This is a genomic window from Agrobacterium tumefaciens (assembly GCF_009649785.1).
In the GTDB taxonomy this organism is placed as follows: Bacteria; Pseudomonadota; Alphaproteobacteria; order Rhizobiales; family Rhizobiaceae; genus Agrobacterium; species Agrobacterium tumefaciens.
Window position 1 is genome coordinate 57672 of the sequence record NZ_WJOK01000002.1, and the last position, 56572, is coordinate 114243.

General features: G+C 58.8%; 57 protein-coding genes (1 of these 57 running past the window's edge). 25 read left to right on the forward strand and 32 right to left on the reverse strand.

Annotation, left to right across the window (positions count from 1 at the left end):
• Positions 1–10 precede the first annotated feature (10 nt).
• The 7 genes from GH784_RS02145 to GH784_RS02175 all read left to right on the forward strand — a co-directional run bounded on the left by GH784_RS02145 (position 11) and on the right by GH784_RS02175 (position 6287).
• On the forward strand, positions 11–784 hold the full coding sequence (locus GH784_RS02145) for an ABC transporter permease (protein ID WP_003514452.1): 774 nt from the start codon (positions 11–13) through the stop codon (positions 782–784).
• Positions 784–1569 carry an ABC transporter ATP-binding protein gene (locus GH784_RS02150; RefSeq protein ID WP_013635262.1) on the forward strand — a complete coding sequence of 262 codons (786 nt, stop codon included), beginning with the start codon at positions 784–786 and terminating at the stop codon, positions 1567–1569. The genes GH784_RS02145 and GH784_RS02150 overlap by 1 nt, the downstream gene beginning before the upstream one ends.
• A 35-nt stretch (positions 1570–1604) precedes the next feature.
• Positions 1605–2342, forward strand: coding sequence for a histidine utilization repressor (hutC, locus tag GH784_RS02155; protein WP_065703608.1), 738 nt, complete (start codon positions 1605–1607; stop codon positions 2340–2342).
• A gap of 193 nt (positions 2343–2535) precedes the next feature.
• On the forward strand, positions 2536–3696 hold the full coding sequence (exbB, locus tag GH784_RS02160; RefSeq protein ID WP_065703610.1) for a tonB-system energizer ExbB: 1161 nt from the start codon (positions 2536–2538) through the stop codon (positions 3694–3696).
• A gap of 6 nt (positions 3697–3702) precedes the next feature.
• The gene (exbD, locus tag GH784_RS02165) at positions 3703–4188 is read left to right on the forward strand and encodes a TonB system transport protein ExbD (RefSeq protein WP_153793194.1); all 486 of its coding nucleotides are present in this window, start codon (positions 3703–3705) and stop codon (positions 4186–4188) included.
• A complete protein-coding gene (locus GH784_RS02170; protein WP_065703611.1) occupies positions 4185–5111 on the forward strand; it encodes a TonB family protein in 927 nt (308 codons plus the stop codon). Before exbD ends, GH784_RS02170 begins: the two co-directional genes overlap by 4 nt.
• 186 nt (positions 5112–5297) lie before the next feature.
• Complete coding sequence (locus GH784_RS02175) at positions 5298–6287, forward strand: Ldh family oxidoreductase (protein ID WP_065703612.1); 990 nt, start codon at positions 5298–5300, stop codon at positions 6285–6287.
• A 223-nt stretch (positions 6288–6510) separates the two neighbouring features.
• Here the strand turns inward: GH784_RS02175 and GH784_RS02180 are convergent, their stop codons facing one another.
• From GH784_RS02180 to phnG, 16 genes are all read right to left on the reverse strand, one after another.
• Complete coding sequence (locus GH784_RS02180) at positions 6511–6756, reverse strand: helix-turn-helix domain-containing protein (protein WP_003514469.1); 246 nt, start codon at positions 6754–6756, stop codon at positions 6511–6513.
• Between the two features lie 383 nt (positions 6757–7139).
• Positions 7140–8186, reverse strand: a complete 1047-nt coding sequence (locus GH784_RS02185; RefSeq protein WP_065703613.1) for an AraC family transcriptional regulator — start codon at positions 8184–8186, stop codon at positions 7140–7142.
• 87 nt (positions 8187–8273) lie between these two features.
• Positions 8274–8888: a phosphonate metabolism protein/1,5-bisphosphokinase (PRPP-forming) PhnN gene (gene phnN, locus GH784_RS02190; RefSeq protein ID WP_065703614.1), complete on the reverse strand. Its 615-nt coding sequence runs from the start codon at positions 8886–8888 to the stop codon at positions 8274–8276.
• On the reverse strand, positions 8885–10021 hold the full coding sequence (locus GH784_RS02195) for an alpha-D-ribose 1-methylphosphonate 5-triphosphate diphosphatase (protein ID WP_003514474.1): 1137 nt from the start codon (positions 10019–10021) through the stop codon (positions 8885–8887). Before GH784_RS02195 ends, phnN begins: the two co-directional genes overlap by 4 nt.
• On the reverse strand, positions 10018–10716 hold the full coding sequence (locus GH784_RS02200; RefSeq protein WP_065703616.1) for a DUF1045 domain-containing protein: 699 nt from the start codon (positions 10714–10716) through the stop codon (positions 10018–10020). Before GH784_RS02200 ends, GH784_RS02195 begins: the two co-directional genes overlap by 4 nt.
• 266 nt (positions 10717–10982) lie before the next feature.
• On the reverse strand, positions 10983–12332 hold the full coding sequence (gene phnE / locus GH784_RS02205) for a phosphonate ABC transporter, permease protein PhnE (protein WP_019564524.1): 1350 nt from the start codon (positions 12330–12332) through the stop codon (positions 10983–10985).
• The gene (gene phnE / locus GH784_RS02210) at positions 12332–13318 is read right to left on the reverse strand and encodes a phosphonate ABC transporter, permease protein PhnE (RefSeq protein ID WP_026330665.1); all 987 of its coding nucleotides are present in this window, start codon (positions 13316–13318) and stop codon (positions 12332–12334) included. The genes phnE (GH784_RS02205) and phnE (GH784_RS02210) overlap by 1 nt, the downstream gene beginning before the upstream one ends.
• 69 nt (positions 13319–13387) lie before the next feature.
• On the reverse strand, positions 13388–14293 hold the full coding sequence (gene phnD, locus GH784_RS02215) for a phosphonate ABC transporter substrate-binding protein (protein WP_003514479.1): 906 nt from the start codon (positions 14291–14293) through the stop codon (positions 13388–13390).
• Positions 14294–14378: 85 nt separating this feature from the next.
• The gene (gene phnC, locus GH784_RS02220) at positions 14379–15239 is read right to left on the reverse strand and encodes a phosphonate ABC transporter ATP-binding protein (RefSeq protein ID WP_003514481.1); all 861 of its coding nucleotides are present in this window, start codon (positions 15237–15239) and stop codon (positions 14379–14381) included.
• 237 nt (positions 15240–15476) lie between these two features.
• Positions 15477–16094, reverse strand: coding sequence for a transferase hexapeptide repeat family protein (locus GH784_RS02225; protein WP_003514484.1), 618 nt, complete (start codon positions 16092–16094; stop codon positions 15477–15479).
• Positions 16091–16798, reverse strand: a complete 708-nt coding sequence (gene phnL, locus GH784_RS02230; RefSeq protein WP_065703620.1) for a phosphonate C-P lyase system protein PhnL — start codon at positions 16796–16798, stop codon at positions 16091–16093. Before phnL ends, GH784_RS02225 begins: the two co-directional genes overlap by 4 nt.
• 4 nt (positions 16799–16802) lie before the next feature.
• Positions 16803–17579, reverse strand: coding sequence for a phosphonate C-P lyase system protein PhnK (gene phnK, locus GH784_RS02235; protein WP_003514488.1), 777 nt, complete (start codon positions 17577–17579; stop codon positions 16803–16805).
• Positions 17576–18478: an alpha-D-ribose 1-methylphosphonate 5-phosphate C-P-lyase PhnJ gene (locus GH784_RS02240; protein ID WP_065703622.1), complete on the reverse strand. Its 903-nt coding sequence runs from the start codon at positions 18476–18478 to the stop codon at positions 17576–17578. The genes phnK and GH784_RS02240 overlap by 4 nt, the downstream gene beginning before the upstream one ends.
• Before the next feature lie 133 nt (positions 18479–18611).
• Positions 18612–19721 (reverse strand): carbon-phosphorus lyase complex subunit PhnI, encoded by a 1110-nt coding sequence (locus tag GH784_RS02245; RefSeq protein WP_065703624.1) that lies wholly within the window; start codon positions 19719–19721, stop codon positions 18612–18614.
• A gap of 1 nt (position 19722) precedes the next feature.
• Positions 19723–20331 carry a phosphonate C-P lyase system protein PhnH gene (gene phnH / locus GH784_RS02250; RefSeq protein WP_065703625.1) on the reverse strand — a complete coding sequence of 203 codons (609 nt, stop codon included), beginning with the start codon at positions 20329–20331 and terminating at the stop codon, positions 19723–19725.
• Positions 20331–20792, reverse strand: a complete 462-nt coding sequence (phnG, locus tag GH784_RS02255; protein WP_003514497.1) for a phosphonate C-P lyase system protein PhnG — start codon at positions 20790–20792, stop codon at positions 20331–20333. The genes phnH and phnG overlap by 1 nt, the downstream gene beginning before the upstream one ends.
• An 82-nt stretch (positions 20793–20874) precedes the next feature.
• Here phnG and phnF point away from each other — a divergent pair, with 82 nt between their 5' ends.
• Positions 20875–21612: a phosphonate metabolism transcriptional regulator PhnF gene (phnF, locus tag GH784_RS02260; RefSeq protein ID WP_065703627.1), complete on the forward strand. Its 738-nt coding sequence runs from the start codon at positions 20875–20877 to the stop codon at positions 21610–21612.
• 22 nt (positions 21613–21634) lie between these two features.
• Here phnF and dapB read toward each other — a convergent pair whose 3' ends face one another.
• The 4 genes from dapB to mepA all read right to left on the reverse strand — a co-directional run bounded on the left by dapB (position 21635) and on the right by mepA (position 25156).
• Positions 21635–22462 (reverse strand): 4-hydroxy-tetrahydrodipicolinate reductase, encoded by an 828-nt coding sequence (dapB, locus tag GH784_RS02265; protein ID WP_065703629.1) that lies wholly within the window; start codon positions 22460–22462, stop codon positions 21635–21637.
• 115 nt (positions 22463–22577) lie between these two features.
• On the reverse strand, positions 22578–23600 hold the full coding sequence (locus GH784_RS02270; RefSeq protein WP_065703630.1) for a glucokinase: 1023 nt from the start codon (positions 23598–23600) through the stop codon (positions 22578–22580).
• 21 nt (positions 23601–23621) lie between these two features.
• Positions 23622–24005, reverse strand: a complete 384-nt coding sequence (locus GH784_RS02275; protein ID WP_065703632.1) for a methylglyoxal synthase — start codon at positions 24003–24005, stop codon at positions 23622–23624.
• 101 nt (positions 24006–24106) lie between these two features.
• The gene (gene mepA / locus GH784_RS02280) at positions 24107–25156 is read right to left on the reverse strand and encodes a penicillin-insensitive murein endopeptidase (protein ID WP_065703634.1); all 1050 of its coding nucleotides are present in this window, start codon (positions 25154–25156) and stop codon (positions 24107–24109) included.
• A gap of 206 nt (positions 25157–25362) precedes the next feature.
• Between mepA and GH784_RS02285 the strand changes: the two genes are divergently transcribed.
• From GH784_RS02285 to GH784_RS02315, 7 genes are all read left to right on the forward strand, one after another.
• Entirely contained in the window at positions 25363–27207 is a 1845-nt protein-coding gene (locus tag GH784_RS02285) for an extracellular solute-binding protein (RefSeq protein WP_065703636.1), read from the forward strand.
• Positions 27208–27349: 142 nt separating this feature from the next.
• Positions 27350–28444: a microcin C ABC transporter permease YejB gene (locus GH784_RS02290; RefSeq protein ID WP_003514512.1), complete on the forward strand. Its 1095-nt coding sequence runs from the start codon at positions 27350–27352 to the stop codon at positions 28442–28444.
• Complete coding sequence (locus tag GH784_RS02295; protein ID WP_003514514.1) at positions 28444–29589, forward strand: ABC transporter permease; 1146 nt, start codon at positions 28444–28446, stop codon at positions 29587–29589. Before GH784_RS02290 ends, GH784_RS02295 begins: the two co-directional genes overlap by 1 nt.
• A gap of 5 nt (positions 29590–29594) precedes the next feature.
• Positions 29595–31235 carry an ABC transporter ATP-binding protein gene (locus GH784_RS02300; RefSeq protein WP_083211604.1) on the forward strand — a complete coding sequence of 547 codons (1641 nt, stop codon included), beginning with the start codon at positions 29595–29597 and terminating at the stop codon, positions 31233–31235.
• 102 nt (positions 31236–31337) lie between these two features.
• A complete protein-coding gene (locus GH784_RS02305) occupies positions 31338–32585 on the forward strand; it encodes an NAD(P)/FAD-dependent oxidoreductase (protein WP_065703640.1) in 1248 nt (415 codons plus the stop codon).
• Positions 32586–32820: 235 nt separating this feature from the next.
• Positions 32821–34182 carry a glutamine synthetase family protein gene (locus GH784_RS02310; protein ID WP_003514517.1) on the forward strand — a complete coding sequence of 454 codons (1362 nt, stop codon included), beginning with the start codon at positions 32821–32823 and terminating at the stop codon, positions 34180–34182.
• Position 34183: 1 nt separating this feature from the next.
• Entirely contained in the window at positions 34184–35485 is a 1302-nt protein-coding gene (locus GH784_RS02315) for an NAD(P)/FAD-dependent oxidoreductase (RefSeq protein ID WP_003514518.1), read from the forward strand.
• Here GH784_RS02315 and GH784_RS02320 read toward each other — a convergent pair.
• The 7 genes from GH784_RS02320 to rirA all read right to left on the reverse strand — a co-directional run bounded on the left by GH784_RS02320 (position 35482) and on the right by rirA (position 41743).
• Positions 35482–35970: a gluconokinase gene (locus GH784_RS02320; RefSeq protein ID WP_003514519.1), complete on the reverse strand. Its 489-nt coding sequence runs from the start codon at positions 35968–35970 to the stop codon at positions 35482–35484. The two genes, GH784_RS02315 and GH784_RS02320, sit on opposite strands and share 4 nt — an antisense overlap.
• A 108-nt stretch (positions 35971–36078) precedes the next feature.
• Complete coding sequence (locus GH784_RS02325) at positions 36079–36819, reverse strand: ABC transporter permease (RefSeq protein ID WP_003514520.1); 741 nt, start codon at positions 36817–36819, stop codon at positions 36079–36081.
• The gene (locus tag GH784_RS02330) at positions 36816–37754 is read right to left on the reverse strand and encodes an ABC transporter ATP-binding protein (RefSeq protein ID WP_003514521.1); all 939 of its coding nucleotides are present in this window, start codon (positions 37752–37754) and stop codon (positions 36816–36818) included. The genes GH784_RS02325 and GH784_RS02330 overlap by 4 nt, the downstream gene beginning before the upstream one ends.
• Positions 37751–38917 carry an ABC transporter permease gene (locus GH784_RS02335; RefSeq protein WP_065703642.1) on the reverse strand — a complete coding sequence of 389 codons (1167 nt, stop codon included), beginning with the start codon at positions 38915–38917 and terminating at the stop codon, positions 37751–37753. Before GH784_RS02335 ends, GH784_RS02330 begins: the two co-directional genes overlap by 4 nt.
• An 85-nt stretch (positions 38918–39002) precedes the next feature.
• The gene (osmF, locus tag GH784_RS02340; RefSeq protein ID WP_013635286.1) at positions 39003–39914 is read right to left on the reverse strand and encodes a glycine betaine ABC transporter substrate-binding protein OsmF; all 912 of its coding nucleotides are present in this window, start codon (positions 39912–39914) and stop codon (positions 39003–39005) included.
• Positions 39915–40055: 141 nt separating this feature from the next.
• Positions 40056–41102, reverse strand: a complete 1047-nt coding sequence (locus GH784_RS02345) for an AbrB family transcriptional regulator (RefSeq protein WP_065703644.1) — start codon at positions 41100–41102, stop codon at positions 40056–40058.
• 170 nt (positions 41103–41272) lie between these two features.
• A complete protein-coding gene (gene rirA / locus GH784_RS02350; protein WP_003514531.1) occupies positions 41273–41743 on the reverse strand; it encodes an iron-responsive transcriptional regulator RirA in 471 nt (156 codons plus the stop codon).
• Positions 41744–41916: 173 nt separating this feature from the next.
• Here rirA and GH784_RS02355 point away from each other — a divergent pair, with 173 nt between their 5' ends.
• A complete protein-coding gene (locus GH784_RS02355; protein ID WP_236768911.1) occupies positions 41917–42966 on the forward strand; it encodes a Fe(3+) ABC transporter substrate-binding protein in 1050 nt (349 codons plus the stop codon).
• Between the two features lie 78 nt (positions 42967–43044).
• Here the strand turns inward: GH784_RS02355 and GH784_RS02360 are convergent, their stop codons facing one another.
• The gene (locus GH784_RS02360; RefSeq protein WP_003514535.1) at positions 43045–44541 is read right to left on the reverse strand and encodes a CoA-acylating methylmalonate-semialdehyde dehydrogenase; all 1497 of its coding nucleotides are present in this window, start codon (positions 44539–44541) and stop codon (positions 43045–43047) included.
• 175 nt (positions 44542–44716) lie between these two features.
• On the opposite strand from GH784_RS02360, the gene GH784_RS02365 reads away from it, so the two are divergent.
• The 8 genes from GH784_RS02365 (at position 44717) to pncB (ending at position 51859) form a co-directional block, all read left to right on the forward strand.
• Positions 44717–45031, forward strand: coding sequence for a putative quinol monooxygenase (locus GH784_RS02365; RefSeq protein WP_065661492.1), 315 nt, complete (start codon positions 44717–44719; stop codon positions 45029–45031).
• Entirely contained in the window at positions 45028–45909 is an 882-nt protein-coding gene (locus GH784_RS02370; protein ID WP_003514539.1) for a LysR family transcriptional regulator, read from the forward strand. Before GH784_RS02365 ends, GH784_RS02370 begins: the two co-directional genes overlap by 4 nt.
• Positions 45910–46025: 116 nt before the next feature.
• Positions 46026–46946 carry a DMT family transporter gene (locus GH784_RS02375; RefSeq protein ID WP_003514540.1) on the forward strand — a complete coding sequence of 307 codons (921 nt, stop codon included), beginning with the start codon at positions 46026–46028 and terminating at the stop codon, positions 46944–46946.
• Between the two features lie 307 nt (positions 46947–47253).
• Complete coding sequence (locus GH784_RS02380; protein ID WP_153793195.1) at positions 47254–48360, forward strand: DUF475 domain-containing protein; 1107 nt, start codon at positions 47254–47256, stop codon at positions 48358–48360.
• A gap of 368 nt (positions 48361–48728) precedes the next feature.
• Positions 48729–49073 (forward strand): MarR family winged helix-turn-helix transcriptional regulator, encoded by a 345-nt coding sequence (locus tag GH784_RS02385; RefSeq protein ID WP_003514544.1) that lies wholly within the window; start codon positions 48729–48731, stop codon positions 49071–49073.
• Between the two features lie 17 nt (positions 49074–49090).
• Positions 49091–49942, forward strand: coding sequence for a C40 family peptidase (locus tag GH784_RS02390; RefSeq protein ID WP_065703646.1), 852 nt, complete (start codon positions 49091–49093; stop codon positions 49940–49942).
• A 94-nt stretch (positions 49943–50036) separates the two neighbouring features.
• Positions 50037–50396 carry a hypothetical protein gene (locus tag GH784_RS02395; RefSeq protein WP_065703647.1) on the forward strand — a complete coding sequence of 120 codons (360 nt, stop codon included), beginning with the start codon at positions 50037–50039 and terminating at the stop codon, positions 50394–50396.
• A 158-nt stretch (positions 50397–50554) separates the two neighbouring features.
• Positions 50555–51859, forward strand: a complete 1305-nt coding sequence (gene pncB, locus GH784_RS02400) for a nicotinate phosphoribosyltransferase (protein WP_003514549.1) — start codon at positions 50555–50557, stop codon at positions 51857–51859.
• 64 nt (positions 51860–51923) lie between these two features.
• On the opposite strand, the gene GH784_RS02405 is transcribed toward pncB, so the two are convergent.
• The gene (locus GH784_RS02405) at positions 51924–53318 is read right to left on the reverse strand and encodes a leucyl aminopeptidase (RefSeq protein WP_013635292.1); all 1395 of its coding nucleotides are present in this window, start codon (positions 53316–53318) and stop codon (positions 51924–51926) included.
• Between the two features lie 142 nt (positions 53319–53460).
• On the opposite strand from GH784_RS02405, the gene GH784_RS02410 reads away from it, so the two are divergent.
• Positions 53461–54285 (forward strand): tetratricopeptide repeat protein, encoded by an 825-nt coding sequence (locus GH784_RS02410; protein ID WP_065659772.1) that lies wholly within the window; start codon positions 53461–53463, stop codon positions 54283–54285.
• A gap of 99 nt (positions 54286–54384) precedes the next feature.
• Here GH784_RS02410 and GH784_RS02415 read toward each other — a convergent pair whose 3' ends face one another.
• The 3 genes from GH784_RS02415 to GH784_RS02425 form a co-directional block, all read right to left on the reverse strand.
• Positions 54385–55371, reverse strand: coding sequence for a type II secretion system F family protein (locus tag GH784_RS02415; protein ID WP_013635294.1), 987 nt, complete (start codon positions 55369–55371; stop codon positions 54385–54387).
• A gap of 10 nt (positions 55372–55381) precedes the next feature.
• Positions 55382–56386 (reverse strand): type II secretion system F family protein, encoded by a 1005-nt coding sequence (locus GH784_RS02420; protein ID WP_065703649.1) that lies wholly within the window; start codon positions 56384–56386, stop codon positions 55382–55384.
• 118 nt (positions 56387–56504) lie between these two features.
• Positions 56505–56572: the 3' end of a CpaF family protein gene (locus GH784_RS02425; protein ID WP_003514561.1), read on the reverse strand. It continues 1405 nt past the right edge of the window; 68 of the gene's 1473 nt are visible here — the last part of the coding sequence; the start codon falls outside the window, past its right edge; it ends in the stop codon at positions 56505–56507.

Sequence of the window (56572 nt, forward strand, 5' to 3'; positions counted from 1 at the left end):
AGGCGACAGAATGCAACCTCTTCAACCCATAAAGAACAGCACGCGGATTTTTCTCGGCATTCTGTTCTTCGTGCTTTTTTTCTCCGCCTGGGGCTTTGCCACGCTCGGCGGCTTCGTATCGCCGACCTTTCTGGCTGACCCGATCACCATGCTGAAGGACGGCATCTATCTGCTGACCGATCAGGGATTTGCCAGCGATATCGGCATGACGATCTGGCGTGTTGTCGGCGGCTTCGTGCTGGCCTCGCTCGTTGCCGTACCGGTCGGCATCGCCATGGGCGCTTACAAGCCGGTCGAGGCGCTGCTTGAACCCTTCGTCTCCTTCGCGCGCTATCTTCCGGCTTCCGCCTTCGTGCCGCTGCTTATTCTCTGGGCCGGCATCGGCGAGATGCAGAAACTGCTGGTGATCTTCATCGGCGCAGTTTTCCAGATCATTCTCATGGTTGCCGTGGCGGTTGCCGGCACAAGACGCGATCTGGTGGAGGCTGCCTATACACTTGGCGCAAAAGACCGGGGCGTGGTCCGCCGCGTTCTCATTCCCGCCAATGCGCCCGATATTGCGGAAATTCTCCGTCTCGTCCTCGGCTGGGCCTGGACCTATGTCATTGTTGCCGAGTTGATCGGCGCGTCGTCGGGCATCGGCTATATGATAATCAACAGCCAGGCGCTGATGGCGACCGGGCAGATCATCTTCGGCATCATCGTCATCGGTGTCATCGGACTTATTTCTGACTTCGCGTTCAAATCGCTGAACCGGAAGCTTTTCGCCTGGAGGCTTGCCTGATGAGCGAACTCGTTATCAAGGGCGTCAGCCGCACTTTCCCCGGCGTTCAGGGCGGCCAGCCAACGCTGGCCTTGCAGCCCACGGATCTGGAAATCTCCCGCAACGATTTCGTCACCATTCTCGGCCCGTCCGGATGCGGAAAGTCGACCTTGCTGCGCATCATCGCCGGTCTTGACCGTCCAACGACGGGTGAAGTCCTTTTGTCCGGCCGGGCAGTGACAGGGCCGGGGGCGGATCGCGGCATGGTGTTCCAGTCCTACACGCTGTTTCCGTGGCTAACGATCCGGGAAAACGTCGCCTTCGGTCTGCGCGAGCGTGGTGTGGCCGAGAAGGAAAAATGGGAGATCGTCGACAGCTATATCGACAAGGTTGGCCTGCGCGGTTTCGAGAACCATTGGCCGAAACAGCTGTCCGGCGGCATGCAGCAGAGAACAGCCATCGCTCGCGCTCTGGCAAACGGCCCGAAAATCCTGCTGCTGGACGAGCCTTTCGGCGCACTCGACAACCAGACGCGCGGACTGATGCAGGAATTGCTGCTCGGCATATGGGAGCGCGAGCAGAAGACCGTCATTTTTGTGACGCATGACATCGAGGAGGCGGTATTCATGGCGTCGCGGGTTGTGACGATGTCAGCGCGGCCGGGGCGCATCAAGTCGATCATGCCGGTCGACCTGCCGCATCCGCGTCACTACACCGTCAAGGCCAGCCCGGAGTTTTCGCAGCTACGCGCCAAGTTGACGGAGGAAATTCGCAGCGAGGCGATTGCCGCCGCTGCCCATGGATAGTTGATCCATAGAACCGGGAGGAAGGAAGCATCGGTATGAGGAGTATAGGCGCCGATCTTCAGGAAAAATCACTGCACGAGCGCATCCGCAACGATGTCGAGCGCCACATCATGTCGGGCGAGTGGCCGCCGGGGTACCGTATTCCCTACGAACACGAGATGACCCGGCAATATGCCTGCTCGCGCATGACGGTGAACAAGGCGCTCGGCGAACTGGTGCAGCGTGGCCTGATTGAAAGACGCCGTCGTCTTGGCACTTTCGTTCGCCAGCCCCATGCGCAATCGGCCGTGCTGGAAATCCACGATATCGAGCGGGAGGTGCAGGCCCTCGGCCTCGTTTACGGTTACCGTCTCGACAGACGGCGACTGCGCCCTGCGGGGGAAGAAGACGGCGCGGCCATGGCGCTTGCCGTGGATGCCCCGGTTCTGGAACTCACCTGCACGCATTTTGCCGGCGGCGTTCCCTTTTGCCTCGAGGAACGCATCATCAATGTCACCGCCGTTCCGGAGGCTGAGGCAGCGGATTTTTCACAGATCGGGCCGGGCACTTGGCTGCTGAAAATGGTTCCCTGGAGTGCCGCGGAACATCGCATCAGCGCAGTTTCCGCTGATCGCAAAAATGCGACCGCGCTCGGCATTGCTTCCGGTGCGGCGTGTCTGGTCATCCACCGCCGCACCTGGCACGGAGCGGATTATGTCACCAGTGTTCGGGTCACCTATCCCGGCGACCGACACGCGCTGGTGGCGCAGTTTTCGCCTTCGCAAAACACCTGAAGACCGCAGGTCGGTCAATTTTTTGTAAAGAAGAGTTTACGGGTCGTCTTTTGGCAATATAATAGTTGTCAAAAGAACTCAGGTTTATTATCGGAACGTAAAGCTTTCACGACGGCATCCGTTCATGGCCCCGGTTTTAATGAACCGGTCAATCTGCGGATGAGTTCATCGACGGAAATCCGGGATAAAAATTATGTCAGCTGAGACCTCAACTTCTTCCGCGTGCTTCACCAGAGCAAACAAAACACGGCATATCTCACTTGCCATGACGGTCACTTTGCTGGCCGGCTTGAGTGCCGGAGCGGTTTTTGCTCAGTCGGCATCCGAAACCCAGATCCAACCAGCACCTGCACCGGCAACGGAAACGATGCAGCCCGCGCAGTCGCCGGCTGAGACGCCGAGCGCTCCGGCAGTCCAGCCTGTGCCGCCTTCCGCTGCCGCGCCCACACAGCCCGCGCCGGCCCAGCCTGCGCCCGCCGCAAGTAATCCCACGCCGGCAGCCGAAGGTGTTTCACCGCAGCCGACACAGACGGAGCAACCCGCTCCGACGAACGGTACGGCAGCGCCGAACGAGGTCTCCACCCCGGTTGAACCGGTAGTCGCCGAACCCGCAAGTGCCGGACATCGTGCGGACATTCCGCACAACCTGTCTCCCTGGGGCATGTTCATGGCGGCGGACTGGGTCGTGAAGGGCGTGATGATCGGTCTCGCTTTCGCATCGCTCGTCACCTGGACGGTCTGGGTGGCGAAGTCTATCGAGCTGGCCGGTGCACGGGTGCGCGCCGGTGCGACGCTCAAGGTTATTCGCAGGGCGAAAACCCTGAACGAGGCGACTGAGGCCGTCGAAAAGAAGGGCGGGCCGGCAGCGCTGATGTTGCGCATGGCAACTCACGAAATGCAGCTTTCCGACGCGGTGGTCGAACACACCGACGGCGGCGGCATCAAGGAGCGTGTATCCTCGGCCCTGTCACGCATTGAAACCCACGCCGGTCGCCGCATGTCGCGCGGAACGGGCGCCTTGGCGACCATCGGCTCCACCGCTCCCTTTGTCGGTCTGTTCGGTACCGTCTGGGGCATCATGAATTCCTTCATCAGCATCTCGGAATCGCAGACCACCAATCTTGCCGTCGTGGCACCCGGCATTGCCGAGGCGCTGCTTGCCACGGCAATCGGCCTTGTTGCTGCTATTCCAGCGGTGGTGATCTACAACGTCTTCGCCCGCTCGATCACGGGATACCGGCATTTGCTGGCGGATGCCGCAGCCGGCGTGGAACGCCTCGTCAGCCGCGACCTCGATTTCCGCCGCATTCCGCCGGGCAGCAGCAAGCCCGCTGTGTCGTTGGTTGGGCGGTGATCGGTCATGGCTGGCGGTATTCGCGAAAATAGCGGAGACGATCTCTCCGAAAACCACGAAATCAATGTCACGCCTTTCATCGACGTGATGCTGGTTCTGCTCATCATCTTCATGGTTGCCGCACCGCTGGCGACCGTGGATGTGAATGTCGATCTGCCCGCATCCACCGCCAAGCCGGCGGAGCGCCCGGAAGAGCCGCATTATCTGACCGTCAAGGATGATCTGTCGCTCAATCTCGGCAATGATGCGGTTGCCCGCGAAGCCCTGGCAGCGGCGATCGACCGGCAGACGGGCGGCAAGAAAGATACGCGAATTTTCCTGCGCGCCGACAAAGCCGTCGACTATGGCCACTTCATGGAAATCATGAACCTGCTTCGCGATGCCGGATATCTGAAAATCGCTCTGGTAGGGCTGGAAAATGCCGCTGCGGCAACGCAGCCAGCCGGTGCCGTTCCGCCCGCCGCGCCCGCAGTGCCAGGAACCGCGCCATGACTGAAAACGGCTACCCGCAGTCCCGACATTCCCGCCTCGGGGAAGCGGCGTTGTGGTCCGCCGCAGCACTGCTCATGCTGGGCGTTCATGCGGGTTTTGCCTATTACCTGATGCAGGAACCAGAGGAACTGGATGCCGGCGGGCCGCCGCCTGCCGCGATCATGATCGAAATGGCAGCCATACCGGAAGCCGTCAACACCGAGGAAACGACGCCTGCGCAGGACGTTGAAGATGCCGAAGAGGTACAGAGCGACAACAGCCAGCCGGTAGAGGAAGTCACCCCGGAGGAGCCGCCGCCGCCTGAGCCGGTTGTGGAAACGCCGCCGCCGGAACCCGTGCAGCCGCCGGAACCGCCGGTCGAGGAGATCGTCGAGCCGCAGGAAATTCCCGAACCGGTGGAGCCGATCGATCCCGTGCAGGAACAGATGATGGCGGAACTCGAAAATGTCGAGGTTCCCTTGCCCGTCATCCGGCCGCCGCCGCCGCCGGTCGAAAAGAAGGTGGAGAAGAAAGAACCGGACGACAAGAAGAAGGTCGAGCGCCAGCGCCCCAAACCGCAACAGGCATCGGAACTGCGCGAAACGGCCAAGGCCGAGACACAGCAATCCGACCGGACGGCGGCATCGCGCAACAATGCCGGTTTCTTCTCTTCATCCTCCGCCTCGCCGGCAAAATGGGGATCGAAGGTTCGCTCGCATATCCAGAGGCGTAAGCCCCGCTCGCTTCGCAGCGATGCGATGACAGCGACCGTGCGGTTCCGGGTTAACGATACAGGCGCCATCAGCGGTGTCAGTGTGGTGCAGTCCACCGGTGATTCCTCCATCGACCAGCAGATTGCGGCCTGGATCCAGAGCGCATCACCCGTGCCCGCGCCGCCACCGGACGCAAACAAGACAATCACCTTGCCGATCAGCATCCGCTAGATCGATTCCAAGGCCATGTCGCGGTTCTGCTGGAATAAGCTCTTGCCTGGTATGACGCCCTCCCGAAGGGCGAATGCGTGCCCGACCGGTATTCTCGATAAGATATCCATTTGGGCCTGAATTGCATTTCGCGAATGTTTTCGATGGTGTAGGTCTTGTCGACTTAACACGCAGAGGCATTCCGGAATGAAATTCTCAATCGCAGAGGCGGAGGATCTCGTATCCTCTATCTTTGAGCGTAACGGCGTTCTGCCGCAAAACGCCCGCTCCGTGGCGAAGGCGCTCGTGGCATCCGAGGCTGCAGGCCAGGGCGGCCACGGTTTTCGGCGTATCCCCGTTTATGTCCGTCAGGCGCGGGTTGGCAAGGTCGATGGCAATGCGCGGCCGGTGGCAAGTCGTGTCAAACCGGGTGTGCTTTCAATCGACGCTAACAACGGTTACGCCTATCCCGCGATCGACTGCGCCGTAGGCGAGTTGCCGGACATGGCCCGGCAGCAGGGCATCGCGCTCGCCGCGATCCATCGCTCCCATCATGCAGGCGTCATGGCACTTACAGTCGAGCGTTTCGCGGAAATGGGCCTCGTGGCGCTGATGTTCGCCAATGCGCCTGCATCCATGGCGCCTTGGGGTGGCACCAAACCGCTCTATGGCACCAATCCGATTGCTTTCGCCAGCCCTGTTGGCGAGGCAGATCCGCTGGTGATCGATCTGGCGCTTTCCAAGGTTGCGCGCGGAAAGATCATGGCGGCCCGCCAGAAGGGCGAAACCATTCCGGGCGACTGGGCGCTTGATACGAATGGCCGGCCCACGACCGATCCCGAAGAAGCCCTAGCCGGAACGATGGTGCCTGCGGGCGAGGCCAAGGGGGCTGCCCTGGCGCTTATGGTGGAGATCATGGCCGCCGCGCTCACCGGTGGAAGCTTCGCCTTCGAGGCCTCTTCCCTTCTGGACGACAAGGGTGCGCCACCCTCTCTCGGCCACACGATCATCGCCATAGACCCCGTATCGTCGGGCGGTGCGGCCTTTACCGAGCGACTGGCGCTTATCGCCGGAGAGATAGAGAAGCAGGAAAACGTGCGTTTGCCCGGTCGGCGAAGCCAGGGCATTCGAAGGCAGGCGCTGGAAAGCGGTATCATCGTCGAAAGCGATATTCTTGCCGAGATTCAGTCGCTGTGAGGAACTGAAAATGAAAACCCGGCGGACCGGAAAGTCCGCCGGGTAAACCGTGTATGGCTGCCTTGCAGTTGCGCCGATAGGCCGGAAATCATTTCCGACCCGCCTTTTGGTCCGCCGTCCCGCCATCGAAATGGTGGGTTTTTGGCGCAGAAAGCAACACATCCGGTTTTGACTTACGGGAAGGGGACGATTTCGCGTAAGCTTTTGGAGCGAGAGGGAAGCTCTAAATATCCTGTTCGATCAGTCCACGCAGCAGGGCGATGCTGACGGCATTCAGCAGATTGGCCGCACCTAGCCTTAGGCGGACCCGTTCCAGAGTATCTTTAACATCCGCTTCGTCCGCTCCCGTTATCAAGGCAATGTGAGAAGGATGTCGGCCTCGCGCAACGAGCCCCAGATATTGCCGCTCACGATCCGAAAGGACGATTTCACGCGCCTGATGACGTTCATGCTGCGTTTTTGACGACATAGTCTTTCAGCCTCAAAAGAGATTGACCTTCCCAAAGCCGGATGTGGCCTCAGGAACCAGGCAGTAAGCAGCTGATCTCGCAGCCAGCCGGTCCCGGCATGGGCATATCCTCGGCGATGAAAGAATGACTGCATCGTCCTTCCCAAAAACCTGAAATCGGTTCTTGTCCAGAACAATGTAAAATTCAAAGCTTTGGAATGTTTTCCGTCATGCCCGAAGGCATATTGCGGCGTTCTATTAGGCGGTCTGCCATCTCAAGAGAATAACATCTCACGCCAAGTTTTGCGTTTTTATTGTTATGTTTCGATACATAATCCAATGAACGCCGACATATTTCCCAATTTTATTTTGGATATATGGAATATTGATGCTGGGAATGCGTCCTATACGGCGGAATGATGCGCGTGTTTCTTGCGAATATCCGTGGGCGTTGCCCCGAACCAGCGGGAAACGGAACGCGAAAACGCACCCGGCGTAGAATAGCCGAGCCTGTAGCTGATATCGGAAACCGGAAGATCGCTTTCCACGAGGAGCTTGAAGCCGGCATTCTTGCGAATGGCGTCCTTTATCTCGTTGAGATTAGTCCCAAGCTCGGCAAGCCGTCTTTGAAAACTGCGTTCCGACAGGTTGAAATAGGGGGCGATCTCGCTCAGCGAAAGCTCGGCATCCGACAGCCGCACCTGCATGTAACGCTTCACCTGATCGATGAAATGCGTGGCGTCTGCCGATGTCTCCGGCCGCAGCATCCGGCATTGCAAGTTCATCAGCTCGAACAGCCGCTCATCTGCATTTGGGTTGACCACGTCCAGAAGTGATGTGGGAAGACGCATGGTATGGATGGGTTGCGAAAAGCTGACGCGCTTGGTCATTCTTTCTTTAAATAGCTGAATATTAACCGGTTTCGGCCGTTCCAGACCGATCTCGATCAGGTTCACGCGCTCCCGCTCCCCCAGAATATCGCGAAGGCGCTGGATCAGAGCTGTCAGCGACAAATCCACATATTGATCGCGTTTGACGATGACGGGCGCAAAGGACCATGACAGGGTTACGTGCGCGGCATCCGTGACCATGGTGAAATTGCTGTTATTGGTCGCGTAATAAACGTGATCCTGAAGAAAACGCAGGAAAGCCCGCACTGTCGGCGCGCTCATCAGGCCATATCCGAACGCGCCGGATGCGCCGGCGGGAAAGGTGGACGCGCATTGCAAACCAAAGGCGTCGTCGCCGGAAATCAACGCACATGTCTCGAGCAGGCGGCAAAATCGGTCGAGGCTGATGCGCTCCGTCACGCTGCCGAAAGTGGCGGGATCGATATCGAGAGCCTTGCAGATGGGGGCAATGTCGATGCCCCGCGACCGCGCATAATTGGCGACGCCGGCGGCCAGACCGGCCACCACTGTTATCTCGTCGCTGACCCTCTTTTCAGGCATCCCTCGCCTTGGCGTACCATGTTTGGAAATTGTCGCCTGATGGTAAGCGTTGGGAAGCCATTTGTCGAGCAGTTCGGCCTGTGGAGTTTAAATGTGGCGACGGCAGGCGCTCTGCTCCAGCACCTGCATGATGGTTTTGCCCGCATCTTCCATGGCACCGCTATTGTCCACGGTCGTCACATCAAAATCCCCGACGACCGTGAGCGAACTGCGTTCCAGCCGCCGGAGAATATCCTCCCGGCTTTCCCGCCCGCGCTGCTCCAGCCGCTTCGCCAGCACGTCCGGCCGTGCAACGATGTTCACGACCTTGAGGCGCGCAAAGGCGGTGCCGAACTGGGGCAGGGCCGAGCGGGAGCCGTTGGCGATGACCACGTCTCCCGCATTAAGATGACGATAGACGGCGGCCGGAATGCCATATTTCAGCCCGTGCGCCTGCCAGGAAACGGCAAAAGCACCTTCCTCTTCCAGCCGGTTGAACTCGTGCATGGAAACCGCATCGTGATTTTCGCCGCCGGCATCGCCGCTGCGGGTAATGACCCGGCGTGTGAAATGGAAGCCCGGCCGCCCGAACAGCTGCGCTGCGGCATAATCCATCAGCGTGTCCTTGCCGGCCCCACTCGGGCCGACAATTACGATCATGGTTCCGGGCACCGTACCCAGCGTCTGGCCGTCAAGCCGGCTATCCTGTCCGTTGCCGGTCATGCCACACGTTTGCCCTGACGCCAGACCGAGCGGGCGACGGGAACGCCGTCCTCACGGTGAACTCGGACCAGATCGGCCCGCAATCCCGTTGCGATGCTGCCGCGATCGCGAAGGCCCACCGTTCGTGCCGGCGTGGAGGTAACCATGCGCAACGCTTCCGGCAGAGTGATGGCTTCCACCTGGTCGGCGAGCAGGAACGGTGCGTAAAGCAGGCTGAACGGCACATAGTCGGAAGAGAGAACATCCAGCACGCCAAGTTCGGCAAGATCACGGGCGGCGATGTTGCCGGAATGGGACTTGCCGCGAACGATGTTCGGTGCGCCCATCAGCACGCTCATGCCGGCGCTGTGCGAAGCCTTTGCCGCCTCGACGCTGGTGGGGAACTCCGCGAGTTTCACGCCGTGTCCGATCGCTTCGCCCACATGCGCTTCTGTAGCGTCGTCATGGCTTGCAACGGTTATGCCGCGCTCGGCGCAACGGGCCGCCAGGTAATCCCGGTGCTTGGCGGAAAACTCCGCCGATGCCGTCTGCCGGCGTCTGACGAACTCGGCGAAAGCCTCGTCGCTCAGTCCGCGCTTCTTCTGGTAATAGAAGATATATTGGTCCATCGACTGGAACTGGCGCTGTCCCGGGGAGTGGTCCATCATCGAAATCAGCCGCACACGCGGATCGGTCTCAAAATCTTCGAAATGCTCGAGCACATCGGCGGAGGCGACTTCACAGCGCAGGTGCAGCAGGTGATCTGCCCGCAGGCGGTTCTGATCGGCAGCGGTTTCAATGGCATCTGCCATTTCCCGCATCTCGCCCTTCTTGAACCCGCCATCTTCGTCGGAGCCCAGCCGCAGGCAGTCGAAAACAGTGGTAATGCCTGATGACGCGACCTGCGCATCGTGAGCCTGAATTGCGGCGATCTTATCCCAGATAACCCCGGGACGCGGCGAATAGTGCTGTTCCAGATGGTCGGTGTGCAGTTCCACCAGACCCGGGATGAGGAAATCGCCTTCGAGATCTTCACCGGTCTTGGAGGCGCCTTCGCTGATATCGGCGATCTTGCCGTCACGGATCAGAACGGATCCCAGAATAATATCGTCTTCCAGAACGATACGGGCGTTGGAAAGGGCATGCTCGGTCATGGGTCAGCATCTTTCTTTGGCGGCTGGCCAAGCGGGTGCCAGCGATGAACGGTAAATGGTGCGCCGCGCGTTTCCTCAACGAACAAAGCGAGGCCGGAAATGGTGAGAGGCCGGTCGACGAACTCGGAAAACTTGGTCGAAAGCACATCCTGGATAGCGGGCGCGTCGCTTTCGTCGATGCGGCCCGTCAGCGTCATATGAAAGCGGAAGTCGTCCATGACATGCGGATAACCCCAGAGCGACAGATTTTGCCGCTGGCTTTCGGTCAGGTTTTGCGGGCGCCGGCGGGCAATGTCGGTCTCGGACAAGGGCGCGCGAAACCGGTCGAAATGGTCAACGATCTCAGCGGCAAAATCCTGCAGCGGCTGGTAGGTGCGATCCGGAACGAGCGCGAAAAACGGCCCGAGTGCGCCGATGACAACACGCGGAATATCGAAGACGGACTGGCTGGCCGCAAACTGTTCGAGGGCGGCGACGAGTTCCGCTTCGCTGTATTTTTCGGAAAGCTCGAAGGGGGCTTTCAGCGTCGCGTGGAAACCGTAACGGCGCGGCTCCTCCGTCATCTCCGCATAAGCGGCATGGTCATCATGTTGCGCGCCGGAAAAGGCATTGCGTCCCAGCCAGCGCGACGCCGCTTCAGTCAGTGGATGATCTTTAGCCGGAGAAAAATAGATGGCGTAGCGCACGGCAAGCACTCTTCGGTGTCATGGAAAACCTGGATGAAAAGCTATTTGGCGTGACTCGCCCGCTTCCCGCAAGGTCAGGAGTGCGAGGTAATCGCTTTCCGTGACAGAATGATGATGCCCCAGGAAAAAAAGCGCTTGAAACGCCGCGTGTCTCTCGAATGTCCGGAAGACGGATGCTGGCGCATTGAGGGGATGTATCTGACTTTGCAAAGAGGTTCCGGTTTTGCGCACGTCTCGGGAAGCGGGATAACCAAACCCCGCTCCCGCTTTATGAATTAATGCTGGGTTTTCCCGATCAGGCGCGACCGCAGGGAATTCGAGATGTGGTCGAACAGGAAAACCACGAAGAGAATGAGCAGCACCATATAAGCGACCTTGTCCCAGTCGGCATTGGTACCCATCGCTTCCAGCAGTTTCAAACCGATGCCGCCAGCGCCAACCGCACCGATGATCGTGGCGGAACGGGTGTTGCTTTCCCAGAAATAAAGCGACTGGGAAATGAAGACCGGCAGGACCTGCGGAAGCACGCCGAAACGATTGACGGCAATGGGAGAAGCGCCAACCGATTTGACGCCCTCGCGCTGCTTGTCGTCAACATTCTCCAGCGCCTCGGCATAGACCTTGCCGAGCGCGCCGGTATCGGTGAAGAAGATCGCGGCAATGCCGGGGATCGGCCCCGGACCGAAGCTGCGCGTAAAGAACAGCGCCCAGATCAGCATGTCGATCGAGCGCAGGAAGTCGAACAGACGCTTCATGCCCCAGTTGGCGGCCCTGTTAGCGGTGATATTGCGTGCGGCGAGAAAAGCGAGCGGCAGGGCAACGAGCGTGCCGAACAGCGTGCCCACAAAGGCCATCACCAGCGTCTGCATCAGCTTGGAAAGAATATCGGCGTGCTGCCAGACACCATTGTCGAGGAAATCATCGACCATGTGGCTGATATTGGAGCGCGTGGGATCGAGCCTTTCCCCCCACAGCGCCAGTGCGGCAAGGTCGCCGTAGCCCTTGCCCCAGAATTCCGATTTGGTATCGAACAGGAAGTTCGCCCATCCGAGGAACCGCCGCTGCACGTAAACCTGGCTGGTGCGGATTTCCGCCTGTCCGGCAAAACCGTAATGCACGAGAACCTTGTTGCCGTCCTGCGTGATCTCTTGCGGCAGGACCTCAGGCGCCAGAGCCTTGTCGCCATCGATGATGACGGGATAGTTCTTGCCGTCCACATAGACGTCCACCCGGGTCGGCGTTACGTCGAGACGGTTTTGCGTGCCCGCGTAAACGACGCTGTAGCCGCCATCCGGCAAGGGTTGCAGCCAGTCGATCGGCGCATCGGCGGGATATTGCATCCGGCTTGACCACTGCGGGTTCACCTTGCCGTCTTCGAAACGAAGGCGTGGCTGGGCCCGCCAGGAATACCAGTCCTGAATGTAGCTCGAAGCGCGATCCCATCGACCCTGCATGAAAGCGGGGCCGACATTGAAGAAGAAAAAGCAGGCGGTGAGATAGACGAGGACGGCGACAATACCGGTCAGCAAGCCGTATCGCTGCATGAAGCCGCGATTGAAAATTGCGGGATGTGCGGCCGTCAGCCTCTCGCGGTCTGCGGTATTGAGAATGAAGCTGGACGACATCAGGCCGCTCCCCGTCCGAATTCGAAGGATTGATGGCCGATCAGCCTGCGGCGCAACCAGCTTGAAAACTGGTCTACGGCGATGATGGTGATCAGCAGCAGGATGATGATGGCATAGGTCTTGGAGGCGTGATCGTTACCGATCGACAGCCGGAAGACCTCGCCAATGCCGCCACCACCAACGGCGCCGATGATGGTTGAGGCGCGTACGTTGATTTCGGCACGCAGCAATGCATAGGACACGAAATTGGGCAGGACCTGCGGCACGATGGCAAAGCGAACCCGCTCCAGCCAGTTGGCACCCGCGGCACGCAGGCCTTCATCCGCCTTCATGTCGGCATTTTCCACGACTTCGAAGAATAGCTTCCCCAGAGCCCCGATGGTGTGCACGGAAATCGCGATGATCGCCGCGATCGGCCCGATCGATAAGATGGCAGTCAGCAATCCCGCGACGACGATCTCCGGAAAGGCGCGCAGGATCTCCATTACCCGGCGTACAACCCAGCGCACGAGGCCGGCACCGATAAGGTTGGTGGAGGCAAAGAAGCACAGCACAAATGCGAAGGTCGTGCCTATTATCGTCGAGACCAGCGCGATGTTGAGCGTGATGATCAGCTGATAGATGAAATGCGGTATGTAGAAACCGTTGGTGATGTAAACGCGATCCGCGACATAGTTGTATTTCAGCGAACCGTTGTCATAGGGCGACGGCAGGTCGAACATCGCCCGGAAGACCTCGAGCGGGCTATCCGGCACGAATGTTTTCATGAAGTCGAAAAAATATGGCAGGCGCTCGAAGAACTTGCCCGAATTGGCCTCATTGGCGAAATTCAGTGAGGCGGCAAGGACGATGAGGAAGATAACGAGCGACATAACGGTATAAATCCGCCGTGTCCTAAGCTGCCGTTGATAATGACGCATCACCGTTCGGGACGATGCGCTCAATCCCTCGGGCGTGAGGGTACCATGTTGCAGTGTGGTCGCCATGCCGCTTTCCTTTATTGGCAAAAGCGGCGATGCCGCAAGGCACCGCCGCTTCCGGATATGATCTGAGGATCAGCCGCCGATAACGGACTTACGGGCGTCGATGATCGTCTGGTAGAAAGCCGGGTCGACCTTGATGTAGGCAGTGTTCTTGCCCTGGGTGTAACCCTGGAAGCAGGCGAGATCCTTCTTCGGCAGTTCCATGAAGAAGTCTTCGACCTTCTGCTTCATGCTGTCACCGATCTTGTTGGCAACGAGAAGCGGACCGTTCGGGATCAGCGGGGATTTCCAGACCTGAACGATATCGTCCATGTCGAGGTTGCCCTTCTTGACCATCTGGTGAAGGTTGCCGCCGGAGTAGCCTTCTTCCCACTTGCCGACGCCCGAACCGAATGTCGTGCCGACGTCGAACTTTTTGTCGAGAACGGCGAGAACGAGGTTCTCATGGCCGCCGCCGAAGCCGGTTTCGGAGAAATATTCCTTGACCGGAACGCCGGTTTCCTTCGGGATCGATACGTTCGGGACGAGGAAGCCCGAGGTGGAGTCAGGGTCGGCGAAGCCGATCTTCTTGCCCTTGGCGTCAGCCAGAGACTTGATGCCGCTGTCCTTGCGGGCAACCATGATCGTGTAGTAGCCGCTGGAACCGTCAGAGCCGGTATAGGTCAGGATCGGATCGACGGCCTTGGGATCGGCAATGGCGATCTTGGCGTAGGAAGAAGCGCCCATGGATGCAATGTCGATGGTGCCGCCGAGCAGGCCCTGGATAACGCCGTTATAGTCCGGCGACGGGAAAACCTGAACTTCGGAAACGCCGGTTGCAGCCTTGAGGCCATCCGCAACGCACTTCGTGTTGCGGATCTGGTCGGCTTCATTTTCCGAACCGTCGAGACCGATACGCAGGACCTTGACGTCCTGAGCCATGGCCGAACCGGCCAGAACGCCAAGGGCGACTGCCGAAAGAAGGATTTTCTTCAACATGGACTTTCTCCTGTTTCCCGGCGAGCCGGAGTTTGTTGTGAAGTATCGGCCCTTGACGCGGGCGCAAACGATGCTGAGCGGTTCCTCAGAGCCCGGCGAGAGCCAGCGGTTCGGGACCGGCAGATTGCTGAACCGGACGCGCGGCAAGCTGCGCGCCGGGAATATTGATGCTGGTCGAGGTCATGGTCTCGTCGATGCCGGCGCCGTGTGAATCCGTGCCGTAAATCTCCGTGACCGCCGCAGCCGTTAGTTCGGCGGGTGTTCCGTCGAAAACGACTCGACCCTGCGACATGCCGATAATGCGTTCGCAATAATTGCGCGCCGTATCCAGCGTATGCAGATTGGTGATGACGGTGATGCCTTCACGCTCGTTGATGTCGCGCAGGGCGTCCATGACGATCTTGGCGTTCAGGGGATCGAGAGAGGCGATCGGCTCGTCGGCGAGAACCATCTTCGGAGACTGCATTAGTGCCCGGGCGATAGCGACGCGCTGCTGCTGGCCGCCGGAAAGCGTGCCCGCCGCCTGCATGGCTACGTGCTCGATGCCGAGCCGCTCGAGGGCGGCAATCGCCATCAGGCGCTCTTCATCCGTGAAAATGTTGAACAGGCTGAGCACGGTCGAACGGTGGTTCAGGCGGCCGAGCATGACATTGGTGAGCACGTCGAGACGCGGCACCAGATTGAACTGCTGGAAGATCATCGCGCAGTCGCGCTGCCAGTTGCGCAGGGCGGCACCCTTCAGCGAAGAGACTTCCGTGTCGTTGAAATGAATGGAACCCGAGGAGGGATCGACGAGGCGGTTGATCATGCGCAGCAGCGTTGACTTTCCTGCGCCAGAACGTCCAATCACGCCAACCATCTGGCCTTGCGGAATTTCCACATTCACGGAATCGACCGCAGTGTGGTTGCCGAAACGGCGCGTGACTTGCTTCAGGTGAAAGCTCATTTCCCCGTCCAATCTTCTTCTGATGGGGTTCGACCTAACAGCGGTGCGTGAAGCGTGAATGTCAGTTTGATGAAGAAAATATTACAGAATGCGCAGATAAGGCGTGCGCGTGGTCGCCTGCGAACCTTTTAGTAGTCGTGCCAAGGGCTTGAAGCCCGCGCTGTGTCTCGCAGACATGGTTAGGGAGACCCGGGAGCATGCCCCCGGAATCTGCAGTTTCTTCGGTGTGGGGCGATTTTACCCGGCGTATTTCGCCACGAAATCCTCGGCGGCGAGGGTGCGGAAATCGTCCAGTGCGCCGCGCAGCGTTGCGTGGTCCCAGTCCCACCATTTGAGATCGTCCATGCGCTGGCCAAGGTCCGCCGGGAAGCGGTTCCTGATCAGCCGGGCGGGTACGCCGCCGACGATGGTATAGGGCGCAACGTCTTTCGACACGACCGCACCGGCCCCGATTACCGCACCGTTTCCGATTGTGACGCCAGGCAGGATGGTCGCGCCATGGCCGATCCAGACATCGTGGCCGATCACCACGCGCTTGGCGCGGCGGGCGGCGAAGAAGTCATTTTCATCATCGGCGTCGTCCCAATAATTGCGGGCACGGTAGGTGAAATGGTGAAGCGTGGCGCGCGACATCGGATGATTGGTCGCGTTGATGCGGACGGATGCGGCGATGTTGACGAATTTGCCGATGGTGGCGCACCAGATCGCACCGTCCTGCATGACATAGGAATAGTCGCCCATCTCCACTTCCTCGATGCGGCAGCGTTCCGAAATTTCGGTATAGCGGCCGATCGATGAATTGGTGACGCGGGCACTTTCGTGGACAACCGGTTCGAGACCGACCTTCACACTCATGCCGCTGCCTTCCGGGGGGAGAATTGCGAGACATCCAGGACGCGATCGGCCACGGCTTCCCGCACTTCCTCGTCATGGAAAATACCGAGCAAGGCCGTCCCTTTGCGCTTCTTTTCCGCGACCATCTCCACGACCACCCGTCGGTTGGCGGCATCCAGGGATGCGGTCGGTTCATCGAGAAGCAGGATCGCGTGATCGGTGATGAAACCGCGTGCGATGTTGACGCGCTGCTGCTCGCCGCCGGAAAAGGTTGCTGGCGGCAGCGACCACAATTCCCGCGGCAGGTTGAGTTTCGAAAGCAGAACGGCTGCCTGCTCGCGGGCCTCTTCCGCGGCAACCTTGCGCGCAAAAAGCGGCTCGGCGACGACGTCGATTGCCGGAACGCGCGGCACGGTGCGCAGAAACTGGCTGACATACCCGATGGTGCGATGGCGAATCTCGAGGATGGTACGCGGCGAGGCGCTGCCCATGTCGATGACCTGATCCTCGTGGCGGATGAGGATCTGGCCGCTGTCGATGGCATAATTGCCATAGAGCATTTTCAGGATCGAGCTTTTGCCGATGCCGGATGGGCCGCCGAGCACGACACATTCTCCGCCGGACACGGAGAAACTGACATCGCGGACAACAGGCAGTTCGATGCCATCGCGAAGATGCATGGTGAAGCTTTTGAAGACTTCCGAAACGATAAGGGGTGTCGGCATGGCGTCAAACCTGCAAAATGGAGGAAACAAGCAATTGCGTGTAGGGTTCGCGCGGATCATCCAGCACCCGGTCTGTCAGACCGTGTTCGATGACGTCACCTCCCTTCATCACCATCATGCGATGGGAAAGCAGCCGCGCGACCGCCAGATCATGGGTGACGACGATAACGGCGAGGCCGAGATCGTTGACGAGACCACGCACGAGATCGAGCAGGCGTGCCTGCACCGAGACATCGAGGCCGCCGGTCGGTTCGTCCATGAAGACGAGGCGCGGTGAGGTCACCAGGTTGCGGGCAATCTGCAGACGCTGACGCATGCCGCCGGAAAAGGCGCGTGGCTGGTCGTCAATGCGGTCTGTGCCGATTTCTACCCGCTCCAGCCACTCGCTGGCTGATTGCCGGATATTGCCGTAATGCCGGTTACCGACAGCCATAAGCCGCTCGCCGACATTGGCGCCGGCCGAAACCGCCATGCGCAGTCCATCCGCTGGGTTCTGGTGCACGAAACCCCAGTCTGTCCGCATCAGGAAACGCCGTTCGGCCTCGCCCATATGATAGAGGTCTCGCACCGAGCCATCGCGCATGCGATATTCCACGCTGCCAGCCGTCGGCACGAGCCGTGTGGAAATGCAGTTGAGAAGCGTGGTCTTGCCGGAGCCGGATTCACCGACGATTGCCAGAACTTCGCCCGGATAAAGCTCGAAGGAGACGTTGCGGCAACCGGCGCGGTCGCCGTAATATTTCGAAACGTCCCTGACTTTCAGAAGCGGTGCGTCGCTCATTCTGCGGCCTCCTTCACATCCGCCAGCAAATGGCCCTTGTGGCCATGGGCGCGGCGGTCTTCGCAATGGTCGGTATCGGAGCAGACGAACATCCGCCCGCCCTTGTCGTCCAGCACCACCTCGTCCAGATAGACATTCTCCCCGCCGCACATCGCGCAGGGCTTGTCGAAGCTCTGGATTTCAAACGGATGGTCCTCGAAATCCAGGCTGACGACATCCGTGTAGGGTGGCACGGCATAGATGCGCTTTTCGCGCCCGGCCCCGAACAATTGCAGGGCGTCCGACAGGTGCATTTTCGGATTGTCGAACTTCGGGGTTGGCGAGGGGTCCATCACATAGCGCCCCGCAACCTTCACCGGATAGGCATAGGTGGTGGAGATACGGCCGTTGCGGGCGATGTCCTCATAAAGCTTGACGTGCATCAGACCGTATTCCTCCAGCGCATGCATGACGCGGGTTTCGGTCTCGCGCGGCTCGAGGAACCGCAAGGGTTCAGGAATGGGAACCTGATAGACAAGCACCTGCCCCGAATGCAGTTCTTCTTCGGGAATGCGGTGCCGCGTCTGGATGATGGTTGCATCCTTGGTGCGTGTGGTGACGGCGACATCAGCGACTTTCTGGAAGAAGGCGCGGATGGAAACGGCGTTGGTGGTGTCGTCGGCGCCCTGGTCGATAACCTTCAGGACATCGTCTGGACCGAGGATGGCGGCGGTCACCTGCACGCCGCCGGTGCCCCAGCCGTAAGGCATGGGCATTTCACGGGAAGCGAAGGGAACCTGATAACCGGGAATGGCAATTGCCTTCAGGATCGCCCGGCGGATCATCCGCTTGGTCTGTTCGTCCAGATAGGCGAAGTTGTAGGCAGCCAGCCCGTCGTCGAATGAAACTTCTTTAAGCATTGCGCGTTAACCTTGCGAAAAAAGGAGTACAAGCTCATGGAGATTGGAATTCTTGCAGCCGTGTTCTTTGCCGCTTTTGCAGCATTGACCGTCTTTTGCGCCTATTGGTTCGGCGAGCAGCACAGTCGCTGATTTATTCGGCTGCATCGCTCATCCATTCCCCGGCATCGGTGTCGGTCGCGTCGAAATCGGCGCGCATTTTGCGCACCAAGCCCAGTTCGGCCTGAAAATCCACGTAGTGCGGCAATTTCAGATGTTCGACAAAGCCCGTCGCCTGCACATTGTCGGCGTGCGAGATGACGAATTCCTCGTCCTGCGCGGGGGCAACCACATCCTCACCGAATTCAGCGGCGCGTAGCGCACGGTCGACCAGTGACATGGCCATCGCCTTGCGCTCGCTCTGGCCGAACACCAGACCGTAACCGCGGGTGAATTGCGGAGGTGCCTTGGCAGAACCCTTGAACTGGTTGACCATCTGACATTCGGTGACCTTGATGTCGCCGAGCGAGACAGCAAAACCGAGCTCCGGCACATCCAGTTCGACCTCCACCTCGCCGATGCGGATTTCACCGACGAACGGGTGTGTGCGTCCGTAACCGCGCTGCGTCGAATAGGCGAGCGCCAGAAGAAAGCCCTCGTCGCCGCGTGCAAGCGATTGCAGGCGCAGGTCGCGCGCCATCGGAAACTCTATTGGTTCGCGTGTCAGATCGCCGGCAACGTGGTCATCCGGCATGTCGCCGTCACTTTCGATCAAGCCTTCTTCGGCGAGAATGTCGGATACGCGCATGACGTATTCTGTCTCGCCCTCACGGATGGCAGGGATCTCGACAGCTCCGTTCTCCAGCAGCGAGGGATCGAGCAGGCGGTGGGTGTAATCGAAGGTCGGTCCCAGCAATTGCCCGCCCGGCAAATCCTTGTAGGTCGCCGAAACGCGCCGTTGGACCGTCATCTTCGCAGTATCCACGGGAACAGAGTAGCCGAAACGGGGCAGGGTCGTGCGGTAGGCGCGCAGCAGGAAAATCGCTTCTATCATGTCGCCGCGAGACTGCTTGACGGCAAGGGCGGCCAGCGACTGGTCGTAAAGCGAAGCCTCCGCCATGACCCGGTCAACGGCGAGCGAAAGCTGCGAAACGATCTGCGCCACCGTCATGGCGGGCAGGTCGCGGTCTCCGCGCCGCTTGTCTGCCAGAAGCCGGTGGGCGTTGGCGATGGCGGTTTCCCCGCCTTTGACAGCAACATACATCTTATGCCTCCACGGGTTGAATGCGCGTCGTGCGCGGCAGGCAGACGAATTTGTCGCCAGCGGTCAGGATGACGTCGATGCCGCGCGGGAAGATGGCGTTGTTTTCCGCCCATAGCCTCGGGAATATGTCCGGCAGGCCGGATGGGCTAATGATGTTGATATGGCGGATGCCGGGGCCGGACAGCAGCAGTTCCCGTCCGCCGTCAAGATCGGGCAATTCAATGATGACCGTCGTGGAACGGTCGGGGTATTCCTGACTGCCCTGGGAAAAGAGACCGAAGGAGGCAATTGCGCTTCCCGCCTCAATGACGGCGAAATGCGCCGCGCTTTTTTCCTCTGTTGTAACCGCCCCGGTGTGAAACCCGATCCATCCCGGCACCGTGGTTTTGCGTAGCGCGCCGCTCAGCCAGACCGGCGTGTCATGGTCGCAAAGTGCAAGAAGAACGGCGCCGCTGGCCGCACCAAGCGGCAGCGGCGGGGCAACTGTTGTTTCAATGGTTTGCGCTGTGCCTGGCCGGGCCATGCCGTCCATGAGCTTCTTGAAGATTCGCTGTGAATCGAAAACGGCGTCGGAAAAACCGCCCGTCAATGCTTCGGCTTTCACGCCCATCAATCCTCTCCTCGAACCATGGTGAAGAAATCCACACGAGTTGCGGCTGTTTCTTTCGTTTTCCGATCTTTCTCCTCGGCCAGTCTTTTTTCGACCGGTGAAAGAAGCTCGGTCTCGATGAAGCCGCGTGTCGGGTTTTCCTGCCAGAGCGCATCGAAAACCGCAGCGTACCAGGCCTTCTTGCGACCGGTGCCGAGCACATGCGCATGGCCGACGGTGCCGGATGCGAGCTTCACGGTTGCCCGGGTCACGGTGGTTTCGCCCAGATTAAAGGGCGCACCGCCGCCGCCGATACGGCCCTTGACCATCACGAGGCCGGTTTCAGGCCCCCGCACGTTTTCCGTCTGCGGGCTGGCATCCTGCCGGCTCCAGACGGCCTCAAGTTCCTGAACGGTGGCGCGGGCAAGAAGTGCTGCCACCCGTTTCCTTTCCGCATGTGAATTCGCAGCTTCGTTATTCATCGCTTGACCTCTAATGTCTATTGATATAGACAACTATACAATATAAGTTACAATTAACGTCGATGAATGACAAGCGTGTGACATGAGCCCTTCGGCAGCGATGAAAAGAAAGAACGGCGTGGCGCTCTGGCGACAGATCGCCGACAGGATCAGGGGCGAGATCGCAGCGGGCGATCACGACGAAACCGGCATGTTGCCGCCAGAAATGACGCTGGCCGAAAAATTCGGCGTCAACCGCCATACCGTCAGGAGCGCCATTGCCGCGCTGGCAAGCGAAGGCATTCTCGAGGCGAGGCAGGGGCGCGGCACGATGATTGCGCGCAAGGAACGACTGAGCTTTCCGATTTCACTGCGCACACGGTTCACGGCCGGTATCAGCGATCAGGTGAAGGATATGCAGGCGCTGCTTCTTTCCCACACCACCGAGCCGGCAAATGCCGACCTGGCGGCACGGCTGCAATTGCAGCCGGGTGCACCGCTTGTGCGTCTGGAAACCCTGCGAAAGGCCGACAGCCGGCCGGTTTCGCGCTCGACCACGTGGTTTCCGGCGGACCGTTTTTCAGGGATAGGGGATGCCTATCAAAAAAGTGGGTCGATCACCGCCGCCTTCGAAATGCTGGGCGTCGCGGATTATGTGCGCATCTCTACCGTCATTTCCGCGAGCCACGCTGATACGCAGGATCTGGCCGATCTCGAATTGGCGCCGGGCGCAATCCTGCTCGTCACCCAGGCGCTGAACGCGGATATGGACGGCATTCCCGTGCAATATGCCATCAGCCGGTTCTCGGCAGATACGGTTGAGTTTACCGTGGAAAATTAAGGCGCAGACGTAGACTGAAGCGTTATTCTGCCTGCGAAATGCCGAGAACATCCAGCATCGAATAGAAGCCCGGCTTCTTGTCGAAGGCCCAGACCGCCGCCGCAATCGCGCCGCGTGCGAAGATGGAGCGGTCGCCGGCGTAGTGGGAAAGCTCGACGCGCTCTCCCTCGCCAGCGAAGATCACCGAATGTTCGCCGATCACCGAGCCGCCGCGCAGGGTCGCAAAACCGATTGTGCCCGCTTCGCGCGCACCCGTATGCCCGTCACGCACGCGAACGGAGGAGGTGGCGAGATCGACCTTGCGGCCCGCTGCCGCCGCTTCGCCGAGCAGCAGCGCTGTTCCGGAGGGCGCGTCCACCTTGTGTTTGTGGTGCATTTCAAGGATTTCGATATCCCAGTTCTGCGCATCCAATGCCTTGGCGGCCTGCTGCGTCAAAACGCTGAGCAGATTGACGCCGAGGCTCATATTGCCCGATTTGACGATGCGGGCATGGCGTGACGCTGCCTTGAATTTTTCCTCGTCGCCCAGTGAGCAACCGGTGGTGCCGATGACGTGTACGATGCGGGCCTGCGCGGCGAGACCGGCGAAAGTGACGCTGGTTGCAGGCGAGGTGAAGTCGATCACCCCTTCCGCATGCAGGAATGCCTGCAAGGGATCGCTGGTGATCTCGATGCCGATTGGTCCGAGACCGGCAATCTCGCCGGCATCGCGGCCAACAAAAGCAGACCCTTCGCGTGCGACGGCGGCATGCAGCGTTACACCCGGTGTCTGGTGAATAAGGCGGATCAGCGCCTGTCCCATGCGGCCCGCCGCACCAACCACCACCAGTTTCATATCGCTGCCGCTCATGCCTTCACTCACTTTTCACGTCCTGCCGTTCAAGGTCGCCATTCAATTGACTGACCCATACCTCACCGACGTTAAAGACCGCCCGCCCGCTTCGCAAGCCTGTCCCAAGCGCAGATCAGGCTCTCCAGCGCCGCCCGTCGAGTGAAAGGCCGAAATCCGAAGGGGTGCGCGCGTAGGTGGCGAGACCGGAAAGGGCCGCCTGTGGATGGGTAACGACGAAGGTGGGAATGCTGCGCATCAGGGCACTGTGCGGCGCCTTGTCTTCGAACGCCGCCCGGAATTCAGGGCTTTTCAGCGCGGGAACGATTTTCTGCGAAATGCCACCTGCGAGATAGACACCGCCCTTGGCCATGAAGATCAGGGCAAGGTCACCCGCCACACGGCCGAGATAGGTGCTGAAAAGCGAAAGCGTCTCTTTCGCCTGCGGGTTCTGGCCCGAAAGCCCCTGCGAGGTTATGTCGGCCGGATCGGAAAAGATCGGCTCGATGCCATCGGCGGTGCAGATGGCCCGGTAAAGATTGACCAGCCCGCGCCCGCAAAGGATCTGTTCGCCGGCGACACGGCCCTCGATGGTCTCGATATGCGGAAAGACCGCATAGTCACGCGCGCTTCTGGGGCCGATATCGATGTGGCCGCCTTCGCCGGGTACGGGAAACCACATATGTCGGGCGTAAACCAGACCGGCAACGCCAAGGCCCGTGCCTGGTCCGAGAACGACGCGCGATGCCAGCATGTCTTTTTTGCCGGAGCCGATAGAATCGCGGTTGTCGTCGTCGAGCGCGGCAATAGCCAGTGCCTGCGCCTCGAAATCGTTGATGACGATGACGTCTTTCAGGCCGAGTTTGGCCAGCATATCTTTCGGCTTCACAACCCAATGGCAGTTGGTCAGCGGAATTTCGTCGCCTTCGATGGGGCCGGCGATCGCAAGGATGGTCGACACGGGCTGAAGCGAGGTCTTGTCCAGAACCGCCTGCTGGATGGCGTCGTCAATTGTCGGATATTCCGCTGTTTTCACGGTGGTGAGGTGCACCGGTTCCGCAAAGGAATCGATCAGAATGGAAAAGCGGGCATTGGTGCCGCCGATGTCGCCAAGAAGGATCGGAAAGGAAAGATATTCGGTATCGGACGTCTTCGGCATTACCTGTTCCATGTTGGCGCGTCATTTGGCGAGGTTGAAGTCGATCAGGTTTTCTGCGGTGGCGCGATTGAGCGCCATGGGAATGTCGTAAACCGTGGCAAGCCGCGTCAGCGCCTTCACATCCACATCATGCGGCATCGCCGTCAGCGGGTCGGTGAAGAAGATAAGCATATCGACCTCACCGGTGGCGATCATCGCACCGATCTGCTGGTCACCGCCAAGCGGGCCGCTTTTGAGGCGAATGACGCTGAGGTCGGGGCAGGCTTCCTGAACGCGCCCGCCGGTGGTGCCGGTGGCGACGATCTTGAAGCCGGAAAGCACCTTTTGGTGATGACGCGCAAAATCCGCCATATCGTCTTTTTTCTCGTCGTGAGCGATGAGTGCGATACAGCGTTGTCCTGCCATGTCCCCAGCCTGTTCCCATAAAGAATTAAATCGATTTGAAGCCTTCTATAACAGCTTGTCCCCATTTGAAAAGGGAAGCTGTTTAATGCCGCATTTCTGTTTCAGTTCAATGTCGGGCGCTGGGTCGGAAGCGGAATATCCGCAGGTGGCTGAATGGCCGGAGCGTTCTGGATGATCTGTTCCACGCCTTGCTGGCGCACGGCCTGGGCCGGGGAATATGCCTGGGCAGCAAAACCTTCCGTATTGGCGGATGGGGCGGCGGCCACGGCGGCACAGGCTGCGGGCAGATCGGAGACCATGACCTGACGGGGTTTCACAGGCTTGGCATTGGGGTCTTTTTTCGGCGGCGCCCATGGTTCCTTGGTGAACCACCAGGCCAGCGACTTGTCGCAACCGTCACCTTTGCCAACTTCGGCCTGAGGTTTGCAGTTGGGCGCGCCAGGCGGGCATTCCAGCCGGATGTGGAAATGTTCGTCGTGACCGTAGATTGGCCTGATCTTGCCCATGAAGGTGCGGTCGCCGGTCCATGTCTGGCAGAGTTTCTGCTTGATTGCCGGGTTAACGAAGACCCGCTCCACCTGCGGATAGCTCGCTGCCATCATTACCAGCCGTGCATTGAGCGGCGACCATTTGCGGTCATCGACCGTCAGGAACTTGGACTTATCAAGCATGGAAATGAAAGGCAGCGTCTCGCGCTGCTGCACCGTCAGCCTTGGGTTCGGCATGGGCCGCCACCACACATCGACATCGAGGCCGATCTGGTGCGAGGCATGGCCTGTCAGCATCGGTCCACCGCGCGGCTGTGAGATATCTCCGAGCAACAGGCCCGGCCAGCCGATTTTCTGTGCATCCTGCGAAAACCGCTCGAGGAAGGAAATCAGCTGCGGTTGGCCCCAGTTGCGATTGCGGGAAAGGCGCATGGCTTGCCACGTCGGGCCATCTGCGGGCATGGCGATGGCGCCGGACTGACATCCCTTTGCATAGGAGCCGATCGGCTGGGAGCTATTCGCAGATGGCAGGTCGATGTGGCCGAATACTTCTTTCGCGGGCCTGTCCTCGGCCGATGCGATTTGCGTCTGCAACTGGAGCGCCGAAACGACCGAAATCGCCAGCATGGCCGCCTTGAAAATTCTGGATGATCCCGCCGTCATATATTCGTGCCCGTTCCGACTAAATGATTCTCTCGCCCCTCAGGATAAACTGGATCGGGATTTTGTTGAAACCATGTTTCAAGCCGCCCGCACCAAGGCATGCGAATAAAGGCCTCAATAAAGAGCTTGTGAGCCGGAGCATCTGTTTTTTGCCAATGTTTGTTTTATGCTCTCTTCAACAAACACGAAAACAGGGAACGTCCCGAATGAAATTGGCACCGTTGAAATCCCGGCTCCTCGTCGCTCTTGCGGCCTCCGCCATGCTGATGCCGGCGGCCGCCTCCGCACAGTCTGCGGATGTGTGGCGAAAGGGAATCTCGACGGTCGGCGAATTGAAGCATCCCGATGGTTTTGATCATTTTGACTATGTGAACACCAAGGCGCCGAAAGGCGGCACACTACGCCTGTCGACATCGGGAACCTTCGATACGCTCAATCCGCTGCTCGCCAAGGGTGAGGCGGCTACAGGTCTTTCGCTGGTTTTCGACACTCTGATGAAATCGACGGAAGAGGAACTCTCGGCCTCCTACGGTCTCCTGGCAGAGGGCGTGAGCTATCCCGACGATATCTCCAAGGCCACCTTCCGGCTGCGCGCGGAAGCGAAATGGGCCGACGGCAAGCCGGTGACGCCGGAAGATGTCGTCTTCAGCTTTGAAAAAGCCAAAGATCTCAGCCCGCAGCTTGCGACCTATTACACCCATGTCACCAAGGCAGAGGTGACGGGTGAAAGGGACATCACCTTTACCTTCGATCAAAAGAATAATCGCGAATTGCCGCAGATCGTCGGGCAGTTGCTGATTGTTCCCAAACACTGGTGGGAGGGTGTTGGTCCGGATGGCAAGCCGCGCGACATATCGCGTGGCACGCTGGAGCCGGTGATGGGGTCTGGCCCCTATAAAATAGCGTCGCTGTCTCCCGGATCGACGATGACCTATGAGCGACGTGACGACTATTGGGGCAAGGACATCAATGTGAATGTCGGCCAGCACAATTTCAAAACAATCACCTATACCTTCTTTGCCGATCAGGACGTCGAGTTCCAGGCTTTCAAATCAGGCACAGTCGATTTCCGGCAGGAAGCTTCTTCCAGCCGCTGGGTCACTGGTTATGATTTTCCGGCCGTCAAGGAAGGCCGCGTCACAAAGGAGGAATTGCCGAACATCTATCGCGCCGTCGGCATCATGCAGGCCTTCGTGCCGAACATGCGGCGGGAGAAGTTCCAGAACCCGAAACTGCGCAAGGCGCTTAACTATGCTTTCGACTTCGAAGAGCTGAACAGGACGCTGGCTTACGGTCAGTTTCAGCGCATCAACAGCTTTTTCATGGGCAGCGAGCTCGCCTCTTCAGGCTTGCCGACGGGTCGTGAACTCGAAATTCTTCAGGAGTTGAAGGATCAGGTGCCGCCGGAGGTCTTCACCACCGAATATAGCAATCCCGTCGCGGGTGAACCCGCCAAACAGCGTGACAATCTGCGCGAGGCGGTCAAGCTGATGAAGGAGGCCGGTTATGAGCTTCGCGGCAACCGCATGGTCAACGCGGCGAGCGGGCAGCCGCTGGATATGGAGTTTCTGATCGATTCCTCCGGCATGGAAAGAACCATCCTGCCCTATGTCCAGAACCTGAAGAAGATCGGCGTCAATGCGACCATCCGCACCGTCGATGCCTCGCAATATACCAACCGTACCCGCAGCTTCGATTTCGACGTTGCGGTCAAGCTCTGGGCGACGTCGGCAAATCCTGGAAACGAACAGGCGGATTTCTGGGGTTCGGCGGCGGCCGACCGGCAGGGCTCCAACAATCTCGCCGGCATCAAGAACCCTGCCGTCGACGCTTTGGTCAGGAAGGTCATATTTGCGCCCAACCGGGATGAGCAGGTGGCCGCCGCGCGGGCGCTTGACCGGGTGCTTCTGGCAAACAGCTACGTCATACCGCAATTTTATCGCGGCGAGATGTTCATCGCTTACTGGAACACGCTCATCCGTCCGGAAAACCTGCCGCAATATGGCGTCGGTTTTCCGGAAGCATGGTGGTCCAGCCAGGCCGCGAACTGACGCCGCGCTTGCTTTCGCGCCGAAGGCTTGATTCACATAGGGCGAGACGAATCGCTTGGATCGCGCAAGGCAGCGCTTTCAGGAGGGGACCGGGTTTGACAGAAACGAAAACCGCTGACGTATCAGCCGGGAGCAAAGGCTGATGGGCGCCTATATTCTCAGACGTCTGGCGCTGATGATCCCGACCATTATCGGCATTATGGGCATTTCGTTTCTTGTCATCCAGTTCGCGCCGGGCGGGCCGGTGGAACAGGTCGTCGCGCAACTGACTGGGCAGGGCGACAGCGCCTCCGACCGCCTCTCCGGCGGCGGCGATCTTATGGGCCAGTCCGGCGGTTTCGATGAAAGCGGCTCGAAATATCGCGGTGCGCAGGGCCTTGATCCGGAGCTGATCGCCAAGCTCGAGAAACAGTTCGGTTTCGACAAGCCGCCGCTCACCCGTTTTCTCGAAATGATGTGGAATTACATACGCTTCGATTTCGGCGACAGCTTCTTCCGCAATTCCTCGGTCATCGATCTCATCATCGACAAGCTGCCGGTCTCGATGTCGCTCGGCTTCTGGATTCTGATCATCTCCTACATGATCTCCATTCCACTCGGCATCAAGAAAGCCGTTTCCGACGGCTCGACCTTTGATATTTGGACATCAGGCATCATCATCATCGGTTATGCCGTTCCAAGCTTCCTGTTCGGCATTCTTCTCATCGTGCTTTTCGCCGGAGGATCGTTCTTCGACTGGTTCCCGCTGCGCGGTCTGGTATCGGACAATTTTGACCAGCTGAACTGGTGGCAGAAGATCATCGACTATTTCTGGCACCTGACCCTGCCGCTGATCGCGCTATCGCTTTCGGCTTTCGCGACGACGACGCTTCTGACGAAAAATTCCTTCATCGACGAGATCAAGAAGCAATATGTCGTGACCGCCCGCGCCAAGGGGCTCAGCGAACGCAAGGTTCTTTATGGCCACGTCTTCCGCAATGCGATGCTGATCGTGATCGCCGGTTTTCCGGGCGCCTTCATCTCGGCATTCTTCACCGGTTCGCTGCTGATCGAGAATATCTTCTCGCTGGATGGCCTAGGCCGCCTCGGTTATCTCTCGGTCGTCAATCGCGACTACCCGATCGTGTTCGGCACGCTTTTCATCTTTTCGCTGATGGGCCTCGTGGTCAGCCTCCTATCCGACCTTATCTACACATGGATCGATCCGCGAATCGATTTCGAGCGGAGGGACGTGTGATGACGCTTGCCCATACCGCCGCAACGGAAACGTTGGTAAAGCCGAAGCGCCCCTGGTTTTCACCAACCACCAAGCGCCGCTGGCAGAATTTCAAAGCAAACCGGCGCGGTTACTGGTCCTTCTGGCTGTTCCTGATCCTGTTTTTCCTGAGCCTGATTGCGGAATTCATCGCCAATGACAAACCCATTTTCGCTTCTTACAAGGGCGAATTTCTGGTGCCGGTCATGGTCGATTATCCGGAGGAAAAGTTTGGCGGGTTCCTTGCCCAGACTGACTACAAATCCTCCTTCATTCAGGACGAGATCAACGCCAATGGCTGGATGATCTGGCCGCCGATCCGCTATTCCTATCAGACGGTCAATTCCAACATTCCGCATTCGGCCCCCACGGCACCCTTCTGGCTGATGGATGAAAAGGACCGCTGCTCGGCCTATCCGCAGGGTAATGCCGATCCCGGCTGTACGCTCGGCAATCTCAATTGGCTCGGAACCGACAATCAAGCGCGCGACGTCACGGCGCGGATGATCTATGGCTTCCGTATTTCCGTGCTTTTCGGCCTGACGCTGACGATCGCATCCGCCCTCGTTGGGGTGACTGCCGGCGCCATCCAGGGTTATTTCGGCGGCTGGACGGACCTGCTGTTGCAGCGTTTCATTGAAATCTGGTCATCCATGCCGGTGCTTTACATCCTGCTGATCATCGCGGCTATTCTGCCGCCGGGTTTCTTCGTGCTGCTTGGCATCATGCTGCTGTTTTCATGGGTCGGCTTCGTCGGCATCGTGCGCGCGGAATTCCTGCGTGCCAGAAACTTCGAATATGTCCGCGCCGCCCGCGCCCTTGGCGTCGGCAACTGGACAATCATGTTCCGGCATCTTCTGCCAAACGCCATGGTGGCAACACTGACCTTCCTGCCGTTCATCCTCTCCGGCTCGATCACCACTTTGACCTCGCTCGATTTCCTCGGCTTCGGCATGCCGCCGGGATCGCCGTCGCTGGGCGAGATGATCGCGCAGGGCAAGAACAATCTTCAGGCGCCCTGGCTTGGCCTCACGGCCTTCTTCACCATGTCCATCATGCTGTCGCTGCTGATCTTCGTCGGCGAGGCGGTGCGAGACGCCTTCGACCCACGCAAGACGTTCCGGTGATTGCCATGATGGAAACAAAGACCCAGCCGCTTCTCTCCGTCCGTGATCTCTCCGTTGCCTTTCATCAGGGTGGAGCGACCAGCATCGCCGTAGATCATGTCTCCTTCGACCTGATGCCGGGCGAAGTTGTCGCCCTGGTCGGGGAATCCGGCTCGGGAAAATCGGTCACGGCGAACTCCATTCTCAAATTGCTGCCCTATCCGGCGGCGAGCCATCCTTCGGGCAAAATCCTGTTCGACGGCAAGGATATGCTGACCCTGCCGGAACGCGCGTTGCGCGCTGTTCGCGGCAACGACATCACCATGATTTTCCAGGAGCCGATGACCTCGCTCAACCCGCTCCATACCATCGAGCGGCAGATCGGCGAGATTCTGGAACTGCATCAGGCAATCACCGGCGCTGAAGCGCGGGCGCGCACGCTGGAACTGTTATTGCAGGTGGGCATCCGCGAGCCGGAAAAGCGCCTGAAGGCCTATCCGCATGAATTGTCCGGCGGCCAGCGGCAGCGCGTGATGATCGCTATGGCGCTTGCCAACCGGCCGAAACTGCTGATCGCCGATGAACCCACGACCGCACTCGATGTAACCGTTCAGGCGCAGATCCTTGAACTGCTGAGCGACCTCAAAAACCGGCACGGCATGTCCATGCTGTTCATCACCCACGATCTCGGCATTGTCCGTAAGTTTGCCAATCGTGTCTGCGTGATGACCAAGGGAAAGATCGTCGAGACCGGCACGGTTGAGCAGGTGTTTACCGATCCGCAGCATGCCTATACCCGCCATCTTCTGGCTGCCGAACCCAAGGGCGAGCCGCCGCTTTCCGATGCCAGCAAACCTGTCGTCATGCAGGGCGACGACATAAAAGTCTGGTTCCCGATAAAGGCGGGGCTGATGCGCAAGGTGGTCGACCACGTGAAGGCGGTTGACGGTATCGATATTACCCTGCGCGCAGGACAGACGGTTGGCGTCGTGGGCGAATCCGGCTCCGGCAAAACGACACTCGGTCTCGCCCTATCGCGTCTTATAGCGTCTGAGGGGCGTATCAGTTTCATCGGTCAGTCGATCGACAGCTATTCCTATGAAATGATGAAGCCGCTCAGAAATCGGCTTCAGGTGGTGTTTCAGGATCCTTACGGTTCGCTCAGCCCACGCATGTCGGTGGGCGAAATCGTTGCCGAGGGTCTGAAGGTGCACGAGCGACAGCTTTCCGCCGATGAGCGGGATACCCGCGTCGCCCAGGCGCTGGAAGAAGTCGGGCTCGACCCGGAGACGCGCTGGCGCTATCCGCATGAATTTTCCGGTGGTCAGCGTCAGCGTATCGCCATTGCCCGCGCCATGGTGTTGAAACCTCGCTTCGTCATGTTGGACGAGCCCACATCGGCGCTCGACATGAGCGTGCAGGCACAGGTGGTCGATCTCTTGCGCGATCTTCAGGCCCGCCACGAACTCGCCTATCTCTTCATCAGTCATGACCTGAAGGTAGTTAAAGCGCTTGCCAACGACGTAATCGTCATGCGCAACGGCAAGGTGGTGGAGAGCGGCCCGGCAGCGGGGATATTCGCTGATCCGCAACAGGAATATACCAAGGCCCTGCTGGCTGCTGCTTTCAATATCGAGGCGGTCGAAACTAAAGCGGTGAGCCAGTAGCAGGCGCATTGCTGTTTCTATTAAGACGATGATTTTTCTGTTGCTTTGCGCAAAATGCCGACCCATGTTGCGCGGACGAGATACGCAAACGGATTGAATGCCATGGCAGCGGATGTGATCGTTTTGGGGGCGGGGATCATCGGGGTCTCCGTCGCTTTGCAACTGGCCCGCAGGGGCAAATCGGTGGTGCTGGTGGACCGGCGGGGACCGGGTGAGGAAACGTCCTTCGGCAATGCCGGACTGATCCAGAGAGAGGGTGTCGTTCCCTACGCCTTCCCGCAGGAAGTTAGCCGGCTTCTCCGCTATTCCCTGAACAACAGCATCGATGCCCGTTATCATCTCTCGGCCCTGCCGAAGATCGCGCCTTTTCTTGGCCGCTACTGGTATAATTCCGCAGCCACGCGCCACGCAGCAATTGCCCGCGCCTACGCGCCGCTGATCGAGCACTCGGTCTCCGAACACAGCATCCTGATCGATGAAGCCAAGGCCGGCGATCTAATCGTGAAAAACGGTTGGATGGAGGCCTACAGGACCGCCGAAAGGCGGGATGCAGACTTTGCTTTCGCCGAACGTCTGGCGCGCGACCACGGCATCTCCCACACGAAACTCGATGGGGCGGAACTCGCCGCGGCGGAGCCGCATCTCAGCCGCGAGTTCGTCGGCGGTTTGAAATGGAATGATCCATGGTCGGTGCGCGATCCACATGCGCTGACGCTCGCCTATGTCAAACTGTTCGAGAGCCTTGGCGGAACCTTTGTCCGGGGTGATGCATCCACGCTCAGCCAGACGACAAGTGGTTGGACGGTACGCACCGAGACCGGGGCGGTGGAAGCTGAACAAGCCGTTGTCGCACTAGGCCCCTGGGCGGATACGGTGACGGAACGGCTCGGTTACCGCTTTCCGCTCGGCGTGAAACGCGGCTATCACATGCACTATGCGCCGCAGGAGGGCACCAAGCTCAACAACTGGCTAATCGACGCCGAGCGCGGTTATTTCCTCGCGCCAATGCGCAAAGGCATCCGCCTGACGACCGGCGCGGAATTTGCCGAACGCGATGCGCCGAAATCCCCCGTGCAGATCGAGCGGGCGGAACGGGTCGCCCGCACCGTCTTTCCTCTGGGCGGCAGGCTGGATGCGGAACCCTGGATGGGCGCGCGTCCCTGCACACCGGATATGATGCCGATCATCGGCAAGGCGCCGCGCCACAGGACATTGTGGTTCTCGTTCGGTCACGCCCATCACGGCCTCACACTTGGGCCCATCACTGGCCGTGTGCTGGCGGAAACCATGCTGGGAGAAACGCCGGTCATCGCCATCGATGCCTATCGACCCGAAAGGTTCAATCCCTAGATCCTGATGAACTGAAGTCATCTCTGGCGAAAACCGTGTACACTTTTCGCCATCCCGCTCTGATGGCCGAATCCGCTGGCCTTCGCGCGGCGGGCCACGTAACATGGGCTTATGAAAAGGGAAAAGGGGCAAGCGTCATCATGACGGCGAGGTTTCTCATCTATCAACAGCAGGACGATTTTCGTTAGCGAAGCGCTTCTGCGCGCGAAACAGAAGAGAAACGGCCTGCTGGTGCATGATGGATGATATTGAAAAAGCAAAGAAATTTTTCGACGATAACCCCGATATCGAAATTCTCGAAGCCTTCGTCATAGATGCGAACGGCGTGCCGCGCGGCAAATGGATTCCGCGCGAAAGGGCGATCGATGTCCTTGAAAAGGGAATGGCGATCCCACGCTCGGTCTATGCGCTGGATATCTGGGGCCGCGATGTGCATGCCGCAGGCCTCGCCGAAGGGACGGGCGATCCGGACGGGTTCTGCTTTCCTGTTCCCGGCACGCTGTCTCGGGTGACATGGCTTGGCCGGCCGACCGCACAAGTCCTGCTCGCGATGAAAAATCCTGATGGAACCGGGTTTTATGGCGATCCGCGCAATGTTCTGGCAAGGGTGCTGGAAGCCTACAAAAAGGCCGGCCTCACGCCGGTCGTGGCGACCGAACTTGAATTTTACCTGATCGACCCGGTTCGCTCTGCGCTCGATCCGGTGCGTCCGCCGCATAGCCGCGAAGGCCGGTGGCACACGGGCCAGACACAGGTTCTGTCGATTTCCGAATTGCAGGATTTCGAGGATGTCTTCCATGATATCGCAACCGCATGCAGGGCGCAGGGTGTTCTTGCCGATACGACGCTGCGGGAAAACGGGCCCGGCCAATATGAAATCAACCTCAATCATGTGCCGGACGCGTTGCGGGCCGCCGATTTCGCTGTCTTCCTGAAACGCATCGTCAAGGGTGTGGCGCGGCGGCACGATCTCGACGCCACCTTCATGGCGAAGCCGTACGGGTTACAGGCCGGCAATGGCATGCATGTGCATTTTTCCGTTCTCGATAGTGACGGCAGGAATATCTACGCCGGGGAAAACGGCCCATCGGACGCGCTGATGCATTCGGTCGGCGGCCTTCTGGAAAACATGGGGGAGAGCATGGCGATCTTCGCTCCCCATGCCAATTCCTATCGCCGCCTGACGCCCAGCGAACATGCGCCCACCTATGCCTCCTGGGGCATAGACAACCGCTCGGCGGCGGTGCGCGTTATCACTGCCAGCAAGGCCGCAACCCGCATCGAACATCGTGTCGCCGGCGCCGATACCAATCCCTATCTCGTTGTGGCGATGATCCTGAGTGCTGCCCTTGCCGGCATGAAGGAAAAACGCCAGCCGGGCGGCGCGATTTCCGGCGACAGCCACGCCATCAATCACGAACCTCTGCCCACTAACTGGGATTATGCATTGCAGCGTTTCACGCGTTCGAGTTTCGCCTATGCGACGCTTGGCCAGCGTTATCGCACGCTGTTTTCTGCCTGCAAACAGCAGGAACTTTCCGAATTTTCCCTGCGTGTAACCGACGTCGAATATGACGCCTATATCAGGACGGTGTGAGATGGCTGAGGTGACGACTATTCCCAATCCCGGCCACACATCCTCCTGGTATGCGGCCTCCGCCAATGTCAAATCCGTGCGGCCAACGCTTGAAGGCGCAATGGAAGCGGATGTCTGCGTCATCGGTGGCGGGTTTACCGGCATTTCCGCAGCACTCGAACTTTCCGAACGCGGCTATTCCGTTATCGTGCTGGAAGGCGTGCGGGTTGGCTTCGGCGCCTCGGGGCGCAATGGCGGCCAGATCGTCAATGGCTATAGCCGCGACCTCGAAACAATCGCCAGTCGTTACGGCCACGACAAGGCGGTGAAACTCGGCGAAATGTCGCTGGAAGGCGGGGAGATCATCCGCAGCCGCATTTCGAAATACGCTATCGATTGCGATCTCGTCGATGGCGGTTTCTTTGCGGCCTTCACGACGAAACAGATTCGCGAGATGGAGGCCCACAAGGCCCATTGGGAAAAACACGGCCATGGCGGGCTTGAGATGGTCTCCAAAGCCGATGTCGGAAAATACGTGCGGACCGATCGTTATGCCGGCGGCATGATCGACCGTTTCGGCGGCCACATCCATCCGCTCAATCTGGTGCAGGGGGAAGCCGCGGCGGCCGAAAGTCTCGGTGCGCGCATATTCGAAAATTCGAGGGTCATTTCGCTGGAGCAGGGCGTAAACCCTGTCGTGCGCACGGCGACGGGCAGCGTGAAGGCGAAATATGTTCTCGTCTGCGGCAATGCCTATCTCGGCAAGCTGCTGCCGGAAATCGGCGACCGGATGATGCCGGTCTCAAGCCAGGTCATGGCGACAGAGCCGCTTGATGCCGATCTGATCGAGCAACTCCTGCCAGCCAATTATTGCGTCGAGGATGCCAATTATATTCTCGATTATTATCGCCGCACCTCCGACAACCGCCTGCTTTATGGCGGTGGTATCGGTTATGGCGGCAGCGATCCGGCGGATCTGACCGGGGTAATCCGTCCGAATATGCTGAAGACTTTCCCGCAACTGGAAAAGACGAAGATCGATTTTGCCTGGAGCGGCAATTTCGCGCTGACGCTGACGCGCATCCCGCATATGGGCAAACTGTCGGACAATGTCTATTTTTCGCATGGCGACAGCGGCCACGGTGTCACCACCACGCATCTGCTCGGCAAGATATTGGGCGAGGCCGTTGCAGGCCACGCCGAGCGTTTCGATGTCTGGAGTTCCCTGCCGAATTATCCGTTCCCAGGCGGTAAGACGTTCCGCGTGCCGCTGACCGTGCTTGGTGCATGGTGGTACGGCCTGCGCGACAGGCTCGGATTTTAAAAAATCACCGCTTTCAGGCCCGAAAGTGCGTTTGCGGTAATTTCCTCCGGCGTGGCGTCGATGCTGACGGTTACGACGCCGGGTTCGCCCGTCGGCACTTCCAGCGTGGCAAGCTGGGTCTGGAGCAGCGAGAGCGGCATGAAGTGGCCCTTGCGTTCGCCCATACGCCTGCTGAGAAGTTCCAGGCTGCCGTCCAGATAGACGAAAGCGAGCGGGCCACCGGTAGCCTCGCGAAGGCGGTCGCGATAGATTTTCTTCAGCGCCGAGCAGGAAACGACGACACCGTTATTTTCGTTTCCCTTGCGCAGTTCTGCGCCAATCAGATCGAGCCAGGGCCAGCGATCTTCGTCGGTCAGCGGAATGCCCTCTGACATCTTGTCGACATTGGATTTCGGGTGAAGCTTGTCGCCCTCAATAAAGGCAATGCCCAGTTTTTCCGCCAGTTCCTCTGCGACCGTGGACTTGCCAGAGCCGCTCACTCCCATCACGACGATTGCCTTTGTCACCCGAACCTCGAATGTTTCTGTTTCGACGGTCAGCCCCTAACATGCGCGGCGGATGTCGGGAACATAAAAATGAGGAGCTTGCATTTGTCAGTGCCCGGTTTTGCGGGCCGCTGCCTTTTCGAGTGCAGAAAAGCTGGCGTGGATCAGGATTGCCAGCACAGCGACGATCAATCCGCCCTGAAGGATGAAGGCGAGATTGTTGGATTGCAGGCCGGCGATGATCACCTCTCCGAGCGTGCGGGCCGCGACCGTAGAACCGATGGTTGCTGTCGAAAGGCTGATCACCGCCGAAAGCCTGATGCCTGCGAGGATCGCCGGAAGGGCAAGTGGCAGCTCCACTTTAACAAGTCTTTGCCAGCCGGTCATGCCGGCGCCCTTTGCGGCATCCATTACAGTTGGCGGCAGCGTGGTCAGCCCTGTCAGCGTATTTTCGAAAACCGGTAGAAGCGCATAGAGAAACAGCGCAATGAGCGTCGGTTTCTCGCCAAAGCCGATCATCGGCACGGCAAGCGCCAGCACCGCCACCGGCGGAAAGGTCTGGCCGATATTGACGATGCTGCGCGATAGCGGCAGAAAATCCGCGCCGAAAGGGCGGGTGACGAGAACCGCAAGGGCTCCCGCCACCAGCGTGGCCAGCCCCGTTGCGATTGCGACAATGGTCAGATGCGACAGTGTCAGGGAAAGCAGATTGGCCTGCGTGTAGATCGCCGGCGCGTTGGTCTGCACAAGAGGGCGGAATATCGGTGCGAAAACCTGCGGCGCCGCGAGAAAGGCCATCAGCGCCAGCACCAGAAGCCCGGGGGCGAAAAACGAAGCGGCATTTTTCATGGGGTTCCGGCAGCCCGCTGGAGCAGAACATCGCGCCGCACGATACCTGCGGGTTTGCCATCGTCTTTCAGCACCGGCAAGGTATCGCAGCCCGCCCACAACATTGCAGACAGGGCGTCGCGCTGGCTGGTATGTTCATTCAATGGTTCGCCTTCAGCGCTTCCCGGCTCCACGACGTCTGCAACCGACAGGACGGATAACAGTTTCAGGGCGCGCTCGTTTTCGCCGATCATGGTGCGGACGAAATTCGTTGCCGGTTTCAGCACCAGCTCGGCCGGCGGGCAGTCCTGAACGATACGGCCCTTGTCCATGACGGCAATACGATCCGCCAGGTGAAAGGCCTCGTCCATATCATGCGTGACAAGAACGATGGTGACACCGAGCTTCTTCTGGATATCGAGAAGATCGTTCTGGGCCTTTGCGCGGATAACCGGGTCCAGTGCACCGAAAGGTTCGTCCATCAGAAGAATGTTCGGTTCTGCTGCAAGCGCGCGCGCCACGCCGACACGCTGTTGCTGGCCGCCTGAAAGCTCATGCGGAAAGCGGTTGGCATAAAGCGCCGGGTCCAGCTGGAAGAGCTGCATCAGCGCGTCTATTTTCGCATCGATTCGCTTGCGGTCCCAGCCGATGAGCTGCGGAACCGTCGCGATATTCTCCGCCACGGTGCGATGCGGAAACAACCCATGGCCCTGAATGGCATAGCCGATCTGACGGCGCAGCTTGTAGCCCGGCATGGTGCTCACATCGTCTCCGTCGATGCGGATAGTGCCGGAGGTCGGCTCCACCAGCCGGTTTATCATGCGCAGCAGCGTGGTTTTTCCCGACCCGGAAGTGCCGACGATGACGGTGACGGTGCGCGGCGCCACAGTCAGGGAGACCTGGTCGACCACGACCGTATCGCCATATCGTTTCGTGATGGTGTCGATCTCGATCATGCCTTTTGCCTTCCGCCTGCGCTGAAGAGATTGCTGTCGATAAGGGCGTCGAGCGTAATCGCGGCGGCGAAGCCGAGCAGAACGGTCGGCACGGTGCCGAGCAGTACGAGGTCCATCGCGGTCTGCCCTATGCCCTGAAACACGAAAACGCCAAATCCACCGCCGCCGATCAGCGCTGCGATGGTCGCAAGACCGATATTCTGCACCAGCACGATACGGATGCCGGTGAGGATGACGGGCATGGCGAGTGGAAACTCCACCCGCAGCAGCCTTTGCAGAGGCGTCATGCCAAGCCCGCGCGCGGCTTCCCGCACTGCCTGCGAAACGCCGGACAGGCCGACCACCGTATTGGAGACAACGGGCAGCAGCGAATAGAGAAATAGCGCCACGAAGGCCGGCGCCATGCCGATGCCGGCGATGCCGATCTTCGCCGCACCCGGCACATTGGCTGCCATCCATCCGAGTGGCGCGATCAAAAGGCCGAAAAGCGCGATGGAGGGAATGGTCTGGACGATATTGAGAGCGTTCAGTAGACCGGAGCGCAAACGCTCGACCTTGTAACAGAGAATGCCGAGCGGGATACCGGCGAGGGTGGCTGCAACCAGCGACCCGATGGCAAGTTCCACATGCCGCAGTGCTTCGGTCCAGAAGATATCTGCCCGGCCGGTATATTCCTTGATGATGGAGAGATCGTCCCAGAGGCCGCTTGTCAGTACCGCCGCAAGCGTCCCGGTTGCCACCAGCAACAGCAAAATCCGCAAAGTGGGTTTCGGCTGGAGACGTGCAATGCAATCGGCGGCAAGCAATGCAAGCCCTGCAAACATCAACCAGAAACCGCTGGCGGGCGAAACGCGGGCAAAACTGTTGCCCTCAGGTGTCAGCGCAGACGCCGCCTGCCCGACGAAGATCGCCAGTGCCGCGAGACCGACCAGCGCAGCGGCGAGTTTCAGGTGCGCCGGAAACCGGAAAAAGGCGATGAAGGCGGCGACAATAATGATGGCGACGAGGAGGGTAGCAGCAGCAACCGGAAGCGCTTCGAAGATCGTGCGCGTTTCACCCTGAATGATCCGGTTAGCTCGGAATGTCATGAAGGGGGCCGCTGCAAGCGCGTAGAGAAGCAGGCACGAAATCAGCACGCCTACCTTGTCAGGCCATTTCGTCAAATTCCGCTCCCCCGGGTCATAGGTTCGGACGGGATGGTGAACCTCACATCGTTTCCGATATCCCGCCCCAACGGTTCTCTGGAAATTACTTGAGGAAACCGTTCTTTGTCAGGAAGTCGGTCGCAACTGCCTTGGCCTGTTCGCCCCCCACCTGCACGCGGGCGTTCAGCTCCTGCAAGGTTGCCAGATCCAGCTTTTCGAAAACAGGTTTCAGCAATGTCTCGATATTGGGGTTCTTTTTCAGAACTTCCTCGCGAATGATCGGCGCGGGCTGGTAGACGGGCTGCACATGCTTGTCGTCCTCAAGCACGACAAGGCCGGACGGCGCTATGCCACCATCGGTGCCATAGACCATGGCAGCATTGGCATTGTTCGTCTGGTTTGCGGCGGCAGCGATAGTGGCAGCCGTGTCGCCACCGGAAAGCGTGATCAGCTGATCCGGCTTCATGGTGAAGCCGTAGGTGGTCTGAAATGCTGGCAGGGCGGCTGCGGAATTGACGAATTCCGAGGAGGCGGCAAGAACGACCTCACCGCCACCGGCAATGTATTTGCCGAAATCTGAAAGCGTCTTCAGATTGTTCTTGTCGGCAACATCCTTGCGCAGCGCGATCGCCCAGGTGTTGTTTGCGGGCGATGGTGTCAGCCAGACGATCTTGTTGGCGTCATAGTCGAGTGTCTTGGCTTCCTGGTAAGCCTTGGCGGCATCTTTCCAGAGCGGGTCGTCCGCCTTGGAGAAGAAGAAGGCGGCGTTGCCTGTGTATTCCGGATAAATGTCGATCTCGCCAGCAGTGATCGCTTTTCTGACGACCGGGGTAGCGCCGAGCTGGATGCGATCCGTCGTCTCGATATTGTTCTTGTTCAGCACGGCAAGGATGATGTTGCCGAGAACGCCACCCTCCGTGTCGATCTTAGACGACACCACCACCTGCGCCTGAGCGAAGGAAACAGAAAGGGCAAGCGCAAATCCGGCGCCTGTCAACATCATCAAGCGGTTCATGAATAGTCCTCCGGTGGGTCAGCCTGTCGAACACGCGAAAAATCGCCGCCGCAATTGCGGAGAAACATGAACGGCCAGAGGAACAAATGGTTGCAACGCCATTGGCGTTTTTTACCTGAATGGCGAGGGCGCTGGCCCGGCTTAGATTTCGCCGTCCCGCTTGCGTGCATCCTTGCCCATGACCAGCGGCATGAGAACCGACAGGAACAGGAGCCGTAAGACGTGATGTGACCCGACATAGGCGGTATCGGCATGCATCATCACGGCCATCGCCGCCATGGTTTCAAGCCCGCCCGGCGAATAGGCGATCATCACCGCATTGAGCGGAACGCCTGTAATGTTGGAAATCATCCAGGCGATACTTCCGGCGATCACCATCACGGCGATGGTGACGACGAAACCTGCCAGAAAGCCTTTTCGCACATCCATCAGCGACACATTCGAAAAGCGCGTGCCGATGAGACAGCCGATCAGCACATAGACCGGCAGGCTGAGCCAGCTCGGAACGCCGCCCTCGGTAAGGCTGGTAATATGGGTGCCGATGGAAACCGCGACGCCGCCCAGCAGCAGGGCTGCGGGAAATCTCCAGCGAAGGAACAGCCATCCCATCGCAAGCGACGCGCCAATGGTCAGGGCCAGTGTGAACAGGCCCATCGGTGGATTGGCGATGAGCGGTTCCGTGCTGACGAGATCGAAATATTCAACAATCAGCGGCACGGAAAGCGTCAGCGCCAGCACCCGCACGCTTTGCACGATGCTGACGGTCGCAAGGTCGCTTTTCGTCTCGGCGCCGAGGCTGATGATATAGCTGAGGTGCCCGGGCGAAGCGCCCAGCATTGCCGTCGTCCTGTCGTATCCGAAGCCGTAATGCAGGATCCAATAGGCGACATACAGCATGATGACGACTGCAACGAGCACGATGACGAAGCTCAGTGGCCATGTCTTCGCGGCATCGATCACCGACGGCGTTACGCTCGTTCCCATCGAAATGCCGACCACAACGAAACAGGCATTGCGGATGAAGGCGGGAATCCCAAGCTTCACGCCCGCCAGTCCCGTAATCGTCACGGCGAGCGCCGGACCGGACAGAAACGGCGCTGGAACGTTAAGGAGACTGGCAAGCAGCGCACCCATGCTGCCGACGAGCGCGGTAAGTGCAAATGTATGGAATTCAGGCTTGATGATCATTGCGACGCTGGCTGATTGCTTCAAAAAAGCTCGCGACCAAATGCGCCGCTTCGTCTCCTGGCGTCAACACGCTCGACCAAAAATATTGCATTTCCGAAGTATTCTATAAAAGAAAAGCCCGTGACCTGCGGACACGGGCTAGCGCAATTGTTGCTTGGGCAATGGGATGATCAGGCGGCCGGCAAGGCGGCGATCTTTGGCATTTCCGTGTCGATGCCGAGCAGGAAGTTGATCTGCGGCCGCGCCTTGACGAGATCGTCGATGGAATATTCCGCCAGCACATCGAAGAAGGCATTGAGCGCCTTGCGAAGCGCCGAGTTGAGGCCGCAGCTATCCACAAGCGGACATTCGACAGCACCGTCCTCGAAGCATTCCGCCATGGCAAAACTGTCTTCGGTCACCTTCACCACGTCAAACAGGCTGATTTTCTCAGCGGGTTTACCAAGACGCACGCCGCCGTTACGGCCGCGCACGGTTTCCACCAGACCGGCCTTGTTGAGCGGCTGCAGAATTTTGAAAAGGAACAGCTCAGATACGCCATAAGCCCTGGCGATCTCCGGAATGCGGCTCAACTTGCCTTCATTTGCGGCGCAATACATCAACATGCGAACGGCATAGTTGGTCTGTTTGGTCAAACGCATGCTGGTCTCCTAACTCTCAATGTGGAGTTATATAGTCTCTTTTTCAGTTTAGAACAATTCCAGAAACTGAAAAAACTGGCAGCCATCCGATATTTCTCGGACAGCCTTGTTGACCGCTTTGATGATTCATGAACAAACAAGTCAAGAATCTGAATGTAATGGAGGCATTCTTAATGGCAAGCTTGAAATCGTGTTTTTCCGCTGCCGTTTTTTCGGGTCTGACGATCCTCTGGGCCGCGCCCGCTGCTTTTGCGGGCGGCGAGGTGAACGTCTATTCCTACCGGCAGCCCGAGTTGATCCAGCCGCTGCTCGATGCCTTCACGAAAGAAACGGGCATAGAGGCCAACGTTCTCTTCCTCGACAAGGGTCTGGTGGAGCGCATTCAGGCAGAAGGCGTCAATTCGCCGGCCGACGTGCTGTTGACGGTCGATATCGCCCGGCTTGTCGAGGCGAAAGAAGGCGGCGTCACACAGCCGGTGCTGAACGATCCCGTCATTGAAAAGGATATCCCGGCCAATCTGCGCGATCCGCAAGGCGAGTGGTTCGGCCTGACGACGCGTGGCCGCGTGGTATATGCCTCAAAGGAGCGGGTCACCCAGAAAGACATCACCTATGAAGAGCTTGCCGATCCGAAATGGAAGGGCAAGATCTGCATTCGCGACGGCCAGCATTCCTACAATATCGCGCTGATCGCCTCGATGATCGCCCATCATGGTGTCGATTATACCCGGACATGGCTGACCGGCCTTAAGAACAATCTTGCCCGCAAGCCTGATGGAACAGACCGCAGCCAGGCCAAATCGATCTTTTCCGGCGAATGCGATATCGCGCTAGGCAATACCTATTATGTCGGCCTGATGCTGACCAACGACCGCGAGCCGGAGGAAAAGGTTTGGGCGGGATCGGTGCGGGTGATCTTTCCCAATGCGGGCGATCGCGGAACGCATGTGAATATTTCCGGCATGGCGCTGACGAAATACGCACCCAACAAGGACAATGCGCTGAAGCTGATGGAATTCCTGGCATCGCGCGAGGCGCAGGAAATCTATGCCAAGCAGGTCTTCGAATACCCGGTGCTGCCCGGCGCGGAGCCTTCCGATGTCGTGAAGGGCTTCGGCCCCATCAATCCGGACAAGCTGCCACTGACGGATATTGCCGCCCACCGCAAACAGGCATCCGAGCTGGTGGACGAAGTGGGTTTCAACGACGGCCCGACCAATTGACGTCGTTTACACGCCTGTGACCGGTTAGGATACCGGCGGGTCAATCGCCCGCCGGGTCATTGTTTAGAGACGCATTGCTTACTTCATCGTCGGCATGACGAATTCGGCACCCGATTTGATGCCGGACGGCCAACGCGAGGTGATCGTCTTGGTCTTCGTCCAGAACTTGATCGAATCTGTTCCGTGCTGGTTGAGATCGCCGAAGCTCGAGGCCTTCCAGCCGCCGAAGGAGTGGTAGGCGAGCGGAACAGGGATCGGAACGTTGATGCCGATCATGCCGATATTGATGCGGCTGGCGAAGTCACGCGCAGCGTCGCCGTCGCGGGTGTAGATCGCAACACCGTTGCCATATTCATGCTTCATCGGCAGTTCCAGCGCGTCTTCGTAGTTCTTGGCGCGAACGACGGAGAGAACCGGTCCGAAGATTTCCGTCTTGTAGATGTCCATGTCAGGGGTGACGTGGTCGAACAGGCAGCCACCGACGAAATAGCCGTCTTCATAACCCTGGAGCTTGAAGTCGCGGCCATCGACCAGCAGCTTTGCGCCCTGCTCGACACCGCTGTCGATCAGACCCTTGACGCGCGTTTGCGCTTCCTTGGTAACGAGCGGGCCCATATCGGCCTTGTCGTCGGTGTAGGGGCCGATCTTCAGTGCTTCGATCTGCGGGATGAGCTTTTCAACGAGACGGTTGGCCGTTTCTTCGCCAACCGGAACCGCAACCGACACGGCCATGCAGCGTTCGCCGGCCGAACCGTAACCGGCGCCCATCAGGGCGTTCACGGCCTGATCGAGATCGGCATCAGGCATGATGATCATGTGGTTCTTCGCGCCGCCGAAGCACTGTGCGCGCTTGCCGTTCATGGCGGCAGTACCGTAGACGTAGCGGGCAATCGGCGTGGAACCGACGAAGGAAACCGCGCCGATATCCGGATCGGTCAGGATGGCGTCGACAGCGCCCTTGTCACCATTGACGACGTTGAGGATGCCAGCCGGAAGACCTGCCTCGATCATCAGTTCGGCAAGGCGGATCGGCAGGGACGGATCGCGCTCGGAAGGCTTGAGGATAAAGGCGTTGCCGCAGGCGATTGCCGGCGCAAACATCCACATTGGGATCATGCCGGGGAAGTTGAACGGCGTGATGCCCGCACCGATGCCGACCGGCTGGCGGATCGAATACATGTCGATGGCGGGACCTGCGCCCTCGGTGAACTCACCCTTCTGCAGATGCGGAATGCCGCAGACGAATTCGCAGACTTCGAGGCCGCGCACGATATCGCCCTTGGAATCTTCGACGGTCTTTCCGTGCTCGCTGGAGAGCAGCACCGCCAGTTCATTCATGTCGCGGTTCAGAAGTTCGACGAACTTGAAGAAAACGCGGGCGCGGCGCTGCGGGTTGGTGGCGGCCCACTTCGGCTGTGCCGCTTTTGCGCTTTCCACGGCAGCGCGCAGCTCGGCGTCGCTGGCAAGCGCGACAGTCGCCTGCACTTCGCCGGTTGCCGGGTTGTAGACGTTAGATGTGCGGCCACTGGTGCCGGACACATGCTTGCCGTTGATGAAATGGCCGATTTCCCTCATGGGGCTTTCCTCCGCGATTTTTTGATGGGTGCAGCATTGCACTTGAATTTGTACAAATCAATGAACTCAGATAAGAAACCGTTGTGCGTAAATTGAAGCAAGGCGAGTATTTTGAGGGTGGCGGTGGATTTCCGACACCGACACGTTCGCCGGTCAACAGAAGGTCAGAAGCTTGATGAGCGATGAACCGGTCGTGCGGATGGCTGAAATCCAAATCGATCCAACCCAGCTGGATGCCTATCGCAGACTGCTTGCAGAAGAGATCGAAGCTTCGGTCAGCCTGGAAATTGGTGTGCTTGCATTAAATGCGGTGGCAATTAAAGGCAGTCCGGAAAAGATTCGCATCCTCGAAGTCTACGCGGACCGGGCGGCATATGAAGCGCATCTGCAAACGCCGCATTTTCTGAAATACAAAGAGGGTGTGGCAGGAATGGTGACGTCGCTGACCTTGCTTGATGTCGAACCCATAATGCTGCGCAGCAAACCATGAATTGGGATGACGTCCGCATCTTCCTCGCCGTTGCCCGCTCCGGGCAGATCCTTGCCGCATCGAAACGGCTCGGACTCAACCACGCAACGCTTTCGCGACGATTGACGTCGCTGGAGCAGGCACTGAAGACCCAATTATTTATCCGCCGGACGAACGGTTGCGAACTGACCGAAGAAGGTCAGCTGTTTTTGGGCGCCGCCGAGCGCATGGAAACCGAAATGCTGAATGCGCAGGCAAATCTCGGTCGTGTCGATACGGCAGTGGCGGGAACGGTGCGCATCGGCGCGCCCGATGGTCTCGGGGTTTCTTTTCTTGCGCCACGGCTTGGCCGGCTGACCGCGCGTTATCCCGACCTGAAAATCCAGCTCGTGCCGGTGCCGCGCTCCTTTTCCCTGTCGCAGCGAGAGGCCGATATCGCCATCACCATCGAGCGGCCGGAACAGGGTAGGCTGATGTTTTCCAAGCTCACCGACTATTCGCTGGGGCTTTACGCATCGAAGTCCTATCTCTCCGAATATGGAACGCCTGCGGATGTGGAAACACTCAAGCGCCATCGGCGCATCGGCTACGTCGAGGATCTGATCTTCTCGCCTTCTCTGAACTATACCGGCGAGATCATGCGCGACTGGGACGCCGCCTTTGAAATATCCAGCGCCACCGGTCAGACCGAGGCGGTGCGCTCGGGCGCCGGTATCGGCATCCTGCACAATTACATTGCCGGACAATATCCCGAACTTCTGCGGATCATGCCGCATATGAGCATAAGCCGGTCCTATTGGACGGCCTATCACGAATCCGCCCGTCAGTTGGTCCGCGTGCGCACGGTGGTCGATTTTCTCCAGGAACTCGTTGCCGAAGAGAAGCGCATGTTCGCGTGACATCGAAATTGCCGATTTATTAGTACTATTAATACGCGAGTCCTCCCGCTTCGGGCTTGACAAACGAGGGCTGGCTGAACGACCAATGCAGCCATTGGGAGAGAACGGAACCTGACATGCCGAATATATTACGAAAGCTTTCGCCGACTGGCCTCGGCGTGGCCGTCATGCTGCTTGGAATGCTGCTTTTCGCGTTGAACGACGCTATGGGAAAATGGCTGGTTTCGACCTACAGCCAGGGGCAGGTGATCCTCATCCGCAGCGTCGCTGCCCTTGTCATCCTGGTTCCGATCGTGTGGAAAGGCGGTCTTTCCGGCCTCATGAAAATCGAGCGACCGTCTCTTCAGGTGGCGCGCGTATTCTTCTCCACCGCCGAGCTTTTCTGTTTCTATTTCGCAGTCGCTGCCCTGCCGCTGGCAGACGTGATGACCTATTGGCTCGCCGCCCCCATTTATGTTGCGGCTCTATCGCCGTTTCTCCTGGGAGAAAAGGTCGGCTGGCGTCGCTGGACGGCCATCGCCATTGGTTTCGTCGGTGTTCTCATTGCCTTGCAGCCAAGCTCGGCAAGCCTCACCTCGGCCGCACTGTTTTCCATTCTCGGCAGCGCCGCCTTCGCCTTCATGATGTTGTCCGGACGCCAGCTACGCAACACGCCCGATACGGTGCTCGCTTTCTGGCAGATCATCGGTGCGGGGCTTGCGGGCCTCGTTGCGGTGTTCGTCACGCCGTCGGGCTGGTTGCCGGTCCAGTCCGGTTTCGATCTCGCTTTCCTCGGCCTGCTCGGCGTGGTCGCCATGGCAGCGCATGTGCTGGTCAACCGCGCTCTGAAGCTCGCGGACGCCGCGACCGTCGCGCCGCTGCAATACACATTGCTGCTCTGGGCGGTGGTCTTTGGTTGGCTGTTCTTTGGTGATGTGCCGCAGACCAGTATCGTCGTCGGTGCGGGCCTGATCGTTCTTTCCGGCCTTTATATTTTCTTCCGTGAAAATACGCTCAAACGCGGTCGCGAAAAGGTGGATATACTGGCTGCGGACTAGACATTTCCTCTGTTTACCCGTGATGGCGCCGCCGAAATCATCACGGGACTTGACGAAGAGGTGATCTTCGAGGAGTAAGAGAAGGTCCTGCGATCATATGTCTCGCAAGGGCAGAGGAAACAAAGGTGCCGGGCCCCTCTGGCGAGAGTTTTACGGCGCTCTCGTGATGTCGGTACCGCCTGCAAAAATTGGCCGGCGGATTAAAAACTATGAAAAACCTGAATGTGCTTCGCGCGCGTGCTTTCTGCGTGCGGCCCGACGTCCTGCGTCGTTCCGCAATCGCTCTCGTTACCGGAGGTAACCGGACATGAGCGCCGCCCAGAAAACCACACTTTCCTACTTCAAGTGGGCTTTTATCGTCACCATCGTCGGTCTGATCCTTGGCGGCTATCTCGGCTGGGAAATGACCGGAACTGTCAGTGGAACAGCGACGATCTTCTTCATTTGTGCGGTGCTTGCCGTGCTGGAAATTTCGCTTTCCTTCGACAACGCCATCGTCAACGCCAACAAGCTGAAAGAGATGACGCCAGTCTGGCAGCATCGCTTCCTGACCTGGGGTATTCTGATAGCCGTTTTCGGCATGCGTATCGTCTTCCCGCTGCTGATCGTGGTCGTTGCCGCCAATGTCGGCCCCTGGACGGCGCTCGTCATGGCGGCCACGCAGCCGGAACGTTATGCAGAAATCATGCGTGACGCCCATCTGCCGATCGCTGCTTTCGGCGGTACCTTCCTGATGATGGTCGGTCTCAACTTCTTCTTCGACCATGAGAAGGACGTGCACTGGGTGCGCTGGATCGAGGAAAAGGCTGCGGTCTATTCCTCCGTCAAGGGTATCGAGATCGCCTTCGTGCTGGTCGTCATGCTGGCCTTCTCTCGTATCATCGGCGCCAGCGACAATCCGGAGCTTGGTCCGGTTGCGGCCAACACCTTTTTCCATGCGGCAATCTGGGGTCTTTTGACCTTCCTGCTGGTGGAAGTCGTCGGCGGTATTCTCGATCGTAGCCAGGAAGTGCTCGAAGGCGCTGCAAAAGGCGGCTTCGGTGCGTTTCTCTATCTCGAGGTGCTCGATGCAAGCTTCTCCTTCGATGGCGTCATCGGTGCTTTTGCGCTGACGCAGAACCTGTTCATCATCGCCATCGGCCTCGGTATCGGCGCCATGTACGTGCGCTCGATGACGATCATGCTGGTGGAAAAGGGAACGCTCGCCGAATACCGCTATCTGGAACACGGCGCTTTCTACGCGATCCTCATCCTGTCCGTCATCATGTACGTGCAGACGATGTTCCACATTCCGGAGGTCATCACCGGCCTTGGTGGCGCGACCCTGATCGGCATTTCGCTCTGGTCGTCGATCCGACATAACCGGCGGCACAATGCAGATGCGACCGATGCCGCATGCGGTGCGGAAATCTGATCCATCCCGATCCCAGCCTTCCGCTGTTACGGCGGAAGGCAGTTTTTAAGCACTGAATTGCTGATTGCCTGTTTTTGTTGCTATTTCCGCCTTGCGGAAAATTTGAACATAACATCGAAGTTATACCCCAAGCACCTGTTTTTGCTCGTATTTGTGCGCTGCAGTAAAACTGGCACGCTTCCTGCATCTCATCTTGCAAGTCCAGAGGGGACATTAGAGGCCCGAAAAACGGGTTTAAACAACACCGCCGCGCCGCGCGATCTTTTATGATCTGCGAAGGCGCGGCGGTTCTGTTTGTGCGGTATGCTTCTTGAGTTTTCCGCTCCGTTGAATGAAAACGGTGGGATAACGACTGGAAGGTTACCGGTTTGCCTGCAGAACTTTCGCCTACGGAGGCCTTGGGGCTTTGGCATCGCGTATCTGCTGCGCAGGTCACGGCCGATGCGCCGGATTTGACCTTGCGCCAGACTACAATCCTGCTGCAGATATACCTCGTGCCGCCGCCACATACAGTCCGGGGCCTCGCCGCCTTGCTGGGCGTGACCAAACCGGTCATCACCCGCGCACTCGACAGTCTGGGAGCGCTCGGGCTGGTTGACAGGGTGCGGGACGAACGGGACAAGCGCAATGTCGTGATAAAACGCACCGTGGCAGGTGCGCTCTATCTGGAAAAATTCGGCGATCTGATTATTGATCAGGCACGCAAGATCTAACCTCTGGATGTGAAACCATGATGCTCGACCGCCGCCTGAATGTCTTCCGCTCCGATCTGGCCGATGAGAAACTGCAAGGCGTGGTTCAGGCCGAGCGTTTCGTCAGCGGTTCGCCCGCCCAGATCGCGGTGCCGGTTATTGGCCTGCGGCCAACGCCTGACCTTGCCGCCGGCATCGATACGGAGCTGCTGTTTGGTGAAACCGTGCGCATTTTCGACCGGGCGAATGGCTTCGCCTGGGTGCAGGCGGATGCGGATGGTTATGCCGGTTACGTGCCGGAGACGGCAATCGGCGATGTCGTTGCCGTTACCCACCAGGTGGTTGCGCCACGCACTTTCCTCTATCCTTCCGCCGAATTGCGCAAACCGCCGGTCGCAGCCATTTCCATGGGCAGCATGGTCCGGATCGTTGGTGAGGCCGAGACACGCGGCACCCGCTATCTGCTGACCGAAAAAGGCGAAGGCATTATCGCCGCCCATTGCCGACCAGCCGATGCCGCTCTTGAAGAGGACTATGTTGCGGTGGCCTTGCGCTTTATCGAGACACCTTATCTCTGGGGCGGCCGCTCCGGCTTTGGCATCGATTGCTCGGGCCTCGTGCAATTGTCCATGGCGATGACGGGCCGACGGGTTCTGCGCGATACCGACATGCAGGTGAAATCGCTCGGCGTGGAAATAGAACGCGATGAATTGCGCCGCGGCGATCTGGTTTTCTGGAAGGGCCATGTCGGGCTCATGGAAAACGAAGAGACGCTGCTGCATGCCAATGGCCACACGATGAATGTTGCACGCGAAAATCTCAATGAGGCCATCGAGCGCATCGGCTGGCTTTACGAAAAGCCGACGGCTTTCCGGCGTTTGGAAGGCTGAGGCGGCGGCTTCACGAAATTGTGCCTGCCTCGCCCTTTGTGCGACCACAGCCGAAAGCCTACATCGGTTGAATGATGGTACGGGACCGGCATCGATGAACACAAAAATGGCAACACGATTGGCAACGATGCTGGCAGCGCTTTTAATGAGCGCTTCCGCGCAGGCGCAGACCGTTTTTCAGAATGGTTTTGCTCCGGCTCCAGATGCCTATGCGAACCTGCCGGGTGTCAAGGACCCGCGAACGCTACAGCCCAAGGTGCGTTACAATTGCCATAGCGAACTTGGTGTAACTGGATATGCCCGCGGCCCATACCGGGATGTTTTCGGTAGTCGCGGTCTGCCGGTTCAGGGCTATCGCTGCACCGATGAGAACGGCATCTCCAGCTTCGGTGGCAGAAATCCCATCTCCAAGGACTGGTATCCCGGCATCAATCCAGTCGACCCGACCTTCTGAAGTAATATGACTTAAAGCGGCGTTTGCGCCGCCCGCACTCTGGACTTGTTGTTGCTTTTTCAGATAAATCTTTGACATGACAGGTTGATAATACCTGCCGAGGTGCGGGGTGACGTCGGCCCTGCCGATGTTCTGGGCCGATGCTGGGGAATGCAAGCATGACGAAGACCGATATAGCAACCCGTGTCCACAATCACACCTGGAAACTCGATCCGATCGTCCGCAGCCTGATCGATACGGATTTCTACAAGCTGCTGATGTTGCAGATGATCTGGAAACTCTATCCGGAAGTCGACGCGACGTTTTCGCTCATCAACCGCACGAAGACGGTGCGGCTGGCGGAAGAGATCGACGAGATGGAACTGCGCGAGCAGCTCGATCACGCGCGTACCCTGCGCCTCTCCAAGAAGGAAAACATCTGGCTTGCGGGTAACACCTTCTACGGCCGCTCGCAAATCTTCGAGCCTGAATTCCTCTCCTGGCTTTCGAGCTACCAACTGCCCGAATACGAGCTTTTCAAGCGCGACGGGCAATATGAGCTGAATTTCCACGGCCGCTGGATGGATACGACACTCTGGGAAATCCCGGCACTGGCGATCATCAATGAGCTACGCTCGCGCAGCGCAATGCGCTCGCTTGGTTATTTCACGCTGGATGTTCTCTACGCCCGCGCAAAGGCCAAGATGTGGGAAAAGGTCGAACGGTTGCGGGAACTGCCGGGCCTGCGAATTTCCGATTTCGGCACCCGTCGCCGCCACAGTTTTCTGTGGCAGCGCTGGTGCGTCGAGGCGCTGAAGGAAGGCATCGGCCCTGCCTTCACCGGCACGAGCAACGTCCTTCTCGCCATGGATTCAGACCTTGAGGCGGTCGGCACCAACGCGCATGAATTGCCGATGGTGGTTGCGGCGCTGGCGCAAACCAACGAGGAACTGGCCGCAGCACCCTATCAGGTTCTGAAGGACTGGAACCGGCTTTACGGCGGCAACCTGCTGATCGTGCTGCCCGATGCTTTTGGCACGGCGGCCTTTCTGCGCAACGCGCCGGAATGGGTGGCGGACTGGACGGGCTTCCGTCCCGACAGCGCGCCGCCGATCGAAGGCGGGGAAAAGATCATCGAGTGGTGGCAGAAGATGGGCCGTGACCCCCGCAAGAAGATGCTGATTTTCTCAGATGGTCTCGATGTCGATGCCATCGTCGATACATACAGGCATTTCGAAGGCCGGGTGCGCATGAGCTTCGGCTGGGGCACCAATCTGACCAATGATTTCGCCGGTTGCGCGCCGAAGACCATCGCCAGTTTGAAGCCGATTTCCATTGTCTGCAAGGTCAGCGACGCCAATGGTCGGCCAGCCGTGAAACTCTCCGATAATCCGCAAAAAGCGACAGGCGAACGATCCGAGGTGGAGCGTTATCTGAAGTTCTTTGGTGAGGAAGATCTCAAGGAACAGAAGGTTCTGGTTTGATTAAGGCCGGGCGCTCCGCTTAACGAAGCGCCCGTGGGCAAGTCAGATCAACCGTGGTACCGATTTACTTCGCAAACTGGTGTGTGATGTAATGGAAGAGTGCTCTGATACCTTGAGCCTCGCCGCCGATCGATGAATGGTGCCTTTCGCTCAAGGACCAGCCGTAAATATCGAAATGTGCCCATTTTTTCGTATTGGTGACGAAACGCTTCAGGAACAGGGCGGCGGTGATCGATCCTGCCATGCCGCCTGATGGCGCGTTGGTGATATCGGCCGCGCGTGAGCGGATATCCTTGTCGTACCCCATGTAGAGCGGCATGCGCCACAGGGGATCGTCGGTATCGATGCTGGCTTCCGCGATATCGTGGGCCAGATCGTCGTCATCGGTATAGAAGGGCGGCAGATCCGGGCCGAGAGCAACGCGGGCGGCACCCGTGAGCGTTGCCATGTCAATCATCAGGTCCGGCGCATCCTCGTCTGCATAGGCCAGCGCATCGGCTAGAACGAGACGGCCTTCCGCATCCGTATTGTCGATCTGTACCGTCAGGCCCTTGCGGCTCCTGTAGATGTCACCGGGACGGAAGGCGTTGGCGGAAATGGAGTTTTCGACGGCGGGCACGAGGACGCGAAGATTGACCGGCAGTTTCGCGTCCATGATCATCAGCGCGAGACCGAGAACATTGGCCGCACCACCCATGTCCTTCTTCATCAGCGCCATGGAGGCGGCTGGCTTGATATCGAGACCACCAGTATCGAAGCAGACACCCTTGCCAACGAGGGTCAGGCGGGGATTTCCCTTCTTGCCCCAGTTCATTTCCAGAAGGCGCGGTGCGCTTTCGCTGGCGCGGCCGACGGCATGGATGAGCGGGAAGTTTTCCTTCAGCAGATCGTCGCCGGTTATGACGCCCACCTTTGCCTTGTAGTGTGCGGCAAGGCTGCGGAAGGCGATCTCAAGCTCGTCCGGTCCCATATCGTTGGCCGGAACATTGATGAGATCGCGGGCGAGGAAGACGCCGGCCAGAACGCGCTTGATCTCGCCATCTTCGGCATCCTGCGGAATGAGAAGCTTGGCCCCGCTGGTTTTGGTTGTCTTGTATTTGTCGAAGCGGTAGCTGCCGAGGCCGAAACCGAGAGCCAGCCGATTGGCCGTCAATGGCGCGGTTTCAATATGCCACTCGCCTTCGGGCAGCTCGCGGGCCAGTTTTCCGGTTATGAACGGGATTTCTGAGGGATTGCCTCCAAGGCCGAGAAGAACGCCACCCAGCGAACCATCGGAAGAGGGAACAAGCAATACGGCGCCTGCTTCGGCCTTGAAACCCGCTTTTTTCGCCCAGTCCAGAGCAACAGGATCTATGGCACCCTGTTCGATATGGGCTGGCGTCACGGCGAAAACCGGCAGGGTGCTGCCAGCCTTGGAGCTGAAAGGTGTCGGGCGTTCGATGAACTGATAGGGCGCCATGGTCTGCTTTCGTAACTGTCGAGAATCGGTGCGATTAACGCTCTGTTAGGGTTAACAGATTATTGCTTAAGCGAAAGTTGCGTCATGTGAGTCTGTCGTATGTCGGGCGCAAGATCGATAATTCTTGGGCGGGAGCACTGCCATGACTGCTTTTTCTTTGAGCGAGACAGGTCGGACAGGCTTACTGCGGGGAGCATGTCTCGCAGCGCTGGTTTTCGCCGTTTCCGGATGCGCGAGCACCAACAAGCCGGATCGCATGTCCACCGGCTCCATTCCTGCGGCAACACGCTCCTATGACCACATGAACATGGACCAGCTCCGGCAGGCGGAAGAGACGGCCGGCAAGGCCTATGAACGCAGCCCCAAGGACAGGTCCGTCGGCATGAATTATGCCAACGTGCTGATGATGACCGGCAAGAACACGCAGGCGCTCGCGGTCATGCAGCAGATCGCCATCGCCAATCCGGCCGACCGCGAGGTGCTTGCCGCCTATGGCAAGGCGCAGGCAGCATCAGGCCAGCTCGAACAGGCCCTTTCAACCATCCAGAGAGCACAGACGCCTGATCGTCCAGACTGGCGGCTGTATTCTGCCGAAGGTGCCGTGCTCGACCAGCTTGGCAGGTCGAACGAGGCCCGCACAAAATACCGACAGGCACTCGATCTCAAACCGAACGATCCAAGTGTGCTCTCGAACCTTGGCATGTCCTATGTCCTGTCGAGCGATCCCCGTACCGCCGAGACGTATCTGCAATCGGCCATCGCCCAGCCGGGCGCCGACAGCCGCGTTCGCCAGAACCTCGCGCTCGTGGTGGGTCTTCAGGGACGGTTTGCCGAGGCTGAGCGCATCGCGGTTCAGGAACTTTCGCCACAGCAGGCACAGGCAAATCTCGGTTATCTGCGTGCAATGCTGTCGCAGCAGAATTCCTGGCAGCAACTGGCGAAGAAGGACAACAAGCCAGCAGGCTGATGCGGGTTCAGGCACGTCCATCAATACCAGATCGCAGATAATATTCACAGCTCCGTCTCATCACTCGCTACCGCCTACAGTGCGGTCGCGTTTAGCGTGTCAGAACGTATCGGCGACGCGAATGCCGGCTGGTCCGAGAATGACTGCGATGAGCACCGGCAGGAAAAATATGATCATCGGCACGGTCAGCTTTGGCGGCAGGGCGGCGGCCTTCTTTTCGGCTTCGTTCATCCGCTCGTCGCGGCCTTCCTGGGCCAGAACGCGCAACGCCTGAGCCAATGGCGTGCCGTATCGTTCCGCCTGGATAAGTGCTTGCACCACGCTTTTGACGCCGTCCAGCTGCGTGCGCATGCCAAAATTCTCAAGTGCGATGCGCCGGTCCTGAAGGAAGGAAAGCTCCGCTGTCGTCAGCATCATTTCCTCCGCCAGTTCGGGCGACTGCTCACCCATTTCTTCCGCAACACGACGCATGGCGGCCTCCATGGACACACCGGATTCGATGCAGATCAGCATCAGATCCAGCGCATCCGGCCAAGCGCGCCTGATCGAGGCCTGCCGCTTGTTCATGGCGTTGGAAACATAGATATTGGGTGCGTAAAAACCCAGATAACCGAAAATGAGCACTGCCATCAGCCGGACGACGAAAGCCTTATCGGCGAGGTTTCCGAGAACGAAAACCCAGGTAAAGGCCAGGGCCAGAAAAACGAATGGCAGCACGAACCGGGCGGCAAGAAATGTGTTGAGCGCATTCTGTGAACGAAAACCCGCAGCGCGCAGCTTGTTCATCGTGTTCTTGTCGGCAAGCGCTTCCTGAAGGTTGAATTTTTCGACGATGCGGCGCGCCGATTTATTATTATTGCCACGCAGGGAGGCCTTCCCGTCCCTGGTGGCGGCGGCGAGGCGCTCACGCTCGCGGCTGCGAATGAGATCGCGCTCCGATGACACGGCTTTCATGCGCTTGGCGAAGTCTTTTCGCTCGAAGAGCGGCATGATGAGCGTATAGAGGGTTGCGAAAACCGCAAGGGTGACGAGAATGGCAATGATCGTTTGCGGGTCCGTCAGGCTGGAAAAGAGGCTTCCTGTCATGGTCGTGCCCTCATATGTCGAAATTGATCATTTGGCGCATGATGAAAATCCCGATCAGCATCCATAATCCCGACACCCCCAGAATGATGTGCCCACGCATGTCGGTGAAGAGCACCGACAGATAGTCGGGCGAGGTGAAGTGCACCAGCAGCATGACGATGAAAGGCAGCGCGCCAATAATAACTGCAGAGGCCTTCGCCTCCATCGATAACGCGTTGACTTTGGCACGCATTTTCCTGCGTTCACGCAGAACTTTCGAAAGGTTGGAAAGAGCCTCCGAAAGATTGCCGCCCGCCTGCGCCTGAATGTTGATGACGGTGCTGAAGAAGCTCACTTCGAAAAGCGGCACAGTCAGCATCATGCGCTCGATCCCCTGCGGAATGCCGATGCCGACCTGCTGCGCATCGACGACGCGCTGGAACTCCGTCTTCACCGGTTCCTGTCCGTCCGACGCGATCAGTCGCACGGCGTCGTTGAGCGGCAATCCGGATTTGATCGACCGGCACATGACATCCAGCGCATTTGGGAATTCCTCGAGGAATTTTTTCTGCCGGCGCTTGAGTATAAATGCCAATACCCATCGCGGCAGTCCCAAGGCCACGACGGCTCCTATGAGCAGAGCGATAAGCATCGACAGGCCATAAAGAAGCGCAATGACGACGGAGAATGCAGCCGCGCCTGCGCTCAGAAGGTGGAACTGCCGGACAGAAAGTTGCAGTCCCGCCTGAACCAGCTTTTCGCGCAAACCGACATTCTTTGCTTTCTTTGCCTTTTCGCTTTGTTTCTTTTCCATTTCCCGCAGGCTGTCCTGCATGGACTTGCGGCGTTTGCCAAGTTCCTGGACCCGGTCCCGCGCGGCCTTGATGTTTGCGTGATCCGTTTCGGCGGCCTTGACCCGCTTGACGCGACTGGTGGTCTTTTTCTCGACCTCGATCTGCTGGAAGAGGAAGGCATAAGCAAGCGCCCCTGCCGAAATAGCGACAAGTGCGGCCAGTAACAGGATTGTGGGGTCCATGGCAGTCGCCTTCCTTAGAGCATTTCCAGTAAAATTGCGTAGTGGTTTTCCGTCCGGAAAATGCGTAGAAACAAAGAGTTAGAGCACGTCAGACGATTCCGTTTAAACAAGACTTGCTCTAGGATGTCTTTTCCATCTCGTCGAGCGCGGTGGCCAGGCGTTTTTCCTCGCCATAATAGCGCGCGC

What these genes read in the sequence shown, in the direction of transcription:
- GH784_RS02245 (WP_065703624.1), bottom strand. Translation starts at nt 19,721, where the DNA reads ATGTATGTTGCTGTCAAAGGCGGGGAAACCGCCATCGCCAACGCCCAC.
- phnL (WP_065703620.1), bottom strand. Translation starts at nt 16,798, where the DNA reads ATGCCGACACCCCTTATCGTTTCGGAAGTCTTCAAAAGCTTCACCATG.
- GH784_RS02285 (WP_065703636.1), top strand. Translation starts at nt 25,363, where the DNA reads ATGAAATTGGCACCGTTGAAATCCCGGCTCCTCGTCGCTCTTGCGGCC.
- phnN (WP_065703614.1), bottom strand. Translation starts at nt 8,888, where the DNA reads ATGACCGGCAACGGACAGGATAGCCGGCTTGACGGCCAGACGCTGGGT.
- GH784_RS02310 (WP_003514517.1), top strand. Translation starts at nt 32,821, where the DNA reads ATGATGGATGATATTGAAAAAGCAAAGAAATTTTTCGACGATAACCCC.
- exbD (WP_153793194.1), top strand. Translation starts at nt 3,703, where the DNA reads ATGGCTGGCGGTATTCGCGAAAATAGCGGAGACGATCTCTCCGAAAAC.
- dapB (WP_065703629.1), bottom strand. Translation starts at nt 22,462, where the DNA reads ATGAGCGGCAGCGATATGAAACTGGTGGTGGTTGGTGCGGCGGGCCGC.
- GH784_RS02225 (WP_003514484.1), bottom strand. Translation starts at nt 16,094, where the DNA reads ATGAGTGTGAAGGTCGGTCTCGAACCGGTTGTCCACGAAAGTGCCCGC.
- rirA (WP_003514531.1), bottom strand. Translation starts at nt 41,743, where the DNA reads ATGCGTTTGACCAAACAGACCAACTATGCCGTTCGCATGTTGATGTAT.
- GH784_RS02145 (WP_003514452.1), top strand. Translation starts at nt 11, where the DNA reads ATGCAACCTCTTCAACCCATAAAGAACAGCACGCGGATTTTTCTCGGC.
- GH784_RS02175 (WP_065703612.1), top strand. Translation starts at nt 5,298, where the DNA reads ATGAAATTCTCAATCGCAGAGGCGGAGGATCTCGTATCCTCTATCTTT.
- GH784_RS02345 (WP_065703644.1), bottom strand. Translation starts at nt 41,102, where the DNA reads ATGATCATCAAGCCTGAATTCCATACATTTGCACTTACCGCGCTCGTC.
- GH784_RS02150 (WP_013635262.1), top strand. Translation starts at nt 784, where the DNA reads ATGAGCGAACTCGTTATCAAGGGCGTCAGCCGCACTTTCCCCGGCGTT.
- GH784_RS02410 (WP_065659772.1), top strand. Translation starts at nt 53,461, where the DNA reads ATGACTGCTTTTTCTTTGAGCGAGACAGGTCGGACAGGCTTACTGCGG.
- GH784_RS02395 (WP_065703647.1), top strand. Translation starts at nt 50,037, where the DNA reads ATGAACACAAAAATGGCAACACGATTGGCAACGATGCTGGCAGCGCTT.
- GH784_RS02360 (WP_003514535.1), bottom strand. Translation starts at nt 44,541, where the DNA reads ATGAGGGAAATCGGCCATTTCATCAACGGCAAGCATGTGTCCGGCACC.
- GH784_RS02380 (WP_153793195.1), top strand. Translation starts at nt 47,254, where the DNA reads ATGAGCGCCGCCCAGAAAACCACACTTTCCTACTTCAAGTGGGCTTTT.
- phnK (WP_003514488.1), bottom strand. Translation starts at nt 17,579, where the DNA reads ATGAGCGACGCACCGCTTCTGAAAGTCAGGGACGTTTCGAAATATTAC.
- GH784_RS02170 (WP_065703611.1), top strand. Translation starts at nt 4,185, where the DNA reads ATGACTGAAAACGGCTACCCGCAGTCCCGACATTCCCGCCTCGGGGAA.
- GH784_RS02275 (WP_065703632.1), bottom strand. Translation starts at nt 24,005, where the DNA reads ATGGCAGGACAACGCTGTATCGCACTCATCGCTCACGACGAGAAAAAA.
- GH784_RS02180 (WP_003514469.1), bottom strand. Translation starts at nt 6,756, where the DNA reads ATGTCGTCAAAAACGCAGCATGAACGTCATCAGGCGCGTGAAATCGTC.
- GH784_RS02185 (WP_065703613.1), bottom strand. Translation starts at nt 8,186, where the DNA reads ATGCCTGAAAAGAGGGTCAGCGACGAGATAACAGTGGTGGCCGGTCTG.
- phnH (WP_065703625.1), bottom strand. Translation starts at nt 20,331, where the DNA reads ATGGGCGTGAAAGCCGAAGCATTGACGGGCGGTTTTTCCGACGCCGTT.
- phnC (WP_003514481.1), bottom strand. Translation starts at nt 15,239, where the DNA reads ATGAGCTTTCACCTGAAGCAAGTCACGCGCCGTTTCGGCAACCACACT.
- GH784_RS02375 (WP_003514540.1), top strand. Translation starts at nt 46,026, where the DNA reads ATGCCGAATATATTACGAAAGCTTTCGCCGACTGGCCTCGGCGTGGCC.
- GH784_RS02305 (WP_065703640.1), top strand. Translation starts at nt 31,338, where the DNA reads ATGGCAGCGGATGTGATCGTTTTGGGGGCGGGGATCATCGGGGTCTCC.
- GH784_RS02325 (WP_003514520.1), bottom strand. Translation starts at nt 36,819, where the DNA reads ATGAAAAATGCCGCTTCGTTTTTCGCCCCCGGGCTTCTGGTGCTGGCG.
- mepA (WP_065703634.1), bottom strand. Translation starts at nt 25,156, where the DNA reads ATGACGGCGGGATCATCCAGAATTTTCAAGGCGGCCATGCTGGCGATT.
- GH784_RS02240 (WP_065703622.1), bottom strand. Translation starts at nt 18,478, where the DNA reads ATGCTTAAAGAAGTTTCATTCGACGACGGGCTGGCTGCCTACAACTTC.
- GH784_RS02195 (WP_003514474.1), bottom strand. Translation starts at nt 10,021, where the DNA reads ATGACCGAGCATGCCCTTTCCAACGCCCGTATCGTTCTGGAAGACGAT.
- GH784_RS02270 (WP_065703630.1), bottom strand. Translation starts at nt 23,600, where the DNA reads ATGCCGAAGACGTCCGATACCGAATATCTTTCCTTTCCGATCCTTCTT.
- GH784_RS02365 (WP_065661492.1), top strand. Translation starts at nt 44,717, where the DNA reads ATGAGCGATGAACCGGTCGTGCGGATGGCTGAAATCCAAATCGATCCA.
- exbB (WP_065703610.1), top strand. Translation starts at nt 2,536, where the DNA reads ATGTCAGCTGAGACCTCAACTTCTTCCGCGTGCTTCACCAGAGCAAAC.
- osmF (WP_013635286.1), bottom strand. Translation starts at nt 39,914, where the DNA reads ATGAACCGCTTGATGATGTTGACAGGCGCCGGATTTGCGCTTGCCCTT.
- phnF (WP_065703627.1), top strand. Translation starts at nt 20,875, where the DNA reads ATGAGCCCTTCGGCAGCGATGAAAAGAAAGAACGGCGTGGCGCTCTGG.
- phnG (WP_003514497.1), bottom strand. Translation starts at nt 20,792, where the DNA reads ATGAATAACGAAGCTGCGAATTCACATGCGGAAAGGAAACGGGTGGCA.
- GH784_RS02330 (WP_003514521.1), bottom strand. Translation starts at nt 37,754, where the DNA reads ATGATCGAGATCGACACCATCACGAAACGATATGGCGATACGGTCGTG.
- GH784_RS02405 (WP_013635292.1), bottom strand. Translation starts at nt 53,318, where the DNA reads ATGGCGCCCTATCAGTTCATCGAACGCCCGACACCTTTCAGCTCCAAG.
- GH784_RS02390 (WP_065703646.1), top strand. Translation starts at nt 49,091, where the DNA reads ATGATGCTCGACCGCCGCCTGAATGTCTTCCGCTCCGATCTGGCCGAT.
- phnD (WP_003514479.1), bottom strand. Translation starts at nt 14,293, where the DNA reads ATGTTGAAGAAAATCCTTCTTTCGGCAGTCGCCCTTGGCGTTCTGGCC.
- pncB (WP_003514549.1), top strand. Translation starts at nt 50,555, where the DNA reads ATGACGAAGACCGATATAGCAACCCGTGTCCACAATCACACCTGGAAA.
- GH784_RS02300 (WP_083211604.1), top strand. Translation starts at nt 29,595, where the DNA reads ATGATGGAAACAAAGACCCAGCCGCTTCTCTCCGTCCGTGATCTCTCC.
- GH784_RS02355 (WP_236768911.1), top strand. Translation starts at nt 41,917, where the DNA reads ATGGCAAGCTTGAAATCGTGTTTTTCCGCTGCCGTTTTTTCGGGTCTG.
- hutC (WP_065703608.1), top strand. Translation starts at nt 1,605, where the DNA reads ATGAGGAGTATAGGCGCCGATCTTCAGGAAAAATCACTGCACGAGCGC.
- GH784_RS02370 (WP_003514539.1), top strand. Translation starts at nt 45,028, where the DNA reads ATGAATTGGGATGACGTCCGCATCTTCCTCGCCGTTGCCCGCTCCGGG.
- phnE (WP_019564524.1), bottom strand. Translation starts at nt 12,332, where the DNA reads ATGTCGTCCAGCTTCATTCTCAATACCGCAGACCGCGAGAGGCTGACG.
- GH784_RS02415 (WP_013635294.1), bottom strand. Translation starts at nt 55,371, where the DNA reads ATGACAGGAAGCCTCTTTTCCAGCCTGACGGACCCGCAAACGATCATT.
- GH784_RS02320 (WP_003514519.1), bottom strand. Translation starts at nt 35,970, where the DNA reads ATGGGAGTGAGCGGCTCTGGCAAGTCCACGGTCGCAGAGGAACTGGCG.
- GH784_RS02420 (WP_065703649.1), bottom strand. Translation starts at nt 56,386, where the DNA reads ATGGACCCCACAATCCTGTTACTGGCCGCACTTGTCGCTATTTCGGCA.
- GH784_RS02290 (WP_003514512.1), top strand. Translation starts at nt 27,350, where the DNA reads ATGGGCGCCTATATTCTCAGACGTCTGGCGCTGATGATCCCGACCATT.
- phnE (WP_026330665.1), bottom strand. Translation starts at nt 13,318, where the DNA reads ATGGCGACCACACTGCAACATGGTACCCTCACGCCCGAGGGATTGAGC.
- GH784_RS02315 (WP_003514518.1), top strand. Translation starts at nt 34,184, where the DNA reads ATGGCTGAGGTGACGACTATTCCCAATCCCGGCCACACATCCTCCTGG.
- GH784_RS02295 (WP_003514514.1), top strand. Translation starts at nt 28,444, where the DNA reads ATGACGCTTGCCCATACCGCCGCAACGGAAACGTTGGTAAAGCCGAAG.